Source organism: Plantactinospora sp. A48 (assembly GCF_055793945.1).
In genome coordinates, this window is sequence record NZ_JBTIXF010000191.1 from 1 (window position 1) to 54916 (window position 54916).

Here is a 54916-nt window from a genome sequence, read left to right on the forward strand (position 1 = left end):
GGGCGGTGCGTCTTGGTCGACTGCTGTCCTACCGGGAGCTTCGTCCTATCTGGAGCATCGACACGCCGCCGCGTAGCTGCTCAGACCCCTCCACCACGATGAAAATGGCTCCTTGTGTTGGGCCCACTGATGGACAACGAGGAGGCCCCGTCGGTTTCGGTCCGTAAGTCATCGATCTCGCGCGCGCTGCAGGTCCTCGGCGTGCAGGCGAGGGACGCCGTGGACGAGTTCGATGCGGTGGGCCTGGGCCGACACCGCCATACAGCGGAATGGCTTGAAGACCGCAGTTGAAGGCAACGCGGCCGCTGTGGATGAACAACGCTTTCTTCGGCTTGATCACCCGCACTCACCTGCCGCCGACCGCGCGGCGGTCGGCGGTGAGCCGTCACGCGGCGTGGCGCACATCAGGGCCGGCCCGACGCACGCTCGTGCCGATGAGGGGCGATCCGTGGTCCGATGCTGGGGTGGCGGAAGGGTGTTTGCCGTCGGGTGCATCTCGCGATCCGGCGAGGGTCATCCAAGGCGGTCCGCCCAACCCGCTCGCACCAGAGCCTCTTGGGCGACGTCGGCGGCGGCGCGGTCATTGGTGACGATGAAATCCTCCATGGCGGCCGGCGTGCGCCCACCTCGGTCCAGCGCCCTGAGATGCTGCTCGAGCCTTGGACCCGTGTCCCGTTGTCGCAGGCGGCTGCGGACGATGTCGTCATCAGCGGTCAACCTGACCACACGGACTTCGCAACCCGCGAGGCTGCGTACATATGACTCCCGTAGCGGCAGGCTGTCGATGCCTGCGGAGACGACGACGAACTGCGCACCGGCGGCCTTGAAGTTGACCCACACCGCTGCCAGGTTGGCGCACTTGAGCTGGTCATGAAACCTCACGGGTCCGGGGTTCGGTTCCGGAGGCGGCCCGAACTGCGCGAGCATGTCCGTGTCAATGACGGCGGTGACGCATCCTCGGGCGGTCAGGATCTGCCCGAGCGCATCTGCCACGGTGGACTTACCGACTCCGGCGGTCCCGGTGAGAAGCAGAGCTCGGTGCACAGGGTCTCCTGCAGAGTTCGGTGCCTACCGGGCGCAGGCGGGTGTGTGCGCTACCGATTCAACCGGAACCAATAGTTCACCGTCGGTCCCTGGGCAGCCAATCCGCCGCCCAGCGACTCGTACAGTGCCCGGGCAGCGGCGTTCGCCTCACCCGTCGTCAGGAACATCCTCGTCGCACCGGCCTGTGCAGCTCGCCCCTGATACTGATCATGGATTCGTGGCGAACATCCCCCTCGGACGCAGTCCAATACATGATCCATTTGCGGTTACGTAACTGAGCAGCGTGAGGATGTCGGCCGGTAGGTCGAGGTCAATGCCAGTTCGTGTAGGTCGGGACGACGGTGCCGTCTGCGTGCCCAGTGGCCGGGGCGTATCGGTCGGGGTAACGCCGGGGGGCAAAACTCTGGGCGTCATCGCAGTCGAGTTCAGCGCGGCCAGCAATGTCCCTCGTCGGCGTGGCCTGACGAGGTGGAGACCTCGTCAGGCCATCATGATCAACACGACGTAGATGATCTACGGTTCCCGTCGCCGGACGGGCGAGACGGCGATGACAGGTCCATGCGCTGGGAAAATGCGGTTCGTGTTCTGTCCAGAATGGTCCACCGTCTATATGGCCAGTTCGCGCGGCTCGTTACCGAATGTTCGGCAACGAGCCGTTCCGGTTTTGCTCCTTACAATGGGAGCAAATTGGGAGCGGGACGATCCCCGCCAGGTTCCCGGTCGGGTGCTGCCTTCGGGTTGTGGGCCCGGCCGACCGTGTGCTGGCGGCGGTGGTGGGCTCTGACCGGAGCGTGGGTGGTTCCACTCGGGAGGGATGCCGTGGTGGGCGGGTAGATCCCCGGCGTGGGGGGTGGGTCCGGCAAGGAGGTCGGGTGGGTGTTGCTGCCTGGCGGTGCTGGTCGTGGCGGGGGCGGGCGCCGTGTGGGCGACGATCGCCCACCGGAGGTCGCGTTGCGACGATCGGAACCGCCGCGACCGGAACCGTTGTCAGGACGGCCGCCCGATCCCCTGAGAGCCATGCGGCACCCGCCGGAAGGCCGGAAGAGTCCCACCCGGGATCGCGGCCGTGACAGAGGCAAGACACACGACGGCGCCCGGGCGGAGTCCCCCGGGCGCCGTCGTGTGCGGGTTACGCGGTGGTGCAGGTGGGTGACAGACCGGTGGCGCTGCCCGTGCCCTGGAAGCCGAACTCCGTGGACTGACCCGCGGCGATCTGGCCGTTGTAGGAGACGTTCGAGAACTGGACCGCGCCGCTCGTGCCGGAATTGGTCGCGCTCCAGCTGCTGGTCACGGCCGCACCGCTGGGCAGCGTCATGCTCACCCGCCAGCCGCTTACCGGCGCGGAGCCCGCGGTGACGCGTACGGTCGCGACGAACCCGCCGTTCCAGGAGTTGAGCGACACCGTGGCCGAGCAGCCGGACGCCGGCGGCGGCGAGGTGGGCGGGTCCGACGGCGAGACGGTCGGCGAGACCGTGGGTGAGACCGTCGGGGAGACGGTGGGTGAGACCGTCGGGGAGACGGTGGGCGACACCGTCGGGGAGATCGTGGGCGAGCCCGTCGGGTCCGTCGTCCCGCGGCCCTTGTTGAGCTCGTCGAGGACCGCCGTGTACGCGGCCTTCTTCTGGTAGTTGCCGTTGCTGCCGGTGAACAGCAGGCCCCGCTCGGAGGAACGCCACGACTCGCTGTCCGAGATGCCCCAGACCGTGATGCCGGTGCAGCGCGCGACGTTCAGGCAGGCCCGGACGACCTTGCGGTAGTTCGCCGCCTGCCCCTGACCGATGTCGTTGTTGCTCAGGTCGTCGTCGATGTCGAGCTCGCTGAGGTGCACCTCGACGCCCAGGTCGGCGAAACGCTGGATGTTTGCCTGCAGGTCGTCCGTGATGATGCTGTTCGGGTTGTCGTTGAAGTGGCTCTGGAAGCCGACGCAGTCGATCAGCTTCGTGGACCCCTGCGTGTACGTCCTGACGATGTCGTAGAGCGCGTCGGCCTTGCGGTTGCGCCCGCCGCCCTTGACCGTCAGCCCCTCGACGTCGTAGTCGTTGATGCAGAGTTTCGTGCTCAGCCCGTTCTGCTGGACGACCTGCTTAGCGCGCGTGAACGAGTCGCGGATGTAGTCGGTGTCGCCGGCGTCGAAGTAGTCGCCGTCGCCGTTCGCGTCGCGGTCCAGCGTGTGCGGCCACTGCCCGCGTCGCGTCCCCGCGTTGTTGTCGGCAAGCGACTCGTTGACGACGTCCCAGTATTTGATCTTGTTGCCCCAGCGCAGCAGCGCGTTGCCGATGTACGTGTTCAGCGTCGACTGGTTGGCGCCCTGCAACGAGCCGGCCTGCGAGTACCAGACCATGGTGTGACCGCGTACGACCATGTTGTTGGACTGCGCGAAGTTGACGAGCGTGTCCGCGTTGCCGGTGTTGCGCAGCGTGCCGTTCGCGTTGGCGATCGCGTCGGGCTTCATGTCGTTCTCGGGGGTGAGCTGCCCGAACTCGTTGGCGAAGAAGCTGTTCACCCGGCCGGGGCTGGCGGCGGCACCGAAGAACAGGCCGGCCTGGGCGGCGGCGGCGCGCAGCGTGGTCGCTGCCGCTTCGGCGGGGCCCGTGTACTGGGCGACCACGATGCCACCGGCCAACAGCACGGACGCACCCAATGCTGCAAGTTTCGTACGTCTTCCGGTGTGCGTGGTGGGACTACTCACGAGGTATCTCCTCCCCTGATCGACTCGGCCAGCCTCCGTGATGTATCGAGAATTGTCAATCAAGCTCGTCAACTTATCGACATTCTGCCGAAACTTCCGGAGAGTAACGCCGCGGATGTCGGAGGTTCGCCAGGGTCCGAGGGGCGCTGTCGCATTGGCGGATCCGTGGGCACGCCCAGCCGCATCAGCGGGCACTGGTCAGATCGCTCGTGCGAGTTCGGTGAACGCGGCGGCCACCCGGGTCCCGGACGGGGCGTCGGTGGCGAGTTCGTAGTCTCCGCGTCGGAGGTTCTGCCCGAAGGCATGGCCGGTGACGATCGTCTGGGCGGTGCGGTCGGTGCGTAGTCCGCGCCTCGGTCTGAATCGGGTGCTTGAGCTGGCTGCGGTCAGCCTCGATCGGATCGTTGGCATGCCGCTCGACGTGGTGCCACGCCGACGGGACCAGGCCGTCCAGCACCCTGGTACAGGCGGGGGCGGCGTCGGTCACAACCTCGCTGGGCGTGACCTTCAGCGTGGTCAGCGCCCGGCGGAAGAACCGCCGGGCCGCAGCAGCATCCCGACGCTTCGAGACGAGCAGGTCGATGACCTGGCCATGCTGGTCCACGACCCGGCACACGTACCGCCAGATCCCGTTGACTTTGACGTAGGTCCCGTCCACGAACCAACGGTCACCCGGACAGTGGCCAGCGAACCGGGGGGCGTCGGCCAGTAGCGGGGTGAATCGCTGCACCCACCGGTAGACGGTGACGTGATCCACCTCGACACCGCGCTCGACCAGCAACTCCTCCACATCCCGGCAGGAGAGATTGAAACGCGGGTACCAGCGGACCACCAGCACGATCACCTCAGCCGGGAACCGGAACCCGAGAACGCCGACGGCGGCGACGACCAGGACCGGGCACTGGACGACCACCTCACCGGGCAAGGCAACCACACCGGCCAAGTCGGAGTCGATCACGCTTTCACCCAACGCAACAGACCCCCCGCGAGGCGTTGCGCATCACTCGCGAGTCGGGCCGGAGGCTTGCCACGCTGCAGGCGAGCGCCGAGGGCGAGTCGGTGTACCGGCAGATCGGCTTCGACACCGTCGCCCGCTATCGCCTCTACCAGCTCCCCGAGTGAGCTTCCGGCGATGCCGCCCCGGCCGCCCACTTGCCGGCCGGGGCGGCGCCGCCGCGCCCGTCACCACCAACTCGCATCCTGTCTCCCGGTCGAGGCCATCTCGCTCGCGGAACGAGGCCGGCCGGGGACGCCGTCGGAGACCCGCAGGGCGAACTCCAGCACCATGTGGCTGAAGCGCTCCGCCTCTTCCAGGTGCGGGAAGTGCCCGCTGTCGGAGAACTCGGCCAGGACCGCCCCGGGAATGGCCGATCGCAGCATCTCGGCCGGCTCCGGGCCGAATTCGAAGTCGTGCACCCCTGCTAGGACTATCGTCGGTGCGGTGATCGAGGGCAGCGCGCAGCGGAGGTCGAAATCGGTGGCCGGCCGCGGCCAGCACAGTAGCGCACCGGGGAGATGGGCGAACTCGGTCCGCCGCCAGTAGTCGGCGAAGTAGGCGGGGAGGATCTGCCAGAGCCGTGCGGTGGTCTCATGCACCCACCGACCGGCAGGGCGGTCATACGCGGCGACCATCGCCTCGGCATCGGTGCGGTCCCCGTGGGCCAGAGCGTACTGCCTTAGCTTCTCCCGCGCCGCCGCCCGGGTGTGTTGGTCGACCACCGGTGCGGTCGCGTACAGGATCAGGCCGGCCGTCCGGTCCGGGCGGCGCAATGCATGATTCTGCGCGACGAATCCACCGTGCCCGTGCCCCAGGATGAGCACCGGAGCGTTGGAGAAGTCGGCGATCACCGCGTCGAGATGATCGGCGTAGGTGTCGAGGTCGTACCTCGCCCCCGCCGGCAACCGGCTCGAACCGCCCGTGCCCACCGGCTCGAGATAGACCATCGTCAGGCGGTGCTCGAGCAGTGGCATGCGCAGATAGTCTCCGGAGAGCCCAGGGCCACCCGGGTGTACGAAACAGAGCGGGCCTCGACCGCGAATGTGACATATCAGGGAAAGGTCGCCCGCGCGGACCGTGTGCGTCGTTCCCGATCTCGTGCTCATTACAGCTCCTCGGTGACCACGAATGACATCATCAGCCCCCGGCAACCCCCCGGTCGAGCATGTCGGACCGCAGTTGATTTCTACTGACCATTTCCGACGAGGCCACGAGTTCGGATCCACGATGAAAGGGCAGCCAGGAAACCTGGCTGCCCTTTCATCCGCTTAACTGTCAATGCCCGGTCAGGCGGCGCTAGGCACCTTGCCCAGGCCCATCCGATGCGCGTATCGGGTGTACGCACCCGGCCCGAGCGCAGCTACATGTCGCAGACGGCAGAGGTCTTGTCGCTGAAGTTAACGTTCGGGTAGGTCCAAGCATTGTTGCCAGGGTAGTAGTTTCCGTGCGTGACCGTCACGTTGTTCAGGCTGTCGACCTTTTTGTACGGTGCCACATAAAAAATTTCTGCTTTGGTTGCAAAGCGGTAAGGAGCCGGGTTTTGGAACAGGAAGATGTTGTATCCCGTCTTGTTGTATACAGAGGACGTGGCGTCGGAGACGCGATGGCCGTTGCTGAACGTGTTGTCATTGAGGTCCAGGTCGCAGTAACGCCCGTTTGGCGCCTTGTCCTGCACAATGAAGATTCCGCCCGCGCCGTCCTCGTTCTGGTTTTCCCAGAGGCACACACGGTTGGCAGGGCAGTCGCTGGCTGAAGCTTGGGCGCTCGTTGCGATCACCGTCACACCCGACAGCGACACTGCAAATGCCGCAACGATGACGGCGACTCGCTTCGCGGTTCGCACGATCCGATACCTCCTGTGATGTTCGGCCGATTGCGCCGTAAATATACGCTCAGCGCTCTTAACTCCTAGTTGATATCGACTGAACCGCTTGCCTCTGGCCCCAATCCCGGGCCTTGACAAATGAGAAGCTGCAGGTGGGGCGGCTGATCCTGTTCTGCGCACCATGCCCGGACTCTGGGCATATCGGGGGCAGAATTTCCGGTTTTGGATACTGCTGATTTGTGTGGCTACCGGATCTTCGGCGCGCCGAATCGGCGCCCTGACGTCCCGATGAGCAGGATGCCGAAAGATGGGGTGGTGGCGGTGTGGTTGACGGCCTGGGCGATGTACTTGTCTTCCAGGCTTGGTGCGGTCCAGCCGCTCGTGGGGCGGTTGACTCGACGTTGAACGGCATCCCGCTGAATCCGGCAACCGTCGCCATTTACAAGATCGGTGTCTACACCGCGCTCGGCGATACCGGCACCGCACGCGCAGCGCAGCGCGGCGCGGCGCGGCGCGGAAACCGTACGGCCGGCAGAGTTGCCCAGCGCCGAACGATACGGCCGCTTCTGCGTGGACACCGCCTGCGCTTGGACCCACCACGGCAAGCCCGACCGCGCCGTTCAGGCACGGCTCTCCGCGGAACGGCACGCCCCCGAAGAGGTCAACCGCCCCTCGGTCCGCGACCTCGTGTCATCGCTGCTGTACGCCCCGACAGCAACTCCGGCAGGGCTTCGCGATCTCGCAACCCGCGTCGGCGCCACCAACTGACAGTCAGAACCTGCCTCATACAGCACTGACCGACAGGCTCTGGCCGTCGAGCCAACGCTCGACGATCGCGGTGACAGAGCCCAGGCGTGAGGCCTCGGGCCTCGGTCGAACACCCCAAGCGGGATCACACCCGCAGGCGCGCACCCGCCGAACGCACCTCCCGCACCCGGATTGGGAGACGCACCGCGAGGTCGTAGCGCTGCCCGTATGCCCGCAGGTAATCCACGACGTGCCGACGCTCCGCAACTCCTCACCGCCCTGCCTTGCCATCCCCACCCGGCAGCGGGCTGTACGGCGCCGGGAGAACAACGGATGCGTGAAGTCCTCACCCGAGAGCCTCACCGTGATCAAGGCCTCGTTACGCCGCTCTAGCCGGGGTGTTGCTGCAACGATGCAGGACGTGGGAACTGCGAAAACGATGATGCCTGCCATCTCGCCCCTTGCGGGCGAACCGATCAAGCGTGCCGACGCCGAGCGGCTCGCCGCAGTGCTGAAGGCATTCGCCGACCCGGCCCGGCTACGACTGCTCAGCCTGATCCACTCGTCTCCCGAGGGCGAGGCGTCCGTCAGCGACCTCACCGCACAGCTCGGTCTCTCCCAGCCGACCGTGAGTCATCACCTGCGGATCCTCACCGAGGCCGGCCTGCTCGAGCGCGACAAGCGCGGCGTCTGGGCGTACTACCGGCTGATGCCGTCCGCGATCGCCGCGATCGCCGAGCTGCTGACGCCGCCCCGCAAACGGGCGACGAAGAAGACCCGTTGAACGTCACCGTCGGAGCCGCTTGCCACGCCGGCTGACCGGCATCCACCCGACGCACCGTCATCGACCCATGGCAGGGCGCCCGCGCCGTCCCGCTGGCCAGCTGCATCGGTTGCTCGACCGCGATGATCAACTGGACAATGACCTGAGCGAGGTCGCGGCGGTGCTGAAGGTCGGCGACCTCGGGCCGCGTGGCGTCAGGTCCGCTCCGAAGATCGATGAAGTCGTCGTTCGCCGAGGTGACGATCGCCAACTCGCGCAGGTGCGGGCTCTTCGGATCGATCGTGAAGTTACCGACGATGCGTAGGGGATCGGGTTTACAGAGGGGTGGCAGGAGAAGACCACGATGCACGACGTCGGGACGGTGGCCGACCAGCCAGGTGGCCAACACGCCTCCACCGGAGATGCCCACGACGCCGACCGTGTCGCCCAAGCCGGCCGCCACGTTCAACGGTACTGCCGGGGCAGTCGGTGTCGCCGTGAAGCAGGAGAACGGCCTTCGCGCTCACGCGCTGGTGGAGAGGAATTGACTCCGACACCCCGGAAGCACCTCGGTGTCGGCCGCCTCCGCGACGACGGCCCGCGCGGCCCGCGCACTCGCCGACTCGAAGCTCAGGGACTCCGGCGTTGCGTGCTGAAGCCCGTCGCTGCGCAAGGGCCACACGTACACCGTGACGACGCCCACCACGACGAGGGCCGTCAGCACGAGGGCCAGCCGGGTGAGGCGGCCGCGACCTGTACGGGCGAGACCGTTCCGGGGATCGTCGGGCAGGGTCTGGCCTACGCGCAGGGCGCCCAGCAGAACCCGGTTGTCCACCACATCCCTCCTTCCGAGTGCGTCGCGTCCCGATGAGAGCGGCCGCCATTCTGCCCACCCCCCACCGGGCAAACTCTGAAGAAAGTGCGTACCGCCGATCTCATGAGGCCTGGCCGGGGTGTCTGAGCGGGCCTGACGGATGCCGAATTGATCTACGCCGCAGTCAATCCAGTCGCTGTCAAGAGATCCTTCAGTGAGCGTGACTAGGGTCATCCGAGGCTTTGGATCGTGTCAGGGCTCTGGGGTGCGGCGACAGGGGATTCCCGCGAACCAGAAACGCGACGCGGGGGAAAATTCATGCAGGAATCCGGGGGCGAGGGTCGTCTGACTCGCCAAGGCGCGGCTGGTGCGTCGACGCTAGGGACGAGTGCATGACCCCAGCTGATCACCGTCCGTTCAACAGCAGCACACGGGGGGAGAGCCCAGCGGTCGGTCACGCCCGCGACGGCGAAGCAGACCCGCTCCGCCTGCAGATCATGGGCCCGTTACGGGTCTGGCGGGGCGCCACCGAACTCGACGCCGGCCCACGGCAGCAACGCTGCCTGCTCGCGCTCCTGCTGGCTCGCGTGGGCCACCCCATCAGCACGACTGATCTGATCGCGCTGATCTGGGGGCCGGAGTCACCGGCCAGCGCGGTCAACGTGATCCACAAGTACATCGGCGTGTTGCGTCGTCTTCTCGAGCCCAACCTGCCGCCGAGAGCCTCCGGATCGTACCTGTTGCGCAGCGGTGACGGGTACCGCTTCACCGCAGGCCCAGAGATGCTCGACCTGGTCGCGTTTCGCTGGCACGTCGCCTCCGCGAAGGCGAGCGTGGGCAAGGATCGCCTTGACGAGGCGCTGGACCACTACACCGAGGCATTGCAGCTCTGCCGTGGCTTCGCGGGAGACTCCCTGGCGGACAGCAATCGGGCCGCGGCGACCTTCGCGGGCATCGTGGGCGAGTTCTTCGACGCGGTGGTCGACGCAGCCAGGGTCGCCGTTCAGGTGGGCCAGCCGTCGCGGGTTCTGGCACCACTGCGGCTCGCGGCCGAGCTGGACGCGCTACACGAACTCGTTCACGCGAGCCTGGTGACGACACTCGCCGCAGCCGGCCAGCAGGCCGAGGCGTTGGCGGTGTACCGGAGGATTCGGGAGCGCCTCGTCGGGGACCTGGGCATAGACCCCGGACGCGCTCTCCAGGACGCTCACCGCCAGGTGCTGACCCAGACCGCGCTGCCACAGGCCGAGCCGGTGGACTCCGTCGGACCCGCTGTCCGGTCCGACGGCGTGCCCGTCGTGCCACTGGTCCGCCCGGCGCAGCTGCCTCCGGACCTGTCGCAGTTCGTCGGACGCTCGACCGAACTCGCCCTCCTGGGCGACCTGGTGGCCGGCATGCGCGACGACGGGAGAACCAGCCCGTTGGTGGTGGCGATAGACGGCATGGGCGGCGTGGGTAAGTCGACCCTGGCCGCTCACTTTGCACGTCTCGTCGCCGACGAGTTCACCGACGGTCAGCTCTACCTCGACCTCCAGGGCGAGCAGGACGACGACGAGGCTGTCCGCGCCGGCGACGCCCTGCACTCCGTCCTGTACGCACTGGGTGTTCCCGCGTCACAGGTACCCGACACGTTCGACGCGCGCGTCGGAACCTACCGCAGCTTGACGGCGGGGAAACGCGTTCTGCTGCTGGTGGACAACGTGCAGGATCCCGCGCAGGTTCGTCCGCTGCTGCCGAACTCTGCCGAGAGTCTGGTGCTGATCACCAGCCGCCGTCCGCTGCTCGGACTCGCCGCCCTCGACGGTGCCTATCTGCTGCGCCTCGACGTACCAGACCTCCAGTCGGCTCGGGAACTACTGGTGCACCGGCTTACACGCTGGACGAAACGCAGGATCGGTCAGGCGGACGCCGTGATCGTGGACGAGATCATCGAGCTGTGCGGACGGTTGCCGCTGGCGCTGGCGATCCTGGCCGCTCGCCTCACCGCGCGTCCCACACTGTCACTGGAATCCGTCCTCGCCGACCTCCGGGACGGCGCGCACCGTTTGGAGGCGTTTCCGCACGGCGCGGGCGCGCACGATCCACGTACGGCCTTCTCCTGGTCATACCGACAGCTCAGTCCCGGCGCCGCGCGACTCTTCCGACTGCTGGCCGTCGCACTGAGCCCCGGGATCACGGCCCAGGCATGCGTCAGCCTGTCAGGCCAGGATTCGGCCACCACGCACGCCGAACTCGAGGAGCTGACCGAGGCGGCGTTGGTGACCGAGCACGACGACGGACGCTTCACGTCGCACGTGCTGGTCAAGGCGTACGCGCAGGAGTGCCTGCGCGATGTCGAGCCGCCGAAGGAACGCCGGGACGCGGTCAGCCGCCTGCTCCAGTACTACCTGCACAGCAGCTTCAACGCGCAGGTGCTGCTGGCGCCACACCGAGTTCCGATCGAGCCGTCGCCGGCGCTGCCCGGTGTCGTGCCCGAACAGCCGGCGACGTACGAGGAGGCCCTCGCCTGGTTCGCCGCCCAGCGCGAGGTACTCAAGGAGGCTGTCCGGCTCGCGGAGAACCTCGGGTACGGCATCGTGCCGTGGCAACTCGCCATCACGATGCAGCAGTACCTGCAGTGGGCCGGGTACTTCCAGGACTGGGAGGACGTCATGCGCTCGGCCCTGCACGCCGCCCAAGAGAGCGGCGACGAGGTCGGCGAAGCGCACACCCTGCGCAGCCTGGCCGGCGCCCGGTGGTCGTTCGGGGCCAACCATGACGCGCTCGACCTGCTGGCGGCAGCACTGCGGATCTTCGAGCAGAGGGCCATGCCTCTGGAGCAGGCCATGGCACACGCCAACCTGCAGTGGGTGTACGAGGCGCTGGGCCGGCACGAGCAGGCGCTCGTACACGGCGAGAGGGCAGTGGCCCGATACCGCGAGATCGGCTATCGCCGTCCCGTGACCATGAGCCTCTTGTCGATGGGTAGGTCGCTTGCCCGTCTCGGGCGGCTCGAGGAGTCGGCCCATATGCTCGAGCGGGCGCTCGAACTCCACGAGCAGATCCGGAGCGAACTCAAGGCCGGCTGGGACGCGACGTTGACCGCGGTGGAGGGTGAGACGCGCATGGCCATCGCCTCCAACCTCGCGCAGACGGGCCGCGTCCGGGAGGCGGTGGAGCAGCTCGAACTGTCGGCCAACACCTCACGACTTGTGCGTCACCGGGCGAACGAGTTCGAGGCCCTGCACCAGCTCGCCGAACTGTTGATGTCCGTCGGTGACGTCGCGGAGGCAGTCGAGGCGTTCACGCGAGCCGGACTCGTGCTCGACAACTTCCCGGATGGCGGGCCGGAGCGACTGCGGGACCGGTTTGCCCAGCTGGCACAGAAGATGCCGGCTGAACAGGAAGGGAACGGCGATGGGCAGCACCGCCGATCGGATGACGGCAGCCCATCTTGACGCCTTCGAGTCACTCGTGGGTGTGACTCCGAAGAGCTGGTACGCCGAGGGAGGCACCGCCCGCGCGGCGGTGACCCACAGCCGACCAGGAGATCAAGGCGTTGCGGCTGGTCGCCAGCGGGTTGAGCCACGTGATGATCGGCGAGCGGATGGGCGTGACCGAGTCGACCGTCGGCACGTACCTGAAGCGCATCCGGGCGAAGTTGAACGCTACCAACAAGGCAGAACTCACCCGCCGGGCGATCGAACTGGGCTACGTGTCGCCGCATCTGTAGGTCCTGACGCCGATGCCCCCGGCGTCGGCGTCAGGACCAGAACGTTGCTCTGCTCGACGTCGGCACCACCCCACCGGGTGACGCCGCGCCCAACTCCCGCCGTTACTACCGCTTCGCGGCGACCTCCCGCTGACAGGCCTGCCCCAGATCCATCATCTTCTGAACCGACTCCGAGTCGCTCTTCGAGATCGAGTTCGGGTCGACCTCACCGTCGTTGACGGTCCAGCTCTTACCGTCATCGCCCAACGCGGCATGCTCAAGACCCTTGCCCTTGAGGCACTTCACGACATCGCGCATGAAGTCCCCTACCTCCGGATTGGCCGGGTCGAGTTCCCATGGCTCCAGCGGGATCAGGTTCTCGCAAGCCTTGGCCGCCGCGTCTTTCTTCGCAGTGGGAAAATTGCGATTTGCCCGATCCTTCGTGATGTCGAAACCGTGCTCGAGCAAGCAGTCCTCGTACGGCTTGTAGCGCGCCCTCGTGTCCTCCGGGGTGTCGTCGAGGCGTTTGCGGGGACGCTCGGCCTGCTTGGCAGACGCGGCCACGGAGGGTGTTCCACTCTCCAGCGTCGCCACATCCGCCTTGCCACCGGCACCCGCCTGATCGTCGGTGGAGGCCGAACAACCAGCGCCACCAATCACCATCGCGATGGCGACCACGGCCACCGAAAATTTCCTCATCGTGCTGCCATCCTCATCGTGTGCCTTCTGCCGGGCCTTCGGCGTGGTACGGCCCGTCGGCATCCAGAATCACCACTGACTGTCAGAAAGCTGTTTGCTGGCGGCGCCCACCTGGCGTCGACCCGACGGGACCTGGCGTCCTTCCCAAGGGGTGAGCCTCAGGCCGAGGCGAGCGCCTCGGTCGGGGTAAGTCGGGAGGCCCGGACCGACGGATAGACCCCGGCGATCACGCCGACCGCGACGGCACCGCCGAGCCCACCGAACGTCGCCGGCAGCGAGACCACGATCGGCCAGCCGTGGTACACCGCGTAGGCGGCGACGGCGACCATGCCGAGCAGGGTGCCAGCGACGCCGCCGAGCGCGGCCAGCGCGGCCGACTCGGTGAGGAACTGGGCTCGGATCTGGCCCCGGTGCGCACCCAGCGCTCGGCGCAAGCCGATTTCGCTACGGCGTTCCAGCACGGAGATGACCATCGTGTTCGCCACTCCGATCCCGCCGACGAGCAGCGCGACCAGGGCGAGACCGAGGAACAGGGACGAGAAGTTGTTCTCGCTGGCCCGTTTCGCGGCGAGAGCGTCCGACGGACGGGTCACCACGACATCCCCGGGTTGGACGGGCGAGATGGTGGCCGGCAGGACCGCACGGACGGCCTCGATCGCCGATTCTCTACATTGGATGTAGATGACCGTGGGGTGTCCGTCGAAGCGGAGTTGACTGCGGGCCGATTCCCAGCCGACCAGGACCGAGCGGTCAATGTCCGGCGAGAGCGGCGTCTGGGCGAGAATGCCGACAACGGTGAACCAGGTGTCACCGATGATCACCAATGGCCCGGGGTCGGCGGTGCTGCGCAGGTCACTGAAACCGAGCCGGGCCGCGGCGACCGAGCCGAGCACCACCGTCGGAAGCCTCTCGGTGGCGGCGTTGAGCCAGTGCCCGGAGCGCACCTTCGCGTTGATGGCTGGCAGCAGGTCGAGGCGGGCGGCGAGCACCGTCAGGCCCAACCCGTCGCGGGGATCGGTGCGGTCGTTACGGCGCACGAATGTGTGGGTATTGGCGACCGCGCTCGCAGCCGTGACCGGGCCGATGCGCTTCACCATCGCCGGGGCCTCTTCGGGAAGCTTCGGCGGCGGGTCGACGTCGTTCTGGGCCATGGCCTGCAGACTGTTGGTGCCGAGCGCGGAGAGTTCGCGCAGCAGCGCCGCCTGGCTGGAGGCGGGGATCCCGGTGACGACGACCATGGTGGCGATGCCGATCCCGATGCCCAGCGCGGAGAGGGCGGCCCGCGCCTTTCGGGTACGGATGCCGAGCAGCCCGACGTCGAGCAGGTCGAGCGGGGAGAGCCGGATCCGGCGGATCACCGGGCAGCCGCCGTGTCACGGACCAGCCGACCGTCGCGGATCTCGACGCGGCGGGGCAGGCTGGCGGCGATCTCGTTGTCGTGAGTGATGATGGCGATGGTGGTGCCTTCCCTGTTGAGCTGGTGTAGCAGCTGCAGCACGGCGTACCCGTTGGTCGTGTCGAGCGCGCCGGTGGGTTCGTCGGCCAGCACGAGGGCCGGACTGTTGACGAGGGCTCTGGCGATGGCGACACGTTGACGCTCGCCGCCGGAGAGTTGGGCCGGCCGGTGGTTGACGCGATGGGCGAGGCCGACCCGGTCGAGAGCCTCGAGCGCGAGCGGGCGGCGACGTTTGCGTGGGATTCCGGCATAGAGCAGGCCGGTGGCCACGTTCTCGGCGGCGGTGAGGCCGTCGGTCAGGTGGAACTGCTGGAAGACGAAACCGAGCCAGTGACCACGCAGGGCGGAGAGCTGGCGGTCGGCGAGCTCGGCGACGTCCTGGCCACTGATCAGAATGGTGCCGGAGGTGGGGCGGTCCAACGTGCCCATGATGTTGAGCAGGGTCGACTTGCCGGATCCGGAGGGTCCGACGATGGCGAGTAGTTCGCCTTCCACGATGTCGAGGGAGACCCCGCGCAACGCGTCGACCCCGCCGGTGTAGCGCATGCCCACGCCGCGGGCAGAGAGCACGATGCTCACGAGGTGGTCACCACTTTCGTCCCCTCGACGAGGCCGTTGCCCTTGATCTCAACAAGTCCCTTGGCGAAGATGCCGGTATCGACCGCGACCAGGGCCCCACCCTCGAGCTGGACGGCATAGCCACCCTCGTTCAGCGCCAGCAGCGCACCGACCGGAGCGACGAGAACGCCCTTGTGGGTCTCGGCGGCGAAATCGACCTGCACCTCGGCGGCATCGATCTTGGCGATGGTGTCGGGCTTGTCCACAGCGACGGTTACGGTGACCTTGGGTACGGCGTTACTCGAGCCGCCGTTCTCCTCCGCGGGCTTCACGGCGGTACCGATGGCGGTGACCTTGCCGCTGACCGTCCTCTCGTCGGGCAGGTGCACGGTCGCCGGATCGCCCTGCTCGATCGAGCTTGCGTCACCCACCTCCATCTCGAGGCTGGTCGCCTTGGTGGTCTGAGTGACCGACATCAGCGGGCCGCTCGCGTCCTCACCGGGCAGGACGGCGACGGAGTCGATCCGGACCGCGCCGACGAGCACCACCACGTCTCCGGGCTCGATCGTGCCCGTCTCCGGGACGTGCAGGTCTTTCTGCCAGCGCTTGACGGCGGCCCGGAGCGCGGTGGTCAGAACGCCTTCGCCCTTCTGCACCGTCACCTCGGGGCTGGACTTGGGTGACGGCGACCTGGCCGACTTGGACAGCCGGGTACCGGGCTTCGGCTGCTTGCCGACGTCATAGCCGAGGGTCTTCAGATTGTCGGCGACGACCCGCACGTCCCGGCCAACCATGTCGGGGTCCTTCAACGGGCGGTACAGCGGTATGCCGCCGTAGAACAGCGACACCGGCCGGTCGTCGACGCGGTACAGCTGCTGGCCACGCTTGATCGACATTCCCGGCATGGGCAGCCAGGTCACCGTGCCCTCCTTGCCACCCTTGAGCATCTGGGCGGCGCCGTAGCCGAGACGGCCCGTCAGCGACTGCGACGTCGAAATATCCTGCTTCACCAGCGCGAAGGTCTCCACACCAACCGGTTCGCCACCAGCCGGCGGCGGGGTACCGCCGGCCCCGGCGAACCAGAAAACACCGGCCGCAGCGGCGATCCCGGCGACGAGAACAGCGGGGACCACTGTTCTCAGGTAACGTCGGCGCGGCGTCGGGTCCGCGCCGACGGCCGGAATGACCTGAGTGTCAGAATCAGACGACTGCGCTGTTGGGGTCAAGGGCATGACGCCGATCATCAGACGCGAATATCAGGATCCTGTCAGGCCCGACCATGATCTTTTCCGCGGCCGCTGCGTCTCGTCTCGTACCGGTGCGGCAGCGACGAATCGTCCGTCCCGGAAACGGCACCGGACTCAGGGCATTGCCGCCTGACCTATAGTCGGCGTCGTGTGCGCCCATGTGCTGCTCGCGGAGGACGACGAACGGCAGGCCGAGGCGTTGCGCCGCTATCTCGTTGCGGAGGGTCACGAGACCACGGTCGTCCATGACGGCGAGACGGCGCTACAAGAGGCCCGCCAGCAGGAGTTCGACCTACTCGTGCTCGACGTGATGATGCCGAAGCTGGACGGCCTACAGGTCTGCCGGACCCTGCGGCAGGAATCGGACGTGCTGATGCTGATGCTGACCGCCCGATCGAGCGAGGACGACCTGCTGCTCGGGCTGGATCTGGGTGCCGACGACTATCTGACCAAGCCCTTCAGCCCGCGAGAACTGGTGGCCCGGATCCGAACGCTGCTACGCCGCGTCCGCACGAAGCCTCAGGAGTCACCGGCGCACCGGGTCGGGCGCCTCACCGTCGACGAACCCCGACGCACGGTGACCGCCGACGGCATTCCGATCGACTGCACCGCCGGCGAGTTCGCGATCCTGGCAGCGATGATCCGCCAGCCCGGCCGGGTGTTCACCCGGACCCAGCTCCTTCTGCACACCCGTGGCATCGACCGGGAATCGACCGGACGCACCATCGACGTACACGTCATGAACCTGCGGCGGAAAATTGAGGCGAACCCCCGCCGGCCACAACTTTTGCTGACCGTGTACGGCGTCGGCTACAAGCTGAACGCGGCGGTACCGTGACGCGCCAGCGGATCCCGCTGCACCGCAGTCTGGTGGTGCGGCTGCTGGCCACCTCCATACTGGTGGCTGTCTGCGCGATCCTGGCGACCGCCTGGCTGGCCGTCCAGTCGACCACGCGGGCGATCCAGCAGGAGCAGGGACGCTCGCTCGCCGACGACAAGAGTATCTACGACACTCTGTTGGGCTACGCCGCCACCCATCGGGACTGGTCGGGTGTGACCGCAGCGGTCACCGAGCGGGCTGGCAAGCTCGACCGCCGGATCACCCTGATGACCCCGGATCGGCAGCCGATCGCCGACTCCGCACCGGACGGGCCGTCGATGGATACGGCGCGGCCGTCGGCGACCATCGACCCGTTGCAGGTGGACCTGAGCCTGACCGGCGGGACCGATCGGGTCGACGCGCGCGCGATCGGGCCGTACCTGCTGACCAAACGGGAGAGCGCCGTCACCCGTAGCCTGGCCGCACGGCAACTCGCCTGCATCCGCGACCACCTGACAGGCGGCACGATTGTTGTCAGCCCGACCGGGCGGGCGTCCGTGCAGGTGGTCAACCCGGGTGAACGCGACTTCACCATCGCCTGCCCACCCGGCGAGTTGGCCAAGCCCATGCCGAGCGAGGCCGATGGGATCGCGCAGCTACAGACCCTGACGAAACGGTGCCTGCAGGAAAAGGGTGCAGGTGTTCGAGTCGTCATCAATCCAGACCGCACGGCCAGCCCGACCGACGACGCCAAACTGGACAAGCAGATCGACGAATGCCTCCAGAAGTCACGCCTGGCTCAACTGAAGGAGTACGTGGCACCGCCGGCCCTCCTCTTCGTCACCGACAAGTCGCGGGGCACCACCGGACCGGTGTTCAACCTCTCCCCAGCGAACATGATCCGCATCGCCGAGGTGACCGGAGCGGTGCTGGCCGCCACCGTGTTGATCACGATTCTGGTCGGGCGCCGGCTGGTACGACCCCTGCGGGCACTGATCGAGGCCACCCGCCAGTCGGCGGACGAACAGGGCCCGGTGCCGGTGACCACCCGCAACGAAATCGGGCTCCTGGCCACCGCGCTCAACGAACTCGCCGCTCGGCGGGAACAGACCGAGGCGTTACGCAAGACCATGGTCAGCGACGTGGCGCACGAGCTGCGGACGCCGCTGAGCAACATACGCAGCTGGCTGGAGGCCGCCCAGGACGGCCTCGCGCCACTCGACGCGCAGCTGCTCGTCCTGCTGCTGGAGGAGGCATTGCTGCTCCAGCACATCATCGACGACCTTCGGGACCTGGCCGCCGCCGACGCCGGCGACCTGCGCATGCACCGCGAGCCACACGATGTGGCCGACCTGTTGGAGCAGGTCGTCGAGGCGCACCGAGGCGCCGCCGAGGCCGCCGGAGTACGGCTGGGCACCTCGGTGGTCGCCGACCCGCAGGTGGCGCTGGACGGTGCCCGACTGCGCCAACTCGTCGGCAACCTGGTCACCAACGCGGTCCGGCACACCGCCCCGGGCGGCTCGGTCACGGTGCACTGCGCGGTACTGCACGACGAGCTGACCATCGCCGTGGTCGACACCGGAGCCGGCATCGCACCCACCGACATACCCAAGGTCTTCGACCGTTTCTGGCGGGCCGACGACTCGCGGACGCGCAGCACCGGCGGGAGCGGGCTCGGCTTGTCGATCGCCCGCAAACTTGCCGAGGCGCACGGCGGCACGCTCGGCGTCGAAAGCACCCTCGGCCACGGCAGCACCTTCACCATCCGACTGCCGGTCATGGCACCGGTCCCGCACTGACCGCTTGCCCACCCGTGCAGCAGGCCACGCCTCCACTGAGCGTCGGCGGGTGCGGCGGCACGTGACCGTCGGGCAGGGGATTGCGAACCAGGTAGAAGCATGGCGGCCGACACAGAGGGGGACCGCCGCCGTTGGTCGTCTGCGGACGATTGCCCGAGCTGACGGACGGCTAGACGAGTAGTTCCGAAGTCCGGTCAGTTTTCCATTTCCATGCCAGGCATCGACCCCTGACATCGGAATTACCCGTCTAGAGATCAAGTGCAAATCGAATACCCTCCGAAAACGCGGGGTAGCTCAAATTCAGTCGCTGTCCACTGTTCCGGAAGCTCTCATCAAGTGCGCGACGATAGCCTGTAGGAGGCGGTGGTGATGGCCGGGCGGGGGCGTCACGCTTCACGCAACCATGCCTGCGGGTTGCCGCTCACTCCACCGCACCGGTTTCAAGAGACTCTACGGATTGAGGCACCAATGTACAAAAACCTCGTCTTCAGGGCGTTCGCCGTCGCTGCGGCCGCGACCGGCACTGCGGCGCTGCTCCCTGGGGTCGCTCAGGCATCACCGTACCCGTGCCCGAACGGGCAGATCTGTATTTACTCGGGGTTGAACCAAACGGGGTCTGTCGCCGTACTGCCGGAACTCCAGCCCCATGGAGCCACCAAGTTCAAGGCAGAGATCGCCGATTTCCGAGGCTACACCTTCTATAACGGCAAGACCCTCAACGATGCGGCGTCCTCGATCACCAACAACACCAACCAATGGGTGTTCCTGTATCAGGATGGGCACTACAACGGGAACACATTGAACAAGAATCCAGGGGAAGCATCGATCATGCCGCAATCGAAGGCGAACTTCGATGGCAGTCCTGTGTACGATCTTATCCCCCTCCCAGACAACACTGCATCCTCCATCACCGTCGGCCAGTGGTTGAGCTGCAATCACAGCGACTGGCATGATGATTGCCATATGGCTCCTGCGTATCCGAATAGCTGAGACCTGCCCGGGCATGTTTCAGAAGACCAGACCGTCAAACGTCAGCGGCCCTGCAGGCGCTTCACGTTGTCGCCGAAGGTCCATCCCGTCGCCCCGTCCCAGTTCGCCGACCAGGTCATCAGGCCCCTTGAGGCCGGGCACGGAGTTCCAGTCCTGCGTGACCAATGACGTCAACAGGTAGCCGCCGCCCGCCCCGTTCTGCGCCGGCAGGCCCGGGACCCGCTTGTCGTACGGCACCCGGATGGTGGTGCCGTGGATGGTCAGGCCGTTGTTCAGGAACTGCGTCTGCACCCTGATGCCCTGCACGGTGCCCGCCGGGTACGAGTCGCCTGAAGCGACCCCCTGAGACCGGACACCTCCTGAGTTGGCATCCTGCCGAGGAGGAGGAGACGCTGTGGCTCGACAGAGCCAGTACCCCGAGGAGTTCCGCCGCCAGGCAGCGGCGCTGGTGCTCGACTCCGGTCGCACGCTGCGGGACGTGGGCCGGGAGTTGGGCGTCGGTCACGACCTCGCTGGGCGTGCCCTTCCGCGTGGTCAGCGCCGGACGGAAGAACCGCCGGGCGGCGTCGGCGTCCCGACGCGCCGAGACGAGCACGTCGATGACCTGACCGTGCTGGTCCACTGCCCGGTAGACGTACCGCCAGACGCCGTTGACCTTGACGTAGGTCTCGTCCACGAACCAACACGGTCACCAGCTGAGTGGCGGGAGAACCGGGCGGCGTCTGCCAGTAGCGGGGTGAATCGCTGCACCCACCGGTAGACGGTGACGTGATCGGCCTCGACACCGCGCTCGGCCAGCAACTCCTCCACGTCCGGCAGGAGAGGTCGAACCGCAGGTACCAGCGGACCGCTGGGACGATCACCTCGAGCGGGAACCGGAACCCGACGAACGCCGACGGCGGCGGAGACCAGGGCTGGGCACGAGACAGCGACCTCACCGGCCCAGCAGACCACACCGGCAAAGCCGGAGTCGATCATGCTTTCGTCCAACGCAACAGAGCCGTCTGAACTTTCTCGAACGTCTCGGTCCGGTTCCTGGCATCTCCAGTCTGAATGGGATATACATATGAGTCGATGCGATCAGACGGTGACGTGCCACCTCTGGACACCGCAGGCCGGCGAGCCCGAGGCGTCGCCTGCCACACCTTGACCGGTTGACTGGAGATCTCATGAGCAGCCCTCGATCCGCTCCGCCTCGGCAGACTCGGGGAGCAGCTCGCCCGCGCCGTGCCCGGCTCAGGCCCACCGCGCTGAGCATGCTGTCGGTCGTAGCGCTTGTCCTGACGTACGTGGTAGCCACGCCGGTCGCATCCACGCCAGTGGCCCTGACCACGAAAGTAGCCGCCGCCTACGTCAAACTGGGCAACCGGACCACCGGCAAGTTCATCGACGGCATGGGTCGGACCACCAACGGCGCCGCAGTCGGCCAGTATTCCTCGTCGTCCAGCGACAATCAGCAGTGGACGATCGAGGCCGTCGGCGACTACGTCCGGATCAGGAATCGGGCCACCGGCCTGTACCTGGACGGGATGGGCCGCACGACGGGCGGATCCATCTGCGGCCAGTGGAGTGACAGCGGCAGCACCAACCAGCAGTGGACCCGGGAGGACTCCGGCGGCTACGCCAGGTTCAGGAACCGGGTCAACGGGCTGTACCTGGATGGCGGGGGCAGCACGTCCGACGGCGCCAACCTCGTCCAGTACGCGAACAGCGGCAGCACCAACCAGCAGTGGATCGTCACTGACGTGTCGACTCCGGGATCGGGCACGATCATGGTGGACGGCAACAACATCCGCGCCGGGAACGTCAACGGCCTGACGTTCAAGGGCTTCGGTGCGCTCAGCGCCAACAGCACCAGCGAGTTGCTGATGGATTACAAGGCCCAGAGCCCGACCGCGTACGCGCAGCTGCTGCGGGTCCTCTTCGGTGGGGAGAGTCCGGTCTTCACCAACGTGAAGATCGAGATGGGCAACGACCGTAACAACTCCACCGGGCCGGACCCCTCGACCATGCGTTGGGAGTCGGAGGCCCCCAACGTCAAGCGGGCGCAGGGCTTCCAACTCGCGGCCGACGCGAAGAAGGTCAACCCGAACGTCAAGGTGTCCCTGCTGCGCTGGAACTCCCCCGGCTGGGTGAACAGCAACGACAAGGTCTACACCTGGTTCAAGAAGACCATCCTGAGCGCGTACCGGACCTACGGGTTCATGGTCGACTACGTCAACCCGGGTCTCAACGAGCGCGGGGCGGACCTGAACTGGACCAAGACCTATGCCAACCGGGTCAGGACCGACAGTGCCGACTTCGCCAACTCGACGGAGCAGTCCCGGTACAACCAACTCAAGGTCGTCATCTCCGACGAGGTCGGTGTCGGGTCGTTCGGCGGCAGCATGATCAGCGACGCCGGCCTGCGCGACGTGGTGGCGGCGGCCGGCTACCACTACAGCCCCGACGACGACAGCGCCGGCAACTTCAAGCGCCTGGCGATGGACTACAACAAGGAGATCTGGAACAGCGAAGCACAGGCGACCTTCGGCAATTCCGCCTTGCGCCCCAACAACAACATGCGGTCCCCGTCGGTGGTCGGAACCGGCATCGGCGGCACCAACAGTGCGCTGGAGATGGGAAACACCATCATCAAGGGATTCGTCAACTCGCGCCGGACCAACTTCATTTACCAACCGGCCATCGGGTCCTTCTACGAGGGTGGGCAGTACTCCTACAAGGAGGTCGTCAGCGCCCGTGATCCCTGGTCGGGCTGGCTGCACTACGACGCTGCCATCGACGTGCTGCGGCACTTCAGCTGGTTCGCCAAGACCGGCTGGGAGAACTCCAGCAACACGGCCGGTATCTGGCGCGCCGTCCCCGAGTCCAGCTACACCGGAGCCACCGGGACGAACCCGGTGGTCGGACGCAACGGCACGCCCAGCTATCTCACGCTCGCCGCGCCCGACAGGCGCAACTTCTCCACGGTCTTCATGAACGACAGCGAGTACACCCAGTCGTACCGCCTCCAGCCGGTGAACATGGCCTACTCCGGCACTCCGGCCCTACAACTGTGGGAAACCCGCGCGGCCGACCCCGGTCAGGCGTTCAACGCCAACTACCTGAAGCACCTCGGCAGCGTCCCGGCCGATGACGGCGGGGGGTACGCCGTGACGGTCAGGCCGAACTCGGTCGTCACCGTGACGACGCTGGACAACCACACCAAGCCCGAGTACCTGGAACCCCTGCCGGTGGAGGGCCAGCGCACCGTGCTGGACACCGACATCTCCGGCGACGTGCAGAACACCAGCGACAACATCCTCTACGCCGACGACTTCGACTACTCCGGCAAGACGGTCCCGGTGATCGGCAGCGGCGGCACCATCACGGGCACGGAGGACTTCATCACTTCGCGTGGCGACGCCAAGAGCGTCATCCCGCGCTACACCAGCGACCGCAACGGCGCCTTCGAGGCGTACCAGCCGGACGGATCGACCAACTACGTACTGCGCCAGCAACTGGACAGCCCGAGCCAGGGCCTGGGCGGTGCGTGGAACGGGGGAGACGCGGTCACCAGGATCGGTGACAGCCGGTGGCTCAACTACAAGGCCAGTGTCGACGTCTCCTTCGAGAACAGCAGCACCCAGAACGGCGCCAACTACGCCCGGCTGGGCATCCGCGAGCAGCACGGTGACAACGGTGCGCCGTACTCGGTGAGGTTCACCTTCGACGGGGGCTGGCAGTTGCTGGTCAACAACAACGCGGTCGCCAGCGGCAACGTGGTCAGCGGCGCCGGCGGCGTGCGGATCGGTGGGTTCAACACCGCTCACGACGCGTGGCACAACATCGCGCTGAGGGGCGCCGGAAGCACGGTGACCGCCTACCTCGACGGCGTCACACTGGCCACCTACACCGACCCGAATCCCAAGCTGTCCGGCCGGATCACGCTGGGCAGCGGCTACTACTTCACCCGGTTCGACAACCTCCGGGTGGAGACGGTCGACGGAAGCCCGCCGTACTACTCCGAGGTGCTGGACAACCTGGAGATGTCCGACCTGGCCAACCCGCCCGCCAGGAAGCTGGTGTACGGCGGGTCCTGGGCACACGAAAACGGTAAGGGGATGTACAACATTCAGCGGACCCTGTCAACCAGCCAGGGAAGCGGCTCGACGCTGACCTACACGTTCGCCGGCACCGGACTGGACATCATCGGGCCGAACAACGGCTCGGCCGTCCTGCAGGTCACGGTGGACGGTACGGTGGTCAACTCCGCAGCGAGCACGCTCGCCTCTCCCGAGTTCTATCAGACGTACGCCCTGCGCAACCTCGGCGCCGGCACGCACACCGTGGAGATCAAGGTGCGCAGCGGCAGTCTCGTCGTGGATGCCGTCGGGGCCGTCCGGCCGTGACGCCGGTCGCGCCGGAGGGCCAACCGGGCCCATCCTGCACAGGCCGCCCGTACGGGAGCGTCCGTTGGCCACCAGCAACGGGCGACAGGGCGGTTCGCCTGTTCGGCGGTCATTGAAGTGACCCCTTGAGACTGAACACCTCCTGACTCGGCATCCTGCCGAGGAGGAGGAAACCGCTGTGGCTCGACAGAGCAAGTACCCCGAGGAGTTCCGCCGCCAGGCCGCGGCGTTGGTGTCGACTCCGGTCGCACGATCCGGGACGTCGGCCGGGAGTTGGGCGTCAACCACGAGACGCTGCGCAACTGGGTCGACCGGATGCGGCAGGAACGCGACGGCGGCCATCCCAGTGACCTGGCCGCTGACGAGCGGGCCGAGCTGATCCGCTTGCGGCGGCAGGTCGCCCAGCTGGAGCTGGAGAAAGAGATCCGGAAAAGAGCCGGCTTTCTTCGCGAGGGAGATCCGGTGAACATGTATCCGTTCACCGAGGCGGAGCAAGCCGGCCAGCGCACCGTCAAGCGTGCGTGTGAGCTGCTTCAGGTCTCCCGGTCCGCCTACTACGTCCGCAACCAGCGGAGCACCCGCGAGCGCGTCGACGAACAGCTCACCATCAAAATTCGCGAGGTGCACGCAGCGTCGAAGGGCACCTACGGAGCGCCGCGGATCCACGCTGAGCTCGCCGAGGCCGGTCTGCGACACGGCCGTAGACGCATCACCCGCCGGATGCGTGGCGCCGGTATCCAGGGCAAGAGCCCTCGCCGCTGGCAGGGCACCACGATTGCTGACCCGAACGCGGGCACACGGCCCGACCTGATCGGCCGGGACTTCACCGTCGACCCCGCAGCAATCGACAGCCGCTGGTGCGGCGACATCACCTACATCAACACGTGGGAAGGCTGGCTGTATCTGGCCATCGTCATCGACCTTGCCTAACGCCGCGTCGTGGGCTGGGCCGTGGCCAAGCATCTCAAGAACGATCTGGTCGATGCCGCCCTGTCCGACGTGTTGCGGCGCCGCCGGCCTGGCGATGGGCTGATCGGGTCTGTTGCGTTGAGCGATGACTTGATCGACTACCGATCTGATTGGTGTGGTCTCCTTGGCTGGTGCGCTCGTCATCCCGTGTCCGGCCCTGGTCCCCACCGCCATCGGCGTTCGTCGGGTTCCGGTTCCCGTCCGAGGTGATCGTTCTGGCGGTTCGCTGGTACCTGCGCTTCAACCTCTCCTACCGGGATGTGGAGGAATTACTGGTTGAACGTGGTGTCGAGGTGGACCACGTCACGCTCTATCGGTGGATGCAGCAGTTCACTCCGCTGTTGGCCGACGCCGCCCGGTTCCACAGGCACTCACCCGGCGACCGGTGGTTCGTGGATGAGACCTATGTCAAGGTCAACGGCATTTGGCGCTACGTCTACCGGGCCATCGACCAGCACGGGCAGGTCATCGACGCACTCGCCTCATCCCGTCGCGATGCCACGGCGGCCCGCCGGTTCTTCCAACGAGCGCTGACCAGGCTGAAGGGGCCCCCGTCCGAAGTCGTCACCGACGCCGCCCCGACCTACCCCGCCGTCTTGGACGAGCTACTTCCGTCGGCCCGGCACCACGTGCAACGACACGCGAACAATCCGATCGAAGCTGATCACAGCCACCTCAAGCACCGGCTCAGACCGATGCGCGGATTACGCACCGACCGCACCGCCCAGACGATCATCACCGGACACGCCTTCGTGCAGAACCTACGACGCGGACACTACGAACTCGGACTCGATGCCCCGCCCGCGCTGTGGGTAGCCGCCGCGTTCACCGAACTGGCCCGAGCGATCTGACCAGCACCCCTGCCGCAGCTCGCCATGTCCACCGATCCAACAACGCAACAGCGCCTGGCCTACTACCTGTGCTTCGGCCCCGCAGACACCGACGACGAGACCCTGATCCGGATCGCCGGCTCCCGTTGGGCGATCGAGGAGTGCTTCCAGACCGCCAAGACCGAGGTCGGTCTGGACCACTTCCAGGTGCGCCGGTACGACGCTTGGTATCGCCACATAACCCTCGTTCTGTGCGCCCACGCCCACCTCGCCGTCACCGCCGCCCACGCAAAAGAGGGGGCACCGAATCCGATGACGGGCTCATTCCCCGCACCCTCGGCGAGGTCCGCCGTCTCCTGGCACACCTGATCACCACCACCCGACCCTTCGACCACACCCATCGATGGTCACGATGGCGACGTCGACACCAGTACCGCGCCAAAGAGGCCCGCTACCAGCGAAGACATCGACTTCATCAGGTGCGGCTGGAGTACTAACGCCGCTACCGCCCGACAGTCACGACAGACTCACCGTCTGCACATCGACCAGTCGCTATCCATAGCGAACCCGCCTGAAGTCCTCCAACCAGACACAACGCATAGATCAAGTCAATCAACTGCGGACCGTCCTCTGACATACCCACATTCGGATTCGGTCGGAATTCTGTCGCGCAAGGCGTCCGCCCTTGGACAGTCGAGGGCGGAACGCCAACCAGGACATCGTGAGCACCAAGGAGACGACCATGAACAGACGAAAACTGGCCGGCCTGTTTTCCGCCGGCCTGATGGCGATCTCGGCCGGCCTGGCCATGGCGGGGCCCGCGCAGGCCGCCACCCCGGCCAAGCCTGCCGCCGCAACCGTCAAGCCCTTCGGGATCGGGGCCGCCGTCGTGCTGCAGAACCGGGCCAGCGGCAAGTGTCTCGATGTGGCCCGCGGGTCACTGCAACTCGCCGCAGTGGTATGGAGTTGGTCCTGCGACACCAACAACTCCAACCAGAATTGGCTGATCGAGTCGGCGCTGCCCGGCTGGGTCTCGCTTCGAAACCTGCACAGCAACCTGTGCCTGGACTTGCGCGCTGGCACCGGCAACCCGGTGCACAACGGCACGACGGCCCAGCAGTGGGACTGCTTCCCGGGGTCCATCTCCACGGAGAACTGGCAGCTCAACGTCTCGCCCGTGGTCCCCGGCTACCTGACCATCCCCACCCAGTCCGCTAACGGCCTCTGCCTCGAGGTCGCCGGCGGATCCGGAGCAAACGGGGCAGCGGTCCAGGTAGCGACGTGCGCGGGCCCGGTCGACCGTCAGTTGTGGCGCATCCTGAGCTGAACCTGACGCGCAACCGGCCCGGTACCCGAGAAGTCGGGGCCGGGCCGGTTGCGATTCGATCCACCCGAGTTGCCGCCCTGCGCCAACTCGTCCCCTAAGCTCCGGCACCCGTCATCGCCGACGCCCTCGGCTGCTACACCAGGTCATCGACTCCGGTCAGGCGCCGTTGGCGCTTACGCACGCGCTACGGCTCGAACGTCCCGGCGGCATCGCGCGGTGACCGTCTCTCATCTACACAACACGTCCATCACGGGCAAGTCGTACACGACTCCCGTGGACGCAACCTGGACGCGTCCAGATGAGGCCCCGCAAACTGGGCAGACCGCAGTGTCTTGCGGCGTCCGAGCCCGCACCACAATCCACTCACCCTCATCGACAACATCCTCGATGACCAGCGGGGACAGCCCCGAGAACACCATCTGTACAAGCTTGCCGGCATCATCCACATCGGAAGCAACGACGCCCCGCTGCCCTCCGTAGCCACCGAATGTGAGACAGGGCCGTTAGATATCCACACTCCCTGGCCTCGATGGCCGTGATTGTCGTGCTACGAGTCGAGGGATTCGATGACCCGCTTGCGGGCGTGTTGGTAGATCACGGAGCTGCGGAACCCAACGATCTCGCGGCGTCCGCTGAACTTGTCCATCAGGAACGCGTGCAGGCTGTCCACGCTGGGCACGGCAACGTGGACGAGGAAGTCATCGCCGCCGGCCACGACGAACACCGACAGCACCTCAGGCAGCGCCATCGCGTACGCCTTGAAGCCCTCGATCACGGTGCGGCTGAGCGGTCGGACCTGCACGTGTAGTAAGGCTTGGACGCCGCGGTTGAGCGCGGCGAGACTGATCTCGGCGTGGTAGCCGGTGATCACACCGCGATCCCGTAACGCCCGCACGCGCTCTAGGCAGGTCGACGGCGCGATGCCGACCGCATGAGCCAGTTCACGGTTCGTCTGCCGCGCATGTGTCTGTAGGTGCTCAACGATCGCCGAATCAAGTTCGTCCACGACCGGGATTATGTCGTATCTGCCGAACGTCGTACGGCCCGGACGGGCCAACACCTTCCGAGTGGCTACTGTCGACCCGATTCAAACGACCGGATGACAGGAGTTACCATGGTTTCCGCCACCGTCGATGCCCCCATCGAGTTGATCCACGAGCGCGTCGTCATGCAGCAGGGCGCCCAGTCCGGGTTGCCGATCATCGTCGCGGTGCATTCCACCGCGCTCGGTCAGGCCATCGGTGGCTGTCGGCTGACCCACTACCCGGACTGGCGCGACGGCCTTACCGACGCTTTGCGGCTGTCCACCGCGATGTCCGACAAGTGCGCACTGGCCGGACTACCCAACGGCGGCGGCAAGACCGTCGCTGCACTGCCACCGGGCCGGGTGCTCGACGCCGCCGCACGTCAGAGCGTGCTGCACGATGTGGGCGACGTGATCGCCAGCCTGGACGGCGCCTACGCCACCGGGCCCGACGTGGGCACCAGCCCAGACGACATGGCCACGATCGCCGAGCGGACCCCGTACGCGTTCTGCCGACCGGTACGGGCTGGGGGCAGCGGCGACTCCTCGGAACATACAGCCGTGGGTGTATTGGCCGCCCTGAACGCACTGTGCGCCGAGCGGTTCGGCTCGGCCGACCTGTCCTCGCGCAGCTTCGCTGTGCTCGGGCTCGGCCGCGTCGGCGGTCACGTGGTTCGCATGCTCGCCGATGCCGGTGCCACGCTGGCAGTCAGCGACGTCGATAAGGACAAGAGGGCGCTGGCCGACCGATACGGCGCCACCTGGACCAGCCCGCAGGACTGCCTGACGGCCGACGTGGACGTCCTAGTCCCCGCCGCGCTCGGCGGCGTGCTCACCCCGCAGTCGGTGCCAACGCTGCGCTGCGCCGCGATCGCCGGACCGGCCAACAACCAACTCGACGCCCCCACCACCGCCGAGCTGCTGCACGAGCGCGGCATCCTCTGGGCGCCGGACATCGTGGTCAGCGCCGGTGGCATCATCCACGCCACCGCCGTCGAGCTGCACCACGAGACCTCGGAACAGGCAACCGTCCGGGTGCGCGGCATCGCCAACACCCTCGCCGACATCCTGCACACCGCCCGCGCCACAAGCTCGACCCCCGCGGCCGCAGCCCGATACCGCGCCGACCAACGTATGCGCAGCGGCCCCCGCCGCCCGGCCACCCACGGCCGATGACCGCCATGAACCGCAGCGACCAGCACCACACGACCGCACAACCGGACACACCCGCACCCCCTTCGGACCGGGACTCTTCCGGCGGTGTGCAGACGAGCTACGACGCGGTGGCGGCCCAGTACGCCGCGCGACTCGGCGACGAACTCAGCCACAAGACACTGGACCGTGGCCTGCTACGCGCCTTCCTCGACCTGGTCGGTACGGGCCCGATCGCAGATCTGGGCTGCGGACCGGGCCACATCACCCGCTACCTGGCCGCCCGGCACCCTGTCGTCACCGGCATCGACGTGTCACCGCGCATGATCGACATTGCTCGCGCGGCAGCGCCGGACGTCACCTTCACCGTCGGATCGCTGCTCGACCTGCCCGCGGCTGACGAAGCCTTCAGCGGTCTCGTCGCCCTGTACTCGATCATTCACCTCACCGACACCGACAGGAGCGCGGCCTGCCGCGAATTCGCCCGAACGCTGCGTCCCGACGGCTGGCTGCTCATCGCGTTCCACACCGACGCACCCGGGTTCCCAAGCGGGACCGCCAACCACCTCACGACGCTGTTCGACACCGCCGTGGACCTCACCTTCCGATTCCTCGCTCCCGACGAGGTCATCGGCGACCTGGAGACCGCCGGCTTCACCATCACCGCAACCACAATCCGTCGACCAGTCGCGACCGAGTACCCCAGTCGCCGCTGCTACCTCCTTGCCCAGCGACATCAGTGATCACCCCACGTGACTGGAGTCCTCCGCTGATCCTGAGCGATTGGCATTGGGCCGATTGCGATCAACCAGGGCTACAACTCCAGCCGACTCCTCTGCCTGACACAACATCCGCTCACCTGCATATCAAACGCCGACTGAGAACCGAGGACGATTGGCACAGCGAATATGTCATTCGTCACGCTGTTTACGGATGAGGGTCAGGAGGGCAGCGTGTGTCCGTCCGTCGGCGGCTACGACAAGGCCTCCAGCGCCAGTATGCAGCGGTTGACCCTCGATCCCGGTCACCACGCAACCGGCCGCCTCGCACAGGGCAATTCCGGCGGTGAAGTGAACGCTGTCGCGCAGATGGCCATCTGTGACATAGGCGGCGCGGCGCCCGGCAGCGACCCAGGCCACGGCAAGTGTCGTGGACACCACCCTGGGGCGGAATTGTTCAATGAAGCCCTCGTCGGCCAGCATCCGAGCGGCCAAGAAGGTGTCCTTATTCGGGAACGGCGGATCGAGATTGACGTCGACCAACCTGGACGCTGCCGACGGAACGAGTCGCTCGTCCACGCCGCCGCTGCGCACATACGCGGCGTCACCGGCGGTCCAGAACAGCTCCTCGTTGAACGGATCCGCCGAGGCAGCCACGGCCACGCCCGCCTCGGTCTGCAACGCCACGTTGACCGAGACGAGCATGTTTCGCGCGGCGTAGTTCAATGTTCCACACAGCGGGTCGACCAGCCACATCCGCCCGCTTCCCTCTAGACCGGTGCGTCCTCCTTCCTCGCCCAGCACCACATCGTCAGGACGCGCGGCGCGCAAGATGTCGACGATGGCCTTCTCGGCATCGAGATCAGCAGTGGTGGCGAAGTCACCTCCAGCCTTATCGATGCGAGCCAGCGACGATCCGTAGTGAGAGCGGACAACCTCAGCGCCGGCTTTCGCTGCGTCAATGACCAGCGCCTGATCGGTGATCAACATAGATTGACAACAGCCGGGTTCCGCATTCGGCTACCGGAATGTGGCGGTGTGTTTGTCCGGCGCTTATGAGCGTCGTAGACGTCGGCTGTTTGAGGACGGGCCGCCTGGTAGGGACGAGTCATGACTCGCCCAGGTCGTGCCGGAAGGCGTAGGCCACGGCCTGCGCCCGGTCGCGGGCGCCGATCTTCGCGAACAGGTGATTGACGTGGCTCTTCACCGTCGCCTCACTGACCGTCAGGCGAGAGGCGATCTCGGCGTTGGACAGGCCGCGGGCCATCAGCGACAGTACCTCGGCCTCACGCGGCGTGAGACCGTCTGGGAACTCCGGCCGCGGCGCCGGCTCACCCGCGATGGCGTTGACGAGATGCCGTTGCACGGCCGGGTCGATGACGGCGTGGCCGTCGAGCACCTGCCGCAGCGCCTCATAGATCTGCTCACCGCTGGCGTCCTTGGTCAGGTAGCCGCGGGCGCCGGCCCGTAACGCTTCCAGCACCGACCTGTCGTCCGAGTACGTGGTCAGCACCACCACCTTGACCTCGGGTGCCTCGGTGCGCAGGCGGCGGGTGGCCTCGACCCCGTCGCACCGCGGCATTCTCAGGTCCATGAGCACGACATCCGGCCGCACGGCGTGAACCAGCGTGACCGCCTCGGTGCCGTCGGCGGCCGCACCCACCACTTCGACGCCCTTCATCAGAGCGAGCACCATGCTCAGCCCTTCGCGGACCACCCGCTGGTCGTCGGCGATGAGCACCCGGATCATGCCGGCACCGCCAGCTCGACCCGGAACCCGTGGCCGGTCGCGCCCGCACTGAGGGTCCCGCCAAGCAGCTCGGCCCGTTCACGCATCCCGGTCAGCCCGTAACCGTCTGACTCGTCGGGAATCACGGGCGGCTGAGCGGCGAAGTCCTCGACGATCAAACGGGTGGCCGTCGATTCGTAGGCAAGACGCAGGGAGACGCGCGTCGGCGAGGCGTGCTTGGCTACGTTGGTCAGCGCCTCCTGCGCCACCCGGTAGAGGGCCAGCCGCGTCTGCGACCCCAGCGGGTGCGGCTCCCCGGATACCGCGAAATCGCACGGCACAGCCTGGTCCCGGGTGAACTGCGCGGCCAGCGCGGTCAGCCGGTCCGGGCCGGGCAGATCGTCGTCGCGCAGCATGCCGATGGCCCGTCGAGCCTCCTCCAGGCCGGCACGGGTGAGGTGGTGGGCGCGGTCGACGACGACCGGCAGTCGCGGGTCGCTCGGATCCTCGGCGATCAGCATGCGGGCGCCCTCCAGCTGCAACGACAGCCCCGACAGTGAGTGGGCGAGAACGTCATGCATCTCCCGGGCCAGCCGCTGCCGCTCGGCCAGCACGGCCGCCTCGGCCAGCGCTGTCTGGCCGGCTTCCAACTCGGCGAGCAGCCGCTTGGTCTCGCGCTGCGCCTCAGCCAGCCGGAACGCCAAATACATCAAGCCGAACAGGACGGCGAACCCGGCGAGCACGGCTAGCAAGCCGAAGTCCTGCCCGGTGATCGAAGCCACCATCTCGAGCACCACGAACGCCGCGATCAACACCGGGACGGCCACCCGCACTGGCATCAGCCCGGTCGCGGCGCACAGCACCGAGACCAGCACCGCCACCGAGCCCGGACCGCTCGGCTGCACCGCCACCAGCGTCACCGAGCTGACCAGCATCGCCCCGACGAAGACCACGTGCCTCGGCCGGATCGGCAGTTTGGCGGTCGCGTTGCGGCCGAACACCCCGACCACGAACATGGCGGTGGCCAGCATGACGATCAGCCGCTTGCCGGTCAGCCCGAATCCGGGCTCGGCAGTGGCGGCGGCCCACACGAACCACGCCAGCATCAGCGGTGTCAGCAACTGCATCCACCGCACGACCAGCAGACGGGTCAGCGCGGGCTCCTCGGTCTGCACCCCTAGAACCTAGAGGAATGTCGCTATCGCGGCATCGGCGCACGGTTGTAGACACGTCTGCACCCCCGGGTGGAGACGGAACTTCGATCCGCGCGCCGATGCTTCATCCCGGCTCTGGGACGCAGGCTGAGCGGCGTGAAAAACGACCACTTGAACACCGTAGTCAAGCTGTTGGCCGCCTTCCTGGTGATCAGCGTATCCACCGTCGTTGCCGTGGTGCTGATGCGCCACAACCCCGTGCTCGTCACCACGGCCGTCTGGGTCCGCACGCCACTGGTCGCGGCCAGCGCGGCGGTGCTCCTGCTGTTCGCCCGCCGCGCGGCCGCCGGTCACCGCAGCTCGTTCCGTCGGCTCCGCATCATCTCGATGGTGGTGCTGGCCGCGATCATCGGTGTCGTCGCCTGGCCGGGCGCGTTCCCGGTCTGGCTGCGTATCGAGCAGGCCGTGTGCGGCGTGTTCATGCTCAGCGTCGTGGTCCGCACGAATCTTCGGGTGGTTCGGTCGTCCATGAAGGCCGACTCGGGAGAACCGCCGACCACCCTCGTCGCACGGCAATAACCCGGGGCCGTGACCGAGAGCGTCGGGATCGGCGACCTGCCCCGGGCGGGCGAGCTTTCCGAGGTACGCCGGACCGCCGCGCTGGCCGGGATCGACGACTACCTGGCCGGGCTGCCACAGGGCTACGACACGATGCTGAGCCGGGTGTTCTTCGACGGATCACCGAGGAGGGCAGCCACGAGGAGCTGATGGCGGCCGACGGGCGCTACGTGGCGCTGTTCCGCCTGCAGGCCAGCGGCTACGACGTCGAGGCGGCCCCGCGATGAGATGGTTCCTGGTCCGGGTGATCGGCACCAGCATGGCGCCCACCTTCGCCGACGGGGACCGCCTGCTGTTCCGGCGGACCAGCCGGGTCGCGGTGGCGGACTGCGTGGCGTTCGAACCGCCCGAGATGTTCAGAGGCGACGGGTCGGCCGGTCGTCCGCGCTGGCTGGTCAAGCGGGTGGCGGCGCTGCCCGGTGACCCGCTCCCAGGGGCTTTCCGGGTCGCGACCGGCCTGATCGACCCGGCGGTGCCCCCCGGGCGCCTGGTCGTGCTGGGCGACAACCCGGAGAGCCTGGACTCCCGCCACTTCGGCTATCTCGACCTCGGGTCGGTGGCCGGGGTCTACTGTCGTGCGGTCCCGCGCTGAGTAGGTGCGGGCTGCGCGGCGGGTGCTCATTGTCTGGAGGGCTACAGAGCTGTCGCGGCGGCGATAAGGCGGGTGGACAGCGAGCGCGGCAAAGGGACGACGAGGAAGCCGCCCAACTGCTGCACCCAGACGACGCCACCCGAATCCGCCGGGCCCTCGACGACCTGGGCTACACCCTCATCCCCGAGGAACCCCTCTGGCGGCGCTACGACGGCACCTGGGATCCCGACACCTTCGCACCCAGCGACGCCACATGGTGGGTCCGCTACTTCGACTACCTTTGACCCGAACCGAGAAGACCATTCCTCATGATCGTCTAGCCGGACGTGTCACCCAACATCTGACATCGATCCGTCACGCATCAAGTGGGAGCCCGACGCCGTAATCACGGCAACGCGGTTCGCGTAACAATCCATAACTTTCACTCGCAACCTCATCTTCTTGCGGAATATCAACGACCGGGTGGCCGATGGCGACTTTGGTATCGCCTGGTGGGGAGATCAGACGATCACCAGCCGCTGGGGCTCCGGCGGCGAGAGCGGCTGAGCCTCGACGACTCCCCGAAAGGAATCTGAATGTTTGACTCACCAGTGCTGTCCGGTGTGGCGCTCATCGTGTCGTTGGTGTGCGCGTACCTCAGTGACAAGATCGCCGCTCGGAAGGGGGCGCGGCACGCCGGCTTCGCCGTGCTGGGCTTCGTCCTCGGGCCCATCGGGTTGGCGGTCGCCATGCTGAGGAAACCGGTGGGGCTCGGTCGGCCGTAACGGCGACACACGACGGGCCCTCCGACCACGCCGGTCGGAGGGCCTGTTCTGCCGACGCCACCGTCCGAGACGTCGTGCCGACTCATCATCGACGGAAAGGCGGCCTATTTCCTGTCCAAGCGACCAACTCCGACAAACGAAGTGATGCATGTGGCCCCGCTGCGGAGGAATGCGCGGTTCTGATCCGTCGATATAACGATTGACCGGGCGGTGGTGCGCCGCAATCACGCCGCTCACATTTCCTCGTCCGCATCATCCGGTGAGCATCTGAATCGGCGTGCCGGTCCGGCAATTGGACTCGGGACTGCGTAGATCGACACACTCCCCGCGCGCTCTGCGACGCGGTCACGCGCGAGCGCATCGATGCGCTGCCCGACCGCAGGACCCAATCAGGGCACGAGATGGATCCGGACCCGTCGAGCCCTCACGGCTGCCTCCTCCAGCACCGCCAGCCGTGGTTCGGTGGCCTCCAGCAGGTGCGGGTGGCGCAGCGCCACCAGCGGTTCGAGGCGATGGTCGGCGAGGACCGCGTCGACCGTTGACCGGTCGCCACCACAGACCAGGGCGCGTACGGGGTCGTCCGGTGTCGGCAGCGGGCCCGGCAGGTGTGGCAGGAGCACCCGAGCGGCGATGTCGGCGGCCTCCCGGGCCGCAGCGTCCGCCTGGTTGACCCGGCGGCGCGCGTACCGCTGCTGGGACCAGCCACCGGCCGCGGTACGACCCTGCACGTAGAACCGCTGGACCTTGGACTCGACGATCGTCGGGCCGTCCGCGACGCCGACGGCGACCGCGCCCTTGCGGGCCAGCAGCAGCGCCAACCGGGGTGGTCGGCCGAGCGCGGCCAGCAGCGCGTCGACGTCCGGCACGTCGGGGAGACCGGGTGGCGGGTACAGCGTCGCGATGTCACCGTTGCTCGCTCCGGTCAGGGTCAACGCCTCCTCGGCCGCGCCGTCGTGCCGTCCGTAGAAACCGTCCAGCCAGCCGCGTAGCCGGTCCGGGGAGATCTCCACCCAGCGTCCGCCACCCGCCGCCGGCCGCGGCCTCACCACGTCGACTCCACCCACCTACGATGACAGACCAGCTCGGCCACCTGTCCGGGCGGCGAGGACCGCTGATCCGGATGCACCGGACGACCACCCCGATCAGCACGCCGGCGTCGACACCTGGTTCGTCCCTGATTGTTGCGGCTGCCCTGGCAGCGGGTCGGACACCGCCGCTGGCCCGACCCGCGCGGCCGCACCGACCGCCGTCGACCGCGCGCCGGCTTCCCTTGCCGGCTGAGCGCCACCGGCGCCAACGCACCCCAGCGCGTTGCACCGTGAACCGGCACCTGTCGCCATCCTCGGCCCGGGTCTCGGCCGGCAGACACTGTCGACCGAGACCATCCTCCACCTGAACACGACGGCCTCCTGACAGCGTTTCCGGTCGTCCGCGCGCAGCGCGGTCCGGCTCTCCGCGAGCAGGAGCCGGAGCACCGCCCGAGAACGACTGCTGGTCGCCGGCACGGTGGAACTTGTCAAGGCTGGAGAACTCGCCTACCAGAGATTGATCGCCACCCGCAACGTCATCCGGTCCGGCGCGGCCCTCTCCTCCCAGGATTACCACCAGACCTACCACGCGTACGCCGAGGCGATCTGGCAGCTCAGGATGGCGGCGCGGGTGGACCTCGATCAGGCCCGGCTGGAACCGGCCGACCTGGAGCGACGGAGCTGGTCCGAACGAGAGAACTGCCGGGGATGCTGCGAGCTGGCCAGATGATGAGTCGATCGTCAACGAGGTCACATCCGCGCCGGTGGTGTAAGAGACGGCCATCGCGGGATCCGGTCTGATGCTATGAGGGGAGCGGGTCGGGCTGGTCGGTGTCGTGTTGGCCGGTGTTGATCGTGACCATGCGGGCTTTGGTGAGGAGACGGGCCGCCCACTGACCCCACGGGTAGGCCCGCTCGTGCGGTCCCGTCAGGGTCTGCGTCGCCCAGCCGTCCCATGCCGTCTCGGTTGACGTGCAGCGCCGTCGCAGCCCTCGGGTGTCCGATCCGTCACTGGCCGGACGAGGATCCAAGCGCATCCTTGCCACCACCCTTGCCAAACCGCGGCAAGGATTTTGGCAAGCAGGTCGCCCTAGGGTCACCCTCATCGCCAAGTACTCGATGGAGGAACCGATTTGTCCAGCAGAATCCTCAAGGGCTTGTGCGCCGCCTCGCTGGGTTTGGTGGCGGTCGTCGCGCCGATCGGCGGTGCGGCGGCTCAGGCCGATGACGTGACGGCCGCCTACACGTACGAGTGGAACGACGGTGTGGCCACCGGCGTGCCGATCCCCAACCCGGGCGGCGGGTGCGACGACGTGACCGGCGCCGAGGGGTGCTTCGAGCCCGACGGCGACAAGTTCTACGTCAAGGACACCAAGGCCGACGGCTACTCCGCGGTCGTCCGCTGGTACACCGACTACGGCCGCTGGGGCACCTGCCGTAACTCGCTCGGCGCTGGAAAGTGGGCGGTCTGCAACAAGGACTTCAAGGAGGGCTACTACATCCACTGGCGGGTCACCCGGTACGACGGCGACACCGGCAAGTGGGTCGACCCGGAGTCGATCGAGTCGACCGGCGTCGCCTGAGGGGGAGTCTTCGATGCGAGCCAGAATCATCAACGCCGCGATCGGGACCGCCGCGGCGGTCGCCCTGAGCGTGGCCGCCTCACCGCCGGCCCAGGCGGCCTACTCGTTCGAGTGGGACGAGGCCACCAAGGTCACCACCGGGTTCCCCAGCAGCGGCGTGCACTGCGGCGTCGCCTACACCGGCACCAGCGGCGCCGGGGTCTGCTTCGAGCCCTCCGGCGACAAGATCTGGGTGTACGACCGGGCGCCGGACAGTGCCTCGGCGGTCGCCCGCTGGTACACCGACTACGGCCGCTGGGGCACCTGCCGCAACGCGCACGGCTACGGCACCTGGGCGGTGTGCAACAAGAACTTCGCGGAGGGCCACACCATCCATTTCCGGGCCTCCCAGTACGACGGCGACACCGGCGCGTACGTCGACGGCGAGAGCGCGCTGGACTCCAGCGGCACCTGACCGGCACCACTCCTCAGACGAGGCTGCGCAGCCGCTCCCGTACCTCCTCGCTCATCGGGTCGCCGAGCTCGGCGAGGATGTCGTGAGCGGCCTGCCAGTGCCGGCGGGCGCGGCCGGGATCCTCGCCGAGCAGCGCCGCGTACCCGAGCGCGTCGTGGGCCCGGGCCTCGCCGAACCGGTGGCCGGCCTGTCGGGAGAGCGAGAGAGCCCGCTCGGCGCAGCCGGTCGCGTCGGACAGCCGGCCGAGCATCCGGTACGTGTCGCTGAGGTCGCTCAACGCGTCGCCCTGGCCGTACCGGTTGCTGGTCTCGTCGAAGACGTCGATCGCCCGCCGCTGATAGGGCACCGCTTCGGCGGCCCGGCCGAGGCGGACCAGGACCGACCCGATGCCGGACAGCGCGGAGGCTTCGATCAACGGATGGCCGATCTCCTGGCAGATCGCCAGCGCCTCCCGCGCGCAGGACATGCTCTCCTCCAGGCTGCCCAGCTCCTCGTAGGACTTGCTCAGGTTGTACAGGATGGCGGCTTCGGACTTGCGGTCGCCGAGCCGGCGTTTGACGGCCAGCGCCTCGCGCAGGCAGGCGTTGCCGGCCGCGGGCTGACCGGCCACGCCGTAGCCGGCAGCCAGGTGGTTGAGGACCCACGCGAGGGCGTTGTCGTCGGCCAGCCGGCGGGCGGCGGCCACGGCGATCTCGTGCGTGCCGATCCAGTCGGCCGAATAGCCGCGGAGGCTGAGCAGATCCCACAGCTCGACCGTCAGCTGCCAGGCGATGTCGTCCATCCCGGCGGACGCGGCCAGGCGCACCGCCGCGACGAGATTGGCCCGCTCGGTCTCCAGCCACGCGAGCGCCTCGTCGTGCGAGCCGAACTCGGGAACCGCGAGCCCGGCGTCCGGCAGCTCGACGTGGGTGCGCAGGGGGCCGACCGTCCGGGCTGCCGCCGACGTGGCGTGCAGGTACCAGGTCAGCAGGCCGCGCAGAGCCTCCTCCCGCCGGTCTGGCGTCTCGCCGGCCAGCACGCACTCGGCCGCGTACAGGCGTACCAGGTCGTGCATCCGGTAACGGCCCGGACCGGTGGTCTGGACCAGGTGGGCGTTCAGCAGGGCGTCGAGGTCGGCCGCCCGGCCCTGCGGCCCCGCGAGACTGAGCGCGGCCGCGGCCCCGAAGTCGCCGGCCGGATGCAAGCCCAGCCGGCGGAACAGCCGGGCGCCGTCCGGGCTCAGCGCGTGATAGGACCACGACAGGATGCCGCGAACCGTGGCCGGCGGATCCCCCGGGACGCCCATCGCGTCGAGCCGGCGGCTCTCGTCGGCCAGCTCGGCCGCGAGCTCCGCCAGCGGCGTCGCGGGGTAACGGGCCACGCGCTCCGCGAGGATCCGCACGGCCAGGGGCAGGCCACCGCACAGGCGTACGAGCTTGGCGGCGGCTTCGGGCTCGCCGGAAGGCCGACGATCCTGCAGGACCCGCTCGAACAGCAGGAAGGCGTCCTCGTACGGCAGGTAATCAAGGAACAGGCGGCGAGCGCCGTCCCGCGCCACCAGGCCGGACAGGTCGTCCCGGCTGGTTACCAGCACGACGGCGCTGCCGGTGCCGGGAAGCAGCGGGCGGACCTGCTCGGCCGAGCGGGCGTTGTCCAGCAGCACCAGCATCCGCCGGCCGGCCAGCACGGTGCGGTACACGGCGGACAGCTCGTCGACCGACTGCGTCGCGCCGGCCGGCTGATAGCCCATGGCCCGCAGAAATCCGCTCAGCGCCTCCTCGGGCGTCACCGGAGCGGCCGGGTCGTAGCCGCGCAGGTTCACGTACAGCTGTCCGTCGGGGAACCGGTCGGCCACCTCATGCGCCCAATGCACCGCGACCGAGGTCTTGCCGACGCCCGGGCTGCCGGCGATCGCCGAGATGATCATCGGGCCGGGCCGCATCGTCTCGCCGGGCAGCAGCTGGTCCAGCTGTTTGAGCGTGTCCGCGCGGCCGGTGAACCACGTCAGCGCGGGCGGCAGTTGGGCCGGCACACCCGCGCGCCGAGCCGGACTCAACGCGGGATCGCGGCGCAGGATCGCGACGTACCCATCGTGCACGTCACGGCCGGGCTCGACGCCCAGATCCTCGTCGAGGCGCTCGCGGAGACGCTGATACGTGGTCAGCGCCTCGGCTTGGCGGCCGGCGCGGTACTGGGCCAGCATCAGATGCCCGGCCAGCCGCTCGTGGTGCGGATATTCCGCGGACCACTGGGTGAGCTCGCCGATCAGACCGTCCGGTTCGATCTCGGCCAGCCGCTCCATCGTCGCGACCCGCAGTTCGGTGAGTTCGCCGCCGACCCGTTGCCGGAGGCGATCCGACGCGATGTCGGCGAGCAACGGCCCCCGCCACAGGTCGAGCGCGCGGCGCAGCAGGGTGACCCGGTCGCCGGTGGCCGCCTCCCGGACGAGGGCGCGGAACACGTGGGCGTCGACGCGCCGCCGGTCGATCTCGACGAGATAACCGGCCGGGTGGGTGATCAGCCGGATGCCGGCCCGCCCGGTGCCGTCCGGGTCCAGGCGGGCCCGCAGCCGTGACATGTGGGCGTGCAGGCTCGATCGCGCGGTGTCCGGGGGCTCGCCGTCCCACAGCAGGTCGATGAGCCGGTCGAGCGGCACGACGGCTCCGGCGTCGAGCAGCAGGACCGCGAGCATGCACCGCGTCATGCGCCGGCCGAGCTCGACGGGCCCGTGGTCATCGACCACCTCGAAGCGCCCGAGCAGCCGGAAATCCATGACCGGTAACCCTACCGATGCGTACACATAGGTCAGTTACGGGTTCCGGCCGCGGCGGACCGCGCGAGGCTCCGTTGCGTTGAGCGTTGGCTGGATCGAGGCAGGTTTGAGCAATGACGTCATCGATCCGTCCCGGCCCGTGGCTGCCTTCGAAGTCGGCGTTCACCGGGTTTCGGATCCCGCGAGAGGTGATCGTGGTCGCGGTGCGCTGGTATCTGCGCCACTGCTTGTCCTGTCGCGATGTTGAAGAACTGCTGGTCGAACGTGGCTAGGCGGTCGATCACGTGACGGTCTACCGCTGGTCTCGGCCCGCCGGGACGCCGGCGCGGCCCGGAGGTTCTTCCGCCGAACGTTGTCGGCGTTGAAGGTGACACCCGTGGAGGTGGTCACCGACGCCGCCGCGGTCTACCCCGGCGTGCTCGACCAGCTGATCCCGTCCGCGTGGCACCACGTCGAGCAGCACGCCGACAATCCGATCGAGGCTGATCACAGCCAGCTCGAACAGCGGTTGAGACCGATGCGCGGGCTACGAACGGACAGGACAGCACAGGTGATCATCGCCGGTCACGCGTTCATGCAGAACCTCCGACGCGGCCACTACGAACTCGCCATCGACACCCCGCCGACCACGCGGGTCGCCGCTGCGTTCACCGAACTCACCCAAGCGATCTGACCGCGGACCTGACACGGGTTCAACACGTCCGCCGATCCGCTGACGCAACGCCGCCCCGAGGCAGCCTCCACGTAGATCCGGGAACTGGAGCGCTCAAGGTCTGCGGAAGTTTCAACGGCTTACTGGTGCAGGTGTGCGCGCTGTCCCTCGCGGTCGAAGACCATGATCAGCTCGGCCGGCTCGTCAAGCGCTGTCATCGAGTGCGGTGTCATCGTCGAGAACTCGGCTGCCTCGCCCTTTTCGACCTCGATCTGTCGCTCACCGAGCCACAGCACCACCTTGCCCTCGAGCACCAGGAACCAGTCGTACCCCGGATGGACCCGCTGGGCGGGCATTGCCGCCTCGGGTTCCAACCGGATCTTCATCGCGACGGTGCGTCCGTCGACGCGGCTCAGGGGCCACGTTGTGCGCGATCCCGAACGGTGCTGCACGGGGCGGATCACCACGTCCTCGTCGCTGGGTGCCTCGAAGAGGACGTCGAGGCTGACTTGGAGGGCGTCGGCCAAGGGCACGAGCACGTCGAGGCTGAGCGTCCGTTTGCCTGTCTCGACCCGGCTGATCGTCGACGGGCTGAGGTTGCTGCGCTGGGCGAGTTCGTCCAGGGAGTAGCCGAACGTGGTGCGGATGCTTCGCAGCCGGGTGCGCGCCAGCCGCTCGACTTCACTGCGGTCGTTCATCTCCCCAGCATGGAGATGCTTTGCGAATATCGCAAGCTTCCTTTCAGATGCCGCCAGGTGTTCCTACGCTGGACGCATGACGGACCATGCCCACGGAACCTCCGAACACACACCGCACCAGCGCATCGTCCGGAGCTGCGACGTCGCCGTCATCGGCGGGTCCGCGGCCGGTCTGGCGGCCGCGCTGCAGCTCGTTCGTCAGCGACGCTCGGTCATCGTCATCGACGACGACACCCCGAGGAATGCGCCAGCAGAGCACATACATGGCTACCTGGGACGCGAGGGCACCCCACCCGAGACGATGCGGACCATCGGGCGCGAGGAGGTCCGGAGCTATGGTGGCAACGTCCTCACCGGCCGTGTCCTGGCGGTGCGGACCGAGGACGACGGGTTCCACCTCGCGCTCTCGGGCGGCCACGGACTCGTCGCACGCCGGATACTGGCCGCCACCGGCATCGCTGATGAGCTCCCCGACATCGAGGGCCTCGCCGAGCGCTGGGGTCGCCAGGTGATCAACTGTCCGTTCTGCCATGGCTGGGAGGTCCGCGACCTGCGGGTCGTGCAGATCGTCACGACGGCGATCGGACTGCACCCGACCCAGCTGATGCGGCACCTGACCGACCAGTTGACCGTGGTGCTGCATGACGCGAAGGGGATCGACCAGGCCGCGGTGCAGACTCTCGTCGCCTCCGGGGTCCCGGTGATCGAGAGTGCTGTGCGCCGGGTAGCCGACGCCGACCCGGAAGGGTCACTCATCGTCGAACTCGCCGACGGCCGCAGCCTGCCAGCCGACGCGATCCTCACCGGGGCCCGGTTCCGTCCCCGGATCGAGATGCTCGCCGGGCTCGGCATCGACACCACGGCCCACCCCAGCGGACTCGGTGACCTCGTCGCGGTCGACCCCACCGGACGTACCAGCGTGGAGGGCGTCTTCGCCGCCGGGAACCTGACGGACCCGAGCACCCAGGTCCTGCAGGCAGCGGCGAACGGTAGCTGGATCGGTGCCCAGATCGCCTTCAGCCTCGCCGCCGAGGACACCGCTGCCGGTGTCCGCCCCTCCGGCGTCGCCATCGAGTGGGACAGTCGTTACGGGGAACAGGAACGCATGTGGAGCGCCAACCCGAACGGCACACTCATGGCGGAGGCGACGGACCTGCCCCCCGGGCGGGCGCTCGACGTCGGCGCGGGTGAAGGAGCCGACGCGCTCTGGCTGGCCGAACGAGGCTGGCAGGTGACCGCCTCCGACGTCTCCAGCAGGGCACTCGACCGCATCCGGGCTGAAGCGGAACGTCGCGGGCTCGACGTGCGCACGCTGCACCACGACGCCAACGACCCCGCCGCATACGCAGACGAGACCTACGACCTCGTCTCCCTGCAGTACGGTTCGTTCCAACGCACCCCCGAGCAGCGCGGACTGCGCAACCTGCTCGACGCCGTGGCCGTCGGTGGGACGCTGCTCGTCGTCGGTCACGATCTGACCTGGCTCCAGCAGCCGTCGGACCCCGGCGAACAGACCCACATGTACGACCCGGAGGCGTACGTCGGCATCGATGAGATCGCCGCCGAGATCATGGCTTCGGACGACTGGCGTATCGACGTGAACGAGACTCGCCTGCGCCCCGCGGGGGCGATCAGCACACACCACGTCAACGACGTCGTGCTGCGCGCCGTCCGACTGGACCACCCCAAGGAGTAGGGCTGGCGAACCGCCGCAAGGAACAACCCGAGACGAACGAGAGCACCTTACCGATCAGAGAAGGAGCCCTCGTAAAGGCCTCGTTGGTCAATTGTTCCAGTGTGTGGAGACCAGGTCGGTATGTCCCGCCATGGCGCACCGACCCGGGTCCGCCACCGGATCCCGTCAATGAGCTGCCGTTTCGTCCATGTCGGCGACCGAACAGCTCTTCGATCAGGCGATCACTACCAGAACGCTGATTCGCAACAGCGACGTCTGACCTGACGCCAATCACCCCGAACCGAGCAGGCGCCGGCCAAGGAGGGCCACGGTGTCCACGACCAAGCCCGGTCGTGGGCGGGCTGGCTCGCACCGGCGGATGCCAGACCAGCCTCACCGATCGCGGACTCCCGGCCCAACAGCAGATTTTCGGCCCCGTCCCAGCTGCGTCAGATTCAGGAGGTCCAGCCCCAACGATTCCGGTACGCGCGACAGGTGATCACGGCACAGCCGGCGAACGGTCGCCGCCAGTTCCTGGTTGCCGCGCCCCCAGCCCTGGTCCCATTCGTCCACGATCACATGCAGGTCGGTGAACGGGCTGCGCCAGATCTCGTCGATGTCGAGGTGCCAGGAGACGAAGGCCGAGACATGCTCGCTGACGGTTCGCTCGTCGACCTCACCATCGATCAGTCGGCTCACGCAGCGCCTGCCCGTCGTGCCCGGCAGCAAGCCGGTCCGCCGCGTACCAGGGCACCCGGTCGACATCAACGCCGCCCAGCGCATACTCGGCGGCAACCAGTTCCGGTGACTTACCCATGACCCTGTTCCTGCTCGCGCAAGACGGTGCGGGCTCGCATGAGGGCGAAGCCGAGCAGGTTCAGCCCGCGCCAACGTGCGGGATCAGCGGCGTCCGGGTGGTCGGCGGCCAGGCCGATGCCCCAGATCTGGTCGAGCGGGCTCGCCTCCACGAGCACCCGCTCACCGGTACCGAGCAGATAGGCGCGCAGCGCGGGATGCTGGCCGAACTTCTCCACATTTCCGGCCACCACGACATCGTAGCGGCGCTGTTCCCACACCTGCTGGTCGAACCCGGTGACCTGCTGGCCGAGGAGCTTCGCCGCGTGCGGATGCGCCACGGTCAGGATCTGGGCGGCCGTTGCCTGGTCGTCGAAGAGGGTGGCCTTGCGCCACATCATGTAGTGCTCGGCGGTGGCGAAGCGCAGCCCGTCGATGGTGAACGCTACCGGCCACCACTGGCTCAAACATCCGGCGCCGACGCTGCCGTCGCGCTGCGGCTGGTGGCCCCAGAAGAACAGGAACTTCAACCGGGCGCCCGCACGCATCGCGTCGGTCAAATCGACGACGCTGCTCACTGACGTAACCACGCCAGCGAGTGTGCCGCACCGGCAGGTTCCATCGCACGGCCATTACCGCAGCGATCCCCTCCCGCCGCCGTCGGCATCAAGCTCGTCGTAGGGGGTTTCTCCTGGACGATCGGCCTGCCGGAGCCGATGGTTCCTTCCCCGGTGGTGGGCAAGACCGGTAAGCGCTTCGGGATCAACGTCATGGCCGCGATCAGCAACCGGGCGAGTTGTACTTCACCCGCTACCACGGCTCGTTCACCGGACCGGTGTTCCTGGCCTTCCTCAAACGCCTCGTCGGCCACCTGGACCGGCAGCGATCAGGCGGCTACTCTGCCCGCCGGTCCACGCCCGCGCCGCCGATATGTCGCCGGTGGCGGCCTGCCGTTCGGCTTTGTCACAGCCGATGCTGCCGCAGGCGCCAGCCGCTCAGCCCGCTGGCCGCGTACGTCGAAGCGAACAGGCTGCCGCTATTGGGTTGCTGGTCCGGGTGGATGCTGCCTAGCCTGCTGGCAGTGCGGTGTCGTCGCTGTTCTGTGAGGTGTTCTGGTGAGTGGTCGTCTGCGTGAGATCGCTCGGCAGACGGTCGAGATCGCCGAGGCGGGCCGCTACCGCAACAGCGCCGGCAACGAGGTCCTGATCGACGAGGCGGTGCGGGCCGCGGTCGCCGGCACCCGCCACCACCTCCCAGACGACGCGCTCCAGCTGGGGCACCCCAAGGCTGGCGCCGGCGTCGTCGAGGTGACGCACGAGTCGACGTTGCAGGCGGCGTACCGGCTCGGGCCGGGAGCGGCGTGCCTGGTGTTCGCCTCGGCGAAGAACCCGGGCGGCGGGTTTCTCGGTGGCGCGAAGGCGCAGGAGGAGAGCATCGCTCGCTCGTCGGCGCTGTACCCGTGTCTGCTGGCCGTGCCCGAGTTCTACGCGTTCCACCGGGGGCAGCGGGATCTGCGCTACAGCGACCGGGTCATCTACAGTCCTGAGGTGCCGGTGTTCCGGGACGACAAGGGGAACCTGCTCGACCAGCCGTATACGACGTCGTTTCTGACCGCCGCGGCGCCGAACCTCGGCGCGATCGTCCGTAACCAGCCGGAGCACGCTGCCGACGTACCGTCGGTGCTGGTCCGGCGGGCCCGGCGGGTCCTCGACGTCGCCGCTGTCCACGGGCATCGCACCATCGTGTTGGGCGCGTGGGGCTGCGGCGTGTTCCGCAACGATCCCGGCATCGTGGCGGCCGCGTTCGCCGACGCGCTGACCGTGGTGGACGGGTTCGATCAGGTGGTGTTCGCCATCCGCGACGGCTTGCCGGGCACACCCGTACACGGCGCGTTCGCGGACCGGTTTCCCGACGGCGCCGTACAGCCGGCGTGCGGTAGCTGACCGTCGCGTTGTGTCCGAAACGGGTTAGGTGTACTGACCCGAGAGGTTGGGGACGCGGGTGTCGCGCCAGGGCTGGGATCGGTAGCAGGAGCCGTTGGAACGCGATGCGGGCCGTACCCCATCGGCGCAGGGTCCGGACCTTCACGATGCACCGTTCGGTGCGCTGGGCCTCCGCAGGTTCGGGGTAGGACGTCGCGATCCACACCGAACCCGAAGGCCCTCATCTTTCAAGATCTACCCGTCACCAACCTCCGTGGTCGGTACACCTAGATGATCACCTGACCCTGCGGCACTGCCGGATCGAACGCCCGCCACTGCTCACCGACGCCGCACCTCGGGATACGGCTACTGCGCCTCCCGCTCCGCTACTTCTCGGGATGCGCCCCTGCCTGATGAGGCGGCGCAGAGCGTTCGGTTCGCAAGCGACACCCCGCCAGGCGCATGCCTTCCAGATCTCTCGTTCGGTCCGTTACTCCCGAGCTGCGGGCCAGTTTGCCTATAACTATTAGGCAGGAGCATAATAGGTGTAGGCAGTTAGGAGGACGGTGATGGAGAGACTGGGGCTGACGCCGGAGCGTCTGACCCGAGCGGGGGCGGAGCTGGCCGATGAGGTCGGCTTCGACGAGGTCACCATCTCGGCGCTCGCCCGGCGGTTCGACGTCAAGGTCCCGAGCTTGTACTCGCACCTGAAGAACTCGCAGGACCTCAGGATCCGCATCGCGCTGTTCGCACTGGAGGAACTCGCTGATCGCGTCGCCGACGCCGTCGCCGGTCGTGCCGGCAAGGACGCCCTGGCCGCGTTCGCTGACGCCTACCGCGAGTACGCCACGGAGCATCCGGGCCGGTATGCGGCCGCCCGGCTCCGGCTCGCTCCGGAAACGGCGGCCGCCAGCGCCGGCGTTCGGCACGCCCAGATGGCCCGAGCGATCCTGCGGGGCTACGACTTGGACGAGTCGGACGCGACGCATGCGGTCCGGATGCTGGGCAGCGTCTTCCACGGCTACGTCAGTTTGGAACTGGCCGGTGGTTTCGAACACAGCGCCCCCGCTGCGCAGGAATCCTGGGACTGGATCGTGGATTCGCTCGACGCGCTGTTACGCAACCGCAGCACTACCTGACGCGGACAACGGTCGCACCGCCGCAAGCGGTTCGCTGCGCGGTGCGCCGATGAACACCGAGATTCGGTCGAAAGGCTTGAGGAAATGACCACCGAACGCCAATGGATCACTCCGGTCACCGCGGGCCTCCTGCGCGGCTTTGTCGACGTGGAGACGACCGCGCGCGGTCTGCTGCCGCATCGGCTGACCACCCAGGCGCGCCGGCAGATCCCCGACGACCAACTGGCCATGGCCGAGGCCCAGCCCTCCGGTGTGCGCCTGGCGTTCCGTACCCGGGCCACCACGATCGAACTGGACACGCTGCCCACCAGGCGGGTCTACCAAGGCTTCCCGCCCCCGGCGGGCGGCGTCTACGACCTGCTCGTCAACGGCCGCCTGGCCGCACAGGCATCGGTGCCCGGGGGCAACGTCCGGACCGTTACCGACATGTTCACTCAAACCTCTGTGCTGACCGAGGGGCCGGCCGGCACCGCCCGCTTCGCGGATCTGCCGGCGGGGGAGAAGGACGTCGAGATCTGGCTCCCGCATACGGAGATCACCGAGCTGATCGCGCTGCGTACCGACGCGCCCGTTGAGCAGGCCCCGCCCAGTGGGCGCAGGACGTGGCTGCACCACGGCAGTTCCATCAGTCACGGCTCGAACGCCGCTCATCCCAGCGCCATCTGGCCGGCCCTGGCCGCGGCTGAGGGCGGAGTGGAGTTGGTCAACCTGGGGTTCGGTGGGAGCGCGCTGCTCGACCCGTTCACCGCCCGCGCGATGCGCGACATCCCGGCGGACCTGATCAGTGTCAAGATCGGCATCAACATCGTCAACAGTGATGTGATGCGTCTGCGCGCCTTCGCGCCCGCGGTCCACGGTTTCCTCGACACTGTCCGCGAGGGGCATCCGACCACACCTCTGCTGGTCGTGTCGGCCATCCTGTGCCCGGTCCAGGAGGACACGCCCGGCCCCCTCGCCCCGGACTTCGAGGGCGGGACCCTGCGATTCAAGGCCACGGGCGATCCGGTCGAGCGCAGCGCTGGGCGGCTGACGCTCAACGTCATCCGTGACGAACTCGCCCGGATCGTCGAACAGCGCACGGCCGACGACCCGAACCTGCACTACCTCGATGGACGGGACCTGTACGGCGAGGCGGACTACGCCGAACTCCCGCTACCCGACGAGGTCCACCCCGACCCTGCTGGACATCGCCGCATCGCCGAGAACTTCGCGCGACTCGCGTTCGGCGACGGTGGCCCCTTCGCCACCAAGACCGGCTGACCATTCGGGGTACGCCGAGCAGCGACGGCCACACACCGGTGCTGCTCGGCGCAGTCCGTGCCGCGGCCAGGCCGCTGTCAGCAGAATCTGGAAAGCTGGACCGTGTAGGTTCCGGCAGGCAAACCCGGGCCTCTCAGCTGGTCCGGCCCAAGGTCACGGTGCGGGATCCGGGTGTGAAGTCGCCGAAGGACTGTTGCCAGGACTCACCGGGCCAGTAGTACGTCACACGGCCCTCGACGGGCCGGTAGCGGGCGGTGTAGAGCGTTCTTGACCCCTGCTCGTCGACGGATTGGTACAGCGGCGGCTTCAGCATCGCCGCCACGCCGTCCACACCCGCGGCGCGAATGGCGCGCAGCCGCTCCTGCGTCCGCATGGCCCGCTCCTGCTCGTCGGTCACCGGCAGGTGCTGGTGGTTGGCGGCGCAGGCATCCGGCGCCACCGTCGGTGACATATCCGGCCCCACGAACACCGTCACCGCCTTGGTGGGATCGACAAGGGTGAGGTTCTGGGGGACGGCGACCGGAAGGGACCGCAGCCTGTCGACCGCCTCATCGACGGTGTCGCACGTCTCCAGCAGGTAGCGCACCAGGATGAGAATGGCGAAGCCGCGTCCGTAGGCGGAACGTCCGCCCCAGGTGAGCGAGACCGCGAGACCGGCGTCGTTCATCCCGTCCAGCAAGCCCCACAACATGTCCTGCATCCCGATCACGGGGCGCAGGAAGCAGGAGTAGACGATCGTCCCCTCGCACTGATCAGGCCGTAGGTCATAGTTGCGCAGCAGAGTGCCGTTCTGGCCGATCTGGGTGCAGGACTGGGTGAACGGCCGCAGTGCCGCGTGGGTGAGGAAGGCTTCCGCCTCGGGCCGGTCGAGTTGGCCGGCCAGGCGGTCCAGAACCGGGACCAGTTCCGGCATGTGCGCACGGAACAGCGCCCGAACACGGTCCGCGCCCCGCGGAGTCCGGCCCTCCTCGGTCAGCAGGCCCTCCATCTCCTGCCACAGGGTCCGGGCGTAGGCGGCCCACCGCCCGTCGCCGCCGTCGCCGACCTCGATCGACTGGAAGGTCTTGTGCTCTTGCCGCACGGCTGCCACTCCCCCTGTGAGAATCGGCCGAGGTGAGGGCAACCTAGCCAATTGCGGGGTGAATCACCAGATCGCCGCCATCGGCGACGGCCAGGGTCCGGGGTGCGCATTCCGGGGCGGGCACAGTCACGCAGCAGGTCCGCCCACGACCCGGTCGACTCCCGGTAGCCGTCGGTCAGGGCGATGAGTTCCTTCGTGCCGGGCGCGGCGCCACACATGCCATCGTCTCGGCCCCGGCTGTCCCACTCGCAGCCTTTTCGCCGTCGCACAGCTCGGATTCCGCGCCCTTCGTAGGCGTCCTGGGTGGCACTGAACGCCCACGTGGCGGTGCCGCTCCGCGGGACGTCCCGACTGACAGTGCCCGGTCGGTGACATTGATAGTTCACGAGATTGTTCGATACTGTCCTACACGCTCTGACAACGCGTGCCGAGGCCTGACATGCGGGACGGATGGGGAACGGATGGACGACCAGCGCGCTGCCTCCCGGCCGAATCCGTACGGCATTTCCGCCCAGATGTTCGCCGAACAGTTGCGTGCACTGCGGACGGCGGTGGGTAGCCCGTCCTTCCGGAAGATGGCCGGGCGGTCCGGCCGGATCTCCCACACGACGTTGCACGAAGCCGCGTCCGGCACCCGGTTTCCCTCGTGGGAGACCACGCGCGAGTTCGTCCGGGCGTGTGACGCGGACGAGGTCCAATGGCGTCGCCGGTGGGAGGACGCTCAGCGCGCGGCGACGATCCACGGCACCTCACACGACGATCCGGCGCAGGTCATGGCCGGTTCCCCCGCGGGGGCCGATGCCGCGGACACGTCAGGCACCATGACGACCGGCGACGTGGCCGCCGAATCGTCCCAGGCGACGCGCAGCCCGTCGGCCGGTGGGCCGGTCGTGTCCGGCACCGCCGCGTCGCCGGACCACCCGCCGGACGGTCGGCGCCCGCCGCGGGTCGCCGGAAACCGGCAGGCGGCGGAGGGCGAGGTCCCGGACGCCCGACCGCAGCGAATTCCGTGGCTCGCCGCGGCGTCCGTAGTGGTGGTGGTGGCGGTGGCTACCGTCGTGGGCGTCGCCGTCCGTGGTCTGTCGTCCCCGAACGGCTCGGGTACCGTCGCGGCGTCGCCGTCATCCACCCGGGTCTCGGACGCGTTGGTACCCGGGGACGCGAGCATGTTCATCGCCGACGTCACCATCCCCGACGGCACCCGGGTAAGGGTGAACGAGACCTTCGACAAGGTGTGGGCGCTCGCGAACGTGGGAGAGGTCGCCTGGCACCACCGCTATCTGGCGCGGCTGAACGGCGCCCGCGACGACAACGGCTGCCGGGTGCCGGATCGGGTGGCGATCGGTGACACGCTGCCCGGCGAGCGGGTGATGATCAGTGTCGAGGTCACCGCACCGAGCCGCCCCGGGACGTGCTGGGTCGGCTGGAAGATGGTCGACGAGCACGGCCGGGAGTTCTTTCCCAGCCGCCGGCCGGTGTACTTCCTGGTCACCGTCACCAACTGAGCGGTGGCCGTTACGGCCGTCGGAGTGCCGTCGGTCGATGTCAGCCTGGCTGCCGCCCGAGCTGACAACACGGCATCCGTCCAGGTCGAGGGCGGTCTGGCCGATCTGACAGGGCGCTGGGGGTACCGAACAGCATGCCCCTTCTCGCAGGCTGACGTCGTTCCCCACGCGACCTGCTAACACGAGGAGGACCGGCCATGCGCCGTCCCTGGTTGACCGTCGGACTCGCAGCGCTCTGCGTGGCCGTCAGCGTACCGTCCCATGCGTCGGCCTCGACCTCCGGCGCGACGGCCCAGCTCGTCACCACGGCCGCGCTGCCCGTGGTGAACATGGAGGCCACGGTCCTGGCCGCCCAGATCGACCCCCGCCGCGCCGACCACACGCTGACCACCGGCGCGAAGAGTTCCGTGCTCGCTGTCGAGCAGGCGCTCCAGGCCCGGAACCTGCTCGACGCGCAGTGGGTCGACGGCTACTTCGGCACCCAGACGGTCTCGGCGTACGCGGCCTACCAGCGCTCGCTCGGCTACACCGGCCTGGCCGCGAACGGGTTGCCCGGGACGACGTCGCTGACGAAGCTGGGACAGAACCGGTACACCGTCGGCGCGACGATCGGCCCGGGCGCGAAGGTCCAGCGGGACGGGTACGTCGTCGACGCCCGTACCCAGGCGATGCTGGCCGAGGCCCAGCGCCTGCTCGGGCAGACCCTCGTGCTCCTGCAGGGCTCGTACAACCCGGGGGGTGACCCGACCTCGGCCGGTACGCACGACGGCGGAGGCGTGGTGGACATCGCGGTCACCGGCATGACCGCGGCCCGGCGCACCGCCGTCGCCCTGGCGCTGCGCCAGGTCGGCTTCGCCGCCTGGGTGCGTGACCCGAGTCAGGGTGACTGGCCGTGGCACATCCACGCCGTGGCGATCAGCGACACGGACCTGTCGAGCCAGGCGCAGCATCAGGTCGGCGACTACTACCTCGGCATGAACGGCCTGGCCAACCGTGGCCCGGACGACGGTCCCCGGATTCCGATCAACACCTGGGAGCAGTACCAACGCGCGCAGTGACCGCACCGAACCGATCCACCAGCCACCCCCACCGTTCGCGAGAGGACACCATGAAAATCCGCAGGAGCCTTGCCGCCGTTGGCACCGTGCTCGCCCTCACCACCCCCATCCTGGCCGTCGCGTCGCCGGCGCAGGCGGCGTCCCGGAACGGGGTCTGTGACAGCGGCGAGTTCTGCTACTACTACAACAGCGACAACGCGGGATCGATCTCGGACTTCACCGGGTCGCTCGACGACTACGGCACCGAGCAGCCCTCGTGCTACGACTTCAAGGGCGCTGGCGCCGGCAAGGGCCTGTGCATCAAGAACGAGGCCGCCTCGGTCTGGAACCGCAGCACGAAGACCGTACGCGTCTACTACAACAGCGGCTACGCCGGTTCTTACCAGGACTTCGCCGCCGGCGCGAAGGCCAACCTCAACGCCACGCTGAAGAACAACAACGCCTCGCACCAGTTCTCGCCGTCGGCGCGCACGAACCTGTCGTACGCCCTGTACCAGGCCAGCGGCGGCTCGGTCACGTGCGGCTTCGACGGTTACACCACCACGCCCGGGCGGCACGAGGGCATCGACATCGCCCGCAGCGTCGGCTCGGACGTGCACGCGGTGGTCTCCGGGACCGTCATCTACGTCGCACCGGGCAGCACCGGCAGCGGCGGCCTGTCCACGATCTCCGTCTACAACTCCTCGCTGAACAAGACGGTGATCTACCTGCACACCGCGCCGAAGTCCGGGGTGAGCGTGGGCGACGCTATCAGCAAGGGCGAGATCATCGCCGACGAGTCGTGGCACGGGGTGTCCTCCAGTTCGGGCGCGCACACCCACGTCGAGGTCCGGGCCGGCCGGCAGACCCACGCGGCCGTCAGCGTCGGTGACCCCACCCTGGACAACGCCGACCCGACCGCGTTCTGGAACTCTCAGGGCTACAACGAGAAGTAGGACGCTGTGAATATTCGCAAGGGCCTCGCCATCGTCGGCGCCGTCCTCGCCATGTGCACCTCCATCCTGAGTGTCGCGTCGCCGGCATCGGCTGCCGCACGGGACGGAGCCTGCGACAGCGGCGAGTTCTGCTACTACTACAACAGCAACCAGGCCGGCTCGGTCTCCGACTTCACCGACTCCCTGGACGACTACGGCACGACCCAGCCGTCCTGCTACGACTTCAAGGGCGCGGGCGCCGGCAAGGGCCTGTGCGTGAAGAACAACGCGGCGTCGGTGTGGAACCGGACCGGCAAGACCGTGCGGGTCTACTTCAACAGCAACTTCGCCGGTGCGACCCAGGACTTCGCGGCCGGGGTGAAGGGCAACCTCAACGCCACGCTGAAGAACAACAACGCCTCGCACGAGCTGCTGAGCGGGTCGACGGGCTGCAGCACCGACGGCACCAACACCAAGCTGCCGAGCACCATCCTCGTCTACCGGGTCAGTCTCGACCGGGTCGACCGGGTCGACTTCAAGACGTACGTCAAGAACGTGCTCCCGAACGAGTGGGTGGCGAGCTGGCCGAAGGCCTCACTGGAGGCCGGCGCCGTAGCCGTCAAGAGTTACGGCTGGTACTGGGCGCTGCACTCGACCCGCAGGACCTCCGACGGCCGGTGCTACGACGTCCGGGACAACACGGCCGACCAGGTCTACCGGCCGTCGTCGGCCCAGACGTCAACGTCCTCCGCCGTGGACAACACGTGGTCGACCCGGATGACCCGCAGCGGCAACATCCTGCAGGCGCACTACTGTGCGACCACGACCGCCTGCGGCGGCTGGGTCACCGGGGACTGGATGTCGCAGTACGGCTCGCGTGACCAGGCGAACGCGGGCAAGAGCTACCAGGCGATCCTTCGGTACTACTACAGCGACATCGTCATCTCCTGACGCCGCGTACCGACCTGCGCCGCCCGCCGCGGACCAGCGGC

General features: G+C 67.9%; 51 protein-coding genes and 8 pseudogenes. 32 read left to right on the forward strand and 27 right to left on the reverse strand.

What is annotated here, in order from left to right; genetic code table 11:
- Nucleotides 1-129: 129 nt before the first annotated feature.
- Nucleotides 130-291 (forward strand): hypothetical protein, encoded by a 162-nt coding sequence (locus ACXN5W_RS30540; protein WP_473161837.1) that lies wholly within the window; start codon nt 130-132, stop codon nt 289-291.
- 222 nt (nt 292-513) lie between these two features.
- Here ACXN5W_RS30540 and ACXN5W_RS30545 read toward each other — a convergent pair whose 3' ends face one another.
- From ACXN5W_RS30545 to ACXN5W_RS30555, 3 genes and pseudogenes are all read right to left on the reverse strand, one after another.
- On the reverse strand, nt 514-1044 hold the full coding sequence (locus tag ACXN5W_RS30545; RefSeq protein WP_473161838.1) for an AAA family ATPase: 531 nt from the start codon (nt 1042-1044) through the stop codon (nt 514-516).
- Nucleotides 1045-2173: 1129 nt separating this feature from the next.
- A complete protein-coding gene (locus tag ACXN5W_RS30550) occupies nt 2174-3733 on the reverse strand; it encodes an endo-1,4-beta-xylanase (RefSeq protein WP_473161839.1) in 1560 nt (519 codons plus the stop codon).
- A gap of 198 nt (nt 3734-3931) precedes the next feature.
- Nucleotides 3932-4625, reverse strand: a pseudogene (locus tag ACXN5W_RS30555) (IS6 family transposase).
- A gap of 101 nt (nt 4626-4726) precedes the next feature.
- Here ACXN5W_RS30555 and ACXN5W_RS30560 point away from each other — a divergent pair.
- On the forward strand, nt 4727-4855 hold the full coding sequence (locus tag ACXN5W_RS30560; protein WP_473161840.1) for a hypothetical protein: 129 nt from the start codon (nt 4727-4729) through the stop codon (nt 4853-4855).
- Nucleotides 4856-4915: 60 nt separating this feature from the next.
- On the opposite strand, the gene ACXN5W_RS30565 is transcribed toward ACXN5W_RS30560, so the two are convergent.
- The 3 genes from ACXN5W_RS30565 to ACXN5W_RS30575 all read right to left on the reverse strand — a co-directional run bounded on the left by ACXN5W_RS30565 (nt 4916) and on the right by ACXN5W_RS30575 (nt 7133).
- Complete coding sequence (locus tag ACXN5W_RS30565; protein ID WP_473161841.1) at nt 4916-5836, reverse strand: alpha/beta fold hydrolase; 921 nt, start codon at nt 5834-5836, stop codon at nt 4916-4918.
- 254 nt (nt 5837-6090) lie between these two features.
- Nucleotides 6091-6573: a peptidase inhibitor family I36 protein gene (locus ACXN5W_RS30570; protein WP_473161842.1), complete on the reverse strand. Its 483-nt coding sequence runs from the start codon at nt 6571-6573 to the stop codon at nt 6091-6093.
- A gap of 227 nt (nt 6574-6800) precedes the next feature.
- Nucleotides 6801-7133 carry a hypothetical protein gene (locus tag ACXN5W_RS30575; protein WP_473161843.1) on the reverse strand — a complete coding sequence of 111 codons (333 nt, stop codon included), beginning with the start codon at nt 7131-7133 and terminating at the stop codon, nt 6801-6803.
- Between the two features lie 581 nt (nt 7134-7714).
- Here ACXN5W_RS30575 and ACXN5W_RS30580 point away from each other — a divergent pair.
- Together ACXN5W_RS30580 and ACXN5W_RS30585 are read left to right on the forward strand one after the other, a co-directional pair.
- Nucleotides 7715-8086 (forward strand): ArsR/SmtB family transcription factor, encoded by a 372-nt coding sequence (locus tag ACXN5W_RS30580; RefSeq protein WP_473161844.1) that lies wholly within the window; start codon nt 7715-7717, stop codon nt 8084-8086.
- 109 nt (nt 8087-8195) lie between these two features.
- Entirely contained in the window at nt 8196-8390 is a 195-nt protein-coding gene (locus tag ACXN5W_RS30585; protein ID WP_473161845.1) for a hypothetical protein, read from the forward strand.
- Between the two features lie 198 nt (nt 8391-8588).
- Here the strand turns inward: ACXN5W_RS30585 and ACXN5W_RS30590 are convergent, their stop codons facing one another.
- Entirely contained in the window at nt 8589-8900 is a 312-nt protein-coding gene (locus ACXN5W_RS30590) for a hypothetical protein (RefSeq protein ID WP_473161846.1), read from the reverse strand.
- 476 nt (nt 8901-9376) lie between these two features.
- Here ACXN5W_RS30590 and ACXN5W_RS30595 point away from each other — a divergent pair, with 476 nt between their 5' ends.
- Together ACXN5W_RS30595 and ACXN5W_RS30600 are read left to right on the forward strand one after the other, a co-directional pair.
- A complete protein-coding gene (locus tag ACXN5W_RS30595) occupies nt 9377-12316 on the forward strand; it encodes an AfsR/SARP family transcriptional regulator (RefSeq protein ID WP_473161847.1) in 2940 nt (979 codons plus the stop codon).
- Between the two features lie 92 nt (nt 12317-12408).
- Complete coding sequence (locus ACXN5W_RS30600; protein WP_473161885.1) at nt 12409-12591, forward strand: response regulator transcription factor; 183 nt, start codon at nt 12409-12411, stop codon at nt 12589-12591.
- 105 nt (nt 12592-12696) lie between these two features.
- Here ACXN5W_RS30600 and ACXN5W_RS30605 read toward each other — a convergent pair whose 3' ends face one another.
- From ACXN5W_RS30605 to ACXN5W_RS30620, 4 genes are all read right to left on the reverse strand, one after another.
- Complete coding sequence (locus ACXN5W_RS30605) at nt 12697-13332, reverse strand: hypothetical protein (RefSeq protein ID WP_473161848.1); 636 nt, start codon at nt 13330-13332, stop codon at nt 12697-12699.
- A 95-nt stretch (nt 13333-13427) separates the two neighbouring features.
- A complete protein-coding gene (locus ACXN5W_RS30610) occupies nt 13428-14627 on the reverse strand; it encodes an ABC transporter permease (RefSeq protein ID WP_473161849.1) in 1200 nt (399 codons plus the stop codon).
- Complete coding sequence (locus tag ACXN5W_RS30615) at nt 14624-15295, reverse strand: ABC transporter ATP-binding protein (RefSeq protein WP_473161886.1); 672 nt, start codon at nt 15293-15295, stop codon at nt 14624-14626. The genes ACXN5W_RS30610 and ACXN5W_RS30615 overlap by 4 nt, the downstream gene beginning before the upstream one ends.
- A gap of 5 nt (nt 15296-15300) precedes the next feature.
- Complete coding sequence (locus ACXN5W_RS30620) at nt 15301-16527, reverse strand: efflux RND transporter periplasmic adaptor subunit (RefSeq protein WP_473161850.1); 1227 nt, start codon at nt 16525-16527, stop codon at nt 15301-15303.
- A 151-nt stretch (nt 16528-16678) separates the two neighbouring features.
- Here ACXN5W_RS30620 and ACXN5W_RS30625 point away from each other — a divergent pair, with 151 nt between their 5' ends.
- The 3 genes from ACXN5W_RS30625 (at nt 16679) to ACXN5W_RS30635 (ending at nt 20139) form a co-directional block, all read left to right on the forward strand.
- The gene (locus tag ACXN5W_RS30625; RefSeq protein ID WP_473161851.1) at nt 16679-17368 is read left to right on the forward strand and encodes a response regulator transcription factor; all 690 of its coding nucleotides are present in this window, start codon (nt 16679-16681) and stop codon (nt 17366-17368) included.
- Nucleotides 17365-19149, forward strand: coding sequence for a sensor histidine kinase (locus tag ACXN5W_RS30630; protein ID WP_473161852.1), 1785 nt, complete (start codon nt 17365-17367; stop codon nt 19147-19149). Before ACXN5W_RS30625 ends, ACXN5W_RS30630 begins: the two co-directional genes overlap by 4 nt.
- Nucleotides 19150-19617: 468 nt before the next feature.
- Nucleotides 19618-20139 carry a peptidase inhibitor family I36 protein gene (locus tag ACXN5W_RS30635; protein WP_473161853.1) on the forward strand — a complete coding sequence of 174 codons (522 nt, stop codon included), beginning with the start codon at nt 19618-19620 and terminating at the stop codon, nt 20137-20139.
- Nucleotides 20140-20157: 18 nt separating this feature from the next.
- Here ACXN5W_RS30635 and ACXN5W_RS30640 read toward each other — a convergent pair whose 3' ends face one another.
- Both ACXN5W_RS30640 and ACXN5W_RS30645 read right to left on the reverse strand, forming a co-directional pair.
- Nucleotides 20158-20430, reverse strand: coding sequence for a hypothetical protein (locus ACXN5W_RS30640; protein WP_473161854.1), 273 nt, complete (start codon nt 20428-20430; stop codon nt 20158-20160).
- Between the two features lie 205 nt (nt 20431-20635).
- Nucleotides 20636-21068 (reverse strand): annotated as a pseudogene (locus ACXN5W_RS30645) (IS6 family transposase); the annotation flags it as partial.
- Nucleotides 21069-21458: 390 nt separating this feature from the next.
- Here ACXN5W_RS30645 and ACXN5W_RS30650 point away from each other — a divergent pair.
- From ACXN5W_RS30650 to ACXN5W_RS30670, 5 genes and pseudogenes are all read left to right on the forward strand, one after another.
- A complete protein-coding gene (locus tag ACXN5W_RS30650) occupies nt 21459-24530 on the forward strand; it encodes an RICIN domain-containing protein (protein WP_473161855.1) in 3072 nt (1023 codons plus the stop codon).
- Nucleotides 24531-24779: 249 nt separating this feature from the next.
- Nucleotides 24780-25460: pseudogene (locus ACXN5W_RS30655) on the forward strand (IS3 family transposase); the annotation flags it as partial.
- Nucleotides 25461-25630: 170 nt separating this feature from the next.
- Nucleotides 25631-26350 (forward strand): IS6 family transposase, encoded by a 720-nt coding sequence (locus ACXN5W_RS30660; RefSeq protein ID WP_473161856.1) that lies wholly within the window; start codon nt 25631-25633, stop codon nt 26348-26350.
- Nucleotides 26351-26446: 96 nt separating this feature from the next.
- Nucleotides 26447-26698, forward strand: a pseudogene (locus ACXN5W_RS30665) (IS701 family transposase); the annotation flags it as partial.
- A 373-nt stretch (nt 26699-27071) separates the two neighbouring features.
- Complete coding sequence (locus tag ACXN5W_RS30670; protein WP_473161857.1) at nt 27072-27656, forward strand: RICIN domain-containing protein; 585 nt, start codon at nt 27072-27074, stop codon at nt 27654-27656.
- A 248-nt stretch (nt 27657-27904) separates the two neighbouring features.
- On the opposite strand, the pseudogene ACXN5W_RS30675 reads toward ACXN5W_RS30670, so the two are convergent.
- Nucleotides 27905-28075, reverse strand: a pseudogene (locus tag ACXN5W_RS30675) (ISL3 family transposase); the annotation flags it as partial.
- A 128-nt stretch (nt 28076-28203) separates the two neighbouring features.
- Entirely contained in the window at nt 28204-28662 is a 459-nt protein-coding gene (locus ACXN5W_RS30680; RefSeq protein WP_473161858.1) for an Lrp/AsnC family transcriptional regulator, read from the reverse strand.
- A gap of 108 nt (nt 28663-28770) precedes the next feature.
- Here ACXN5W_RS30680 and ACXN5W_RS30685 point away from each other — a divergent pair, with 108 nt between their 5' ends.
- Nucleotides 28771-29856 carry a Glu/Leu/Phe/Val dehydrogenase dimerization domain-containing protein gene (locus ACXN5W_RS30685; protein WP_473161859.1) on the forward strand — a complete coding sequence of 362 codons (1086 nt, stop codon included), beginning with the start codon at nt 28771-28773 and terminating at the stop codon, nt 29854-29856.
- The gene (locus ACXN5W_RS30690; protein ID WP_473161860.1) at nt 29853-30575 is read left to right on the forward strand and encodes a class I SAM-dependent methyltransferase; all 723 of its coding nucleotides are present in this window, start codon (nt 29853-29855) and stop codon (nt 30573-30575) included. Before ACXN5W_RS30685 ends, ACXN5W_RS30690 begins: the two co-directional genes overlap by 4 nt.
- Before the next feature lie 168 nt (nt 30576-30743).
- Here the strand turns inward: ACXN5W_RS30690 and ACXN5W_RS30695 are convergent, their stop codons facing one another.
- From ACXN5W_RS30695 to ACXN5W_RS30705, 3 genes are all read right to left on the reverse strand, one after another.
- Nucleotides 30744-31541 carry an inositol monophosphatase family protein gene (locus ACXN5W_RS30695; RefSeq protein ID WP_473161861.1) on the reverse strand — a complete coding sequence of 266 codons (798 nt, stop codon included), beginning with the start codon at nt 31539-31541 and terminating at the stop codon, nt 30744-30746.
- Nucleotides 31542-31659: 118 nt separating this feature from the next.
- Nucleotides 31660-32301 carry a response regulator gene (locus tag ACXN5W_RS30700; protein WP_473161862.1) on the reverse strand — a complete coding sequence of 214 codons (642 nt, stop codon included), beginning with the start codon at nt 32299-32301 and terminating at the stop codon, nt 31660-31662.
- On the reverse strand, nt 32298-33455 hold the full coding sequence (locus ACXN5W_RS30705; RefSeq protein ID WP_473161863.1) for a sensor histidine kinase: 1158 nt from the start codon (nt 33453-33455) through the stop codon (nt 32298-32300). Before ACXN5W_RS30705 ends, ACXN5W_RS30700 begins: the two co-directional genes overlap by 4 nt.
- 69 nt (nt 33456-33524) lie before the next feature.
- Between ACXN5W_RS30705 and ACXN5W_RS30710 the strand changes: the two genes are divergently transcribed.
- The 4 genes from ACXN5W_RS30710 to ACXN5W_RS30725 all read left to right on the forward strand — a co-directional run bounded on the left by ACXN5W_RS30710 (nt 33525) and on the right by ACXN5W_RS30725 (nt 35408).
- Entirely contained in the window at nt 33525-34013 is a 489-nt protein-coding gene (locus tag ACXN5W_RS30710) for a hypothetical protein (protein ID WP_473161864.1), read from the forward strand.
- 9 nt (nt 34014-34022) lie between these two features.
- Entirely contained in the window at nt 34023-34202 is a 180-nt protein-coding gene (locus ACXN5W_RS30715; protein WP_473161865.1) for a hypothetical protein, read from the forward strand.
- 73 nt (nt 34203-34275) lie between these two features.
- On the forward strand, nt 34276-34644 hold the full coding sequence (locus tag ACXN5W_RS30720) for a S26 family signal peptidase (protein ID WP_473161866.1): 369 nt from the start codon (nt 34276-34278) through the stop codon (nt 34642-34644).
- A gap of 575 nt (nt 34645-35219) precedes the next feature.
- A complete protein-coding gene (locus tag ACXN5W_RS30725) occupies nt 35220-35408 on the forward strand; it encodes a hypothetical protein (protein ID WP_473161867.1) in 189 nt (62 codons plus the stop codon).
- A 389-nt stretch (nt 35409-35797) separates the two neighbouring features.
- Here ACXN5W_RS30725 and ACXN5W_RS30730 read toward each other — a convergent pair whose 3' ends face one another.
- Nucleotides 35798-36457, reverse strand: a complete 660-nt coding sequence (locus ACXN5W_RS30730) for an acVLRF1 family peptidyl-tRNA hydrolase (RefSeq protein WP_473161868.1) — start codon at nt 36455-36457, stop codon at nt 35798-35800.
- Nucleotides 36458-36914: 457 nt separating this feature from the next.
- Here ACXN5W_RS30730 and ACXN5W_RS30735 point away from each other — a divergent pair, with 457 nt between their 5' ends.
- From ACXN5W_RS30735 to ACXN5W_RS30745, 3 genes are all read left to right on the forward strand, one after another.
- Nucleotides 36915-37166 carry a hypothetical protein gene (locus tag ACXN5W_RS30735; RefSeq protein ID WP_473161869.1) on the forward strand — a complete coding sequence of 84 codons (252 nt, stop codon included), beginning with the start codon at nt 36915-36917 and terminating at the stop codon, nt 37164-37166.
- 403 nt (nt 37167-37569) lie between these two features.
- Nucleotides 37570-38019: a hypothetical protein gene (locus ACXN5W_RS30740; protein ID WP_473161870.1), complete on the forward strand. Its 450-nt coding sequence runs from the start codon at nt 37570-37572 to the stop codon at nt 38017-38019.
- A gap of 13 nt (nt 38020-38032) precedes the next feature.
- On the forward strand, nt 38033-38473 hold the full coding sequence (locus ACXN5W_RS30745) for a hypothetical protein (RefSeq protein WP_473161871.1): 441 nt from the start codon (nt 38033-38035) through the stop codon (nt 38471-38473).
- Between the two features lie 13 nt (nt 38474-38486).
- Here the strand turns inward: ACXN5W_RS30745 and ACXN5W_RS30750 are convergent, their stop codons facing one another.
- Nucleotides 38487-41225 (reverse strand): AfsR/SARP family transcriptional regulator, encoded by a 2739-nt coding sequence (locus ACXN5W_RS30750; RefSeq protein WP_473161872.1) that lies wholly within the window; start codon nt 41223-41225, stop codon nt 38487-38489.
- A gap of 113 nt (nt 41226-41338) precedes the next feature.
- Between ACXN5W_RS30750 and ACXN5W_RS30755 the strand changes: the two are divergent.
- Nucleotides 41339-41898: pseudogene (locus ACXN5W_RS30755) on the forward strand (DDE-type integrase/transposase/recombinase).
- A gap of 119 nt (nt 41899-42017) precedes the next feature.
- Here ACXN5W_RS30755 and ACXN5W_RS30760 read toward each other — a convergent pair.
- Nucleotides 42018-42575, reverse strand: a complete 558-nt coding sequence (locus ACXN5W_RS30760) for a helix-turn-helix domain-containing protein (RefSeq protein WP_473161873.1) — start codon at nt 42573-42575, stop codon at nt 42018-42020.
- A 76-nt stretch (nt 42576-42651) separates the two neighbouring features.
- On the opposite strand from ACXN5W_RS30760, the gene ACXN5W_RS30765 reads away from it, so the two are divergent.
- Nucleotides 42652-44271 (forward strand): FAD-dependent oxidoreductase, encoded by a 1620-nt coding sequence (locus ACXN5W_RS30765; RefSeq protein WP_473161874.1) that lies wholly within the window; start codon nt 42652-42654, stop codon nt 44269-44271.
- 116 nt (nt 44272-44387) lie between these two features.
- Here ACXN5W_RS30765 and ACXN5W_RS30770 read toward each other — a convergent pair.
- From ACXN5W_RS30770 to ACXN5W_RS30785, 4 genes and pseudogenes are all read right to left on the reverse strand, one after another.
- Nucleotides 44388-44471 (reverse strand): annotated as a pseudogene (locus ACXN5W_RS30770) (IS5/IS1182 family transposase); the annotation flags it as partial.
- Nucleotides 44472-44643: 172 nt separating this feature from the next.
- The gene (locus tag ACXN5W_RS30775) at nt 44644-44949 is read right to left on the reverse strand and encodes a hypothetical protein (protein WP_473161875.1); all 306 of its coding nucleotides are present in this window, start codon (nt 44947-44949) and stop codon (nt 44644-44646) included.
- The gene (locus tag ACXN5W_RS30780) at nt 44927-45067 is read right to left on the reverse strand and encodes a hypothetical protein (protein ID WP_473161876.1); all 141 of its coding nucleotides are present in this window, start codon (nt 45065-45067) and stop codon (nt 44927-44929) included. The genes ACXN5W_RS30775 and ACXN5W_RS30780 overlap by 23 nt, the downstream gene beginning before the upstream one ends.
- The gene (locus ACXN5W_RS30785) at nt 45060-45593 is read right to left on the reverse strand and encodes an NADAR family protein (protein WP_473161887.1); all 534 of its coding nucleotides are present in this window, start codon (nt 45591-45593) and stop codon (nt 45060-45062) included. The genes ACXN5W_RS30780 and ACXN5W_RS30785 overlap by 8 nt, the downstream gene beginning before the upstream one ends.
- Nucleotides 45594-46160: 567 nt before the next feature.
- Here ACXN5W_RS30785 and ACXN5W_RS30790 point away from each other — a divergent pair.
- The 3 genes from ACXN5W_RS30790 to ACXN5W_RS30800 all read left to right on the forward strand — a co-directional run bounded on the left by ACXN5W_RS30790 (nt 46161) and on the right by ACXN5W_RS30800 (nt 49366).
- Nucleotides 46161-46988 (forward strand): TIGR02452 family protein, encoded by an 828-nt coding sequence (locus ACXN5W_RS30790; protein ID WP_473161877.1) that lies wholly within the window; start codon nt 46161-46163, stop codon nt 46986-46988.
- Nucleotides 46989-47536: 548 nt separating this feature from the next.
- Complete coding sequence (locus ACXN5W_RS30795; protein ID WP_473161878.1) at nt 47537-48106, forward strand: TetR/AcrR family transcriptional regulator; 570 nt, start codon at nt 47537-47539, stop codon at nt 48104-48106.
- An 84-nt stretch (nt 48107-48190) separates the two neighbouring features.
- Nucleotides 48191-49366 (forward strand): GDSL-type esterase/lipase family protein, encoded by a 1176-nt coding sequence (locus ACXN5W_RS30800; protein WP_473161879.1) that lies wholly within the window; start codon nt 48191-48193, stop codon nt 49364-49366.
- 133 nt (nt 49367-49499) lie between these two features.
- On the opposite strand, the gene ACXN5W_RS30805 is transcribed toward ACXN5W_RS30800, so the two are convergent.
- Both ACXN5W_RS30805 and ACXN5W_RS30810 read right to left on the reverse strand, forming a co-directional pair.
- A complete protein-coding gene (locus ACXN5W_RS30805; RefSeq protein WP_473161880.1) occupies nt 49500-50447 on the reverse strand; it encodes a C45 family autoproteolytic acyltransferase/hydolase in 948 nt (315 codons plus the stop codon).
- Between the two features lie 76 nt (nt 50448-50523).
- Nucleotides 50524-50653: pseudogene (locus ACXN5W_RS30810) on the reverse strand (IS256 family transposase); the annotation flags it as partial.
- A gap of 255 nt (nt 50654-50908) precedes the next feature.
- Between ACXN5W_RS30810 and ACXN5W_RS30815 the strand changes: the two are divergent.
- The 4 genes from ACXN5W_RS30815 (at nt 50909) to ACXN5W_RS30830 (ending at nt 54875) form a co-directional block, all read left to right on the forward strand.
- Entirely contained in the window at nt 50909-51952 is a 1044-nt protein-coding gene (locus ACXN5W_RS30815; RefSeq protein WP_473161881.1) for an NBR1-Ig-like domain-containing protein, read from the forward strand.
- Between the two features lie 197 nt (nt 51953-52149).
- Nucleotides 52150-53010, forward strand: coding sequence for a peptidoglycan-binding domain-containing protein (locus ACXN5W_RS30820; protein WP_473161882.1), 861 nt, complete (start codon nt 52150-52152; stop codon nt 53008-53010).
- A 50-nt stretch (nt 53011-53060) separates the two neighbouring features.
- Nucleotides 53061-53945, forward strand: coding sequence for a peptidase inhibitor family I36 protein (locus ACXN5W_RS30825; RefSeq protein WP_473161883.1), 885 nt, complete (start codon nt 53061-53063; stop codon nt 53943-53945).
- A gap of 6 nt (nt 53946-53951) precedes the next feature.
- Nucleotides 53952-54875: a SpoIID/LytB domain-containing protein gene (locus ACXN5W_RS30830; protein WP_473161884.1), complete on the forward strand. Its 924-nt coding sequence runs from the start codon at nt 53952-53954 to the stop codon at nt 54873-54875.
- Nucleotides 54876-54916: the final 41 nt, after the last annotated feature.

Coding starts and splice junctions, on each gene's coding strand:
- ACXN5W_RS30695 (WP_473161861.1), bottom strand. CDS start 31,541: ATGTTGATCACCGATCAGGCGCTGGTCATTGACGCAGCGAAAGCCGGC.
- ACXN5W_RS30700 (WP_473161862.1), bottom strand. CDS start 32,301: ATGATCCGGGTGCTCATCGCCGACGACCAGCGGGTGGTCCGCGAAGGG.
- ACXN5W_RS30820 (WP_473161882.1), top strand. CDS start 52,150: ATGCGCCGTCCCTGGTTGACCGTCGGACTCGCAGCGCTCTGCGTGGCC.
- ACXN5W_RS30825 (WP_473161883.1), top strand. CDS start 53,061: ATGAAAATCCGCAGGAGCCTTGCCGCCGTTGGCACCGTGCTCGCCCTC.
- ACXN5W_RS30565 (WP_473161841.1), bottom strand. CDS start 5,836: ATGAGCACGAGATCGGGAACGACGCACACGGTCCGCGCGGGCGACCTT.
- ACXN5W_RS30785 (WP_473161887.1), bottom strand. CDS start 45,593: ATGCGTGCGGGCGCCCGGTTGAAGTTCCTGTTCTTCTGGGGCCACCAG.
- ACXN5W_RS30800 (WP_473161879.1), top strand. CDS start 48,191: ATGACCACCGAACGCCAATGGATCACTCCGGTCACCGCGGGCCTCCTG.
- ACXN5W_RS30605 (WP_473161848.1), bottom strand. CDS start 13,332: ATGCCGACGGGCCGTACCACGCCGAAGGCCCGGCAGAAGGCACACGAT.
- ACXN5W_RS30725 (WP_473161867.1), top strand. CDS start 35,220: ATGTTTGACTCACCAGTGCTGTCCGGTGTGGCGCTCATCGTGTCGTTG.
- ACXN5W_RS30815 (WP_473161881.1), top strand. CDS start 50,909: ATGGACGACCAGCGCGCTGCCTCCCGGCCGAATCCGTACGGCATTTCC.
- ACXN5W_RS30750 (WP_473161872.1), bottom strand. CDS start 41,225: ATGGATTTCCGGCTGCTCGGGCGCTTCGAGGTGGTCGATGACCACGGG.
- ACXN5W_RS30780 (WP_473161876.1), bottom strand. CDS start 45,067: ATGGGTAAGTCACCGGAACTGGTTGCCGCCGAGTATGCGCTGGGCGGC.
- ACXN5W_RS30765 (WP_473161874.1), top strand. CDS start 42,652: ATGACGGACCATGCCCACGGAACCTCCGAACACACACCGCACCAGCGC.
- ACXN5W_RS30720 (WP_473161866.1), top strand. CDS start 34,276: ATGAGATGGTTCCTGGTCCGGGTGATCGGCACCAGCATGGCGCCCACC.
- ACXN5W_RS30795 (WP_473161878.1), top strand. CDS start 47,537: ATGGAGAGACTGGGGCTGACGCCGGAGCGTCTGACCCGAGCGGGGGCG.
- ACXN5W_RS30580 (WP_473161844.1), top strand. CDS start 7,715: ATGCAGGACGTGGGAACTGCGAAAACGATGATGCCTGCCATCTCGCCC.
- ACXN5W_RS30595 (WP_473161847.1), top strand. CDS start 9,377: ATGGGCCCGTTACGGGTCTGGCGGGGCGCCACCGAACTCGACGCCGGC.
- ACXN5W_RS30670 (WP_473161857.1), top strand. CDS start 27,072: ATGAACAGACGAAAACTGGCCGGCCTGTTTTCCGCCGGCCTGATGGCG.
- ACXN5W_RS30745 (WP_473161871.1), top strand. CDS start 38,033: ATGCGAGCCAGAATCATCAACGCCGCGATCGGGACCGCCGCGGCGGTC.
- ACXN5W_RS30760 (WP_473161873.1), bottom strand. CDS start 42,575: ATGAACGACCGCAGTGAAGTCGAGCGGCTGGCGCGCACCCGGCTGCGA.
- ACXN5W_RS30690 (WP_473161860.1), top strand. CDS start 29,853: ATGACCGCCATGAACCGCAGCGACCAGCACCACACGACCGCACAACCG.
- ACXN5W_RS30620 (WP_473161850.1), bottom strand. CDS start 16,527: ATGATCGGCGTCATGCCCTTGACCCCAACAGCGCAGTCGTCTGATTCT.
- ACXN5W_RS30540 (WP_473161837.1), top strand. CDS start 130: ATGGACAACGAGGAGGCCCCGTCGGTTTCGGTCCGTAAGTCATCGATC.
- ACXN5W_RS30635 (WP_473161853.1), top strand. CDS start 19,618: ATGTACAAAAACCTCGTCTTCAGGGCGTTCGCCGTCGCTGCGGCCGCG.
- ACXN5W_RS30685 (WP_473161859.1), top strand. CDS start 28,771: ATGGTTTCCGCCACCGTCGATGCCCCCATCGAGTTGATCCACGAGCGC.